Source organism: Streptomyces sp. S6 (genome assembly GCF_054880855.1).
This window is the reverse complement of the sequence record NZ_JBTYMC010000019.1, coordinates 1-47250: the sequence shown is the minus strand read 5'-3', so window position 1 is coordinate 47250 and position 47250 is coordinate 1. Positions and strand designations below refer to the sequence as shown.

41 protein-coding genes and 1 pseudogene are annotated in these 47250 nt (G+C 70.1%); 21 read left to right on the top strand and 21 right to left on the bottom strand.

Features of this window, described 5'->3' with window-relative positions; all coding sequences use genetic code 11:
* The 5 genes from ACVNF4_RS04870 to ACVNF4_RS04850 all read left to right on the top strand — a co-directional run.
* The coding region (locus ACVNF4_RS04870) for an amidohydrolase family protein (protein ID WP_461801397.1) at window positions 1-686 on the top strand (686 nt) is incomplete at its 5' end.
* A gap of 97 nt (window positions 687-783) precedes the next feature.
* Window positions 784-1869, top strand: coding sequence for an S-(hydroxymethyl)mycothiol dehydrogenase (locus ACVNF4_RS04865; protein WP_461801396.1), 1086 nt, complete (start codon window positions 784-786; stop codon window positions 1867-1869).
* Between the two features lie 190 nt (window positions 1870-2059).
* The gene (locus ACVNF4_RS04860) at window positions 2060-2422 is read left to right on the top strand and encodes a bifunctional 3-phenylpropionate/cinnamic acid dioxygenase ferredoxin subunit (RefSeq protein WP_461801395.1); all 363 of its coding nucleotides are present in this window, start codon (window positions 2060-2062) and stop codon (window positions 2420-2422) included.
* Entirely contained in the window at window positions 2419-3573 is a 1155-nt protein-coding gene (locus tag ACVNF4_RS04855) for an NAD(P)/FAD-dependent oxidoreductase (RefSeq protein WP_461801394.1), read from the top strand. The genes ACVNF4_RS04860 and ACVNF4_RS04855 overlap by 4 nt, the downstream gene beginning before the upstream one ends.
* Window positions 3574-3609: 36 nt before the next feature.
* A complete protein-coding gene (locus ACVNF4_RS04850) occupies window positions 3610-4734 on the top strand; it encodes an aromatic ring-hydroxylating oxygenase subunit alpha (protein ID WP_461801393.1) in 1125 nt (374 codons plus the stop codon).
* A 7-nt stretch (window positions 4735-4741) separates the two neighbouring features.
* Here the strand turns inward: ACVNF4_RS04850 and ACVNF4_RS04845 are convergent, their stop codons facing one another.
* Window positions 4742-5539: an IclR family transcriptional regulator gene (locus tag ACVNF4_RS04845; RefSeq protein ID WP_461801392.1), complete on the bottom strand. Its 798-nt coding sequence runs from the start codon at window positions 5537-5539 to the stop codon at window positions 4742-4744.
* Window positions 5540-5616: 77 nt separating this feature from the next.
* On the opposite strand from ACVNF4_RS04845, the gene ACVNF4_RS04840 reads away from it, so the two are divergent.
* A complete protein-coding gene (locus tag ACVNF4_RS04840; protein WP_461801391.1) occupies window positions 5617-6519 on the top strand; it encodes an alpha/beta fold hydrolase in 903 nt (300 codons plus the stop codon).
* A gap of 18 nt (window positions 6520-6537) precedes the next feature.
* Here the strand turns inward: ACVNF4_RS04840 and ACVNF4_RS04835 are convergent, their stop codons facing one another.
* Window positions 6538-8124, bottom strand: coding sequence for a DHA2 family efflux MFS transporter permease subunit (locus ACVNF4_RS04835; RefSeq protein WP_461801390.1), 1587 nt, complete (start codon window positions 8122-8124; stop codon window positions 6538-6540).
* A 183-nt stretch (window positions 8125-8307) separates the two neighbouring features.
* Between ACVNF4_RS04835 and betA the strand changes: the two genes are divergently transcribed.
* A complete protein-coding gene (gene betA, locus ACVNF4_RS04830; RefSeq protein ID WP_461801389.1) occupies window positions 8308-9978 on the top strand; it encodes a choline dehydrogenase in 1671 nt (556 codons plus the stop codon).
* A 52-nt stretch (window positions 9979-10030) separates the two neighbouring features.
* Here betA and ACVNF4_RS04825 read toward each other — a convergent pair whose 3' ends face one another.
* Window positions 10031-10189, bottom strand: coding sequence for a hypothetical protein (locus ACVNF4_RS04825; protein ID WP_461801388.1), 159 nt, complete (start codon window positions 10187-10189; stop codon window positions 10031-10033).
* A gap of 126 nt (window positions 10190-10315) precedes the next feature.
* Window positions 10316-11188 carry a formyltetrahydrofolate deformylase gene (purU, locus tag ACVNF4_RS04820; RefSeq protein ID WP_461801387.1) on the bottom strand — a complete coding sequence of 291 codons (873 nt, stop codon included), beginning with the start codon at window positions 11186-11188 and terminating at the stop codon, window positions 10316-10318.
* Window positions 11189-11424: 236 nt separating this feature from the next.
* Between purU and ACVNF4_RS04815 the strand changes: the two genes are divergently transcribed.
* From ACVNF4_RS04815 to ACVNF4_RS04795, 5 genes are all read left to right on the top strand, one after another.
* Window positions 11425-12894: an aldehyde dehydrogenase family protein gene (locus tag ACVNF4_RS04815; RefSeq protein ID WP_461801386.1), complete on the top strand. Its 1470-nt coding sequence runs from the start codon at window positions 11425-11427 to the stop codon at window positions 12892-12894.
* Window positions 12895-12925: 31 nt separating this feature from the next.
* The gene (locus ACVNF4_RS04810) at window positions 12926-13996 is read left to right on the top strand and encodes a quaternary amine ABC transporter ATP-binding protein (RefSeq protein ID WP_461801385.1); all 1071 of its coding nucleotides are present in this window, start codon (window positions 12926-12928) and stop codon (window positions 13994-13996) included.
* On the top strand, window positions 13993-15969 hold the full coding sequence (locus ACVNF4_RS04805) for an ABC transporter permease (RefSeq protein WP_461801384.1): 1977 nt from the start codon (window positions 13993-13995) through the stop codon (window positions 15967-15969). Before ACVNF4_RS04810 ends, ACVNF4_RS04805 begins: the two co-directional genes overlap by 4 nt.
* Window positions 15966-16922 carry an ABC transporter substrate-binding protein gene (locus tag ACVNF4_RS04800; protein ID WP_461801383.1) on the top strand — a complete coding sequence of 319 codons (957 nt, stop codon included), beginning with the start codon at window positions 15966-15968 and terminating at the stop codon, window positions 16920-16922. The genes ACVNF4_RS04805 and ACVNF4_RS04800 overlap by 4 nt, the downstream gene beginning before the upstream one ends.
* A gap of 183 nt (window positions 16923-17105) precedes the next feature.
* The gene (locus ACVNF4_RS04795) at window positions 17106-19544 is read left to right on the top strand and encodes a GcvT family protein (protein ID WP_461801382.1); all 2439 of its coding nucleotides are present in this window, start codon (window positions 17106-17108) and stop codon (window positions 19542-19544) included.
* Between the two features lie 153 nt (window positions 19545-19697).
* Here ACVNF4_RS04795 and ACVNF4_RS04790 read toward each other — a convergent pair whose 3' ends face one another.
* From ACVNF4_RS04790 to ACVNF4_RS04775, 4 genes are read right to left on the bottom strand one after another with little or no spacing between them, the layout of a single operon-like run.
* Window positions 19698-23105 carry a caspase, EACC1-associated type gene (locus ACVNF4_RS04790; protein ID WP_461801381.1) on the bottom strand — a complete coding sequence of 1136 codons (3408 nt, stop codon included), beginning with the start codon at window positions 23103-23105 and terminating at the stop codon, window positions 19698-19700.
* Complete coding sequence (locus ACVNF4_RS04785) at window positions 23098-24081, bottom strand: AAA family ATPase (RefSeq protein ID WP_461801380.1); 984 nt, start codon at window positions 24079-24081, stop codon at window positions 23098-23100. Before ACVNF4_RS04785 ends, ACVNF4_RS04790 begins: the two co-directional genes overlap by 8 nt.
* Window positions 24078-26162, bottom strand: a complete 2085-nt coding sequence (locus tag ACVNF4_RS04780) for a vWA-MoxR associated conflict system protein (RefSeq protein ID WP_461801379.1) — start codon at window positions 26160-26162, stop codon at window positions 24078-24080. Before ACVNF4_RS04780 ends, ACVNF4_RS04785 begins: the two co-directional genes overlap by 4 nt.
* A complete protein-coding gene (locus ACVNF4_RS04775) occupies window positions 26159-27124 on the bottom strand; it encodes a lipase family protein (RefSeq protein WP_461801378.1) in 966 nt (321 codons plus the stop codon). Before ACVNF4_RS04775 ends, ACVNF4_RS04780 begins: the two co-directional genes overlap by 4 nt.
* Before the next feature lie 374 nt (window positions 27125-27498).
* Between ACVNF4_RS04775 and asnB the strand changes: the two genes are divergently transcribed.
* Complete coding sequence (gene asnB / locus ACVNF4_RS04770) at window positions 27499-29340, top strand: asparagine synthase (glutamine-hydrolyzing) (protein ID WP_461801377.1); 1842 nt, start codon at window positions 27499-27501, stop codon at window positions 29338-29340.
* Here the strand turns inward: asnB and ACVNF4_RS04765 are convergent.
* On the bottom strand, window positions 29337-30107 hold the full coding sequence (locus tag ACVNF4_RS04765; RefSeq protein ID WP_461801398.1) for a GNAT family N-acetyltransferase: 771 nt from the start codon (window positions 30105-30107) through the stop codon (window positions 29337-29339). The genes asnB and ACVNF4_RS04765 overlap by 4 nt on opposite strands.
* Before the next feature lie 261 nt (window positions 30108-30368).
* Here ACVNF4_RS04765 and ACVNF4_RS04760 point away from each other — a divergent pair, with 261 nt between their 5' ends.
* Complete coding sequence (locus tag ACVNF4_RS04760) at window positions 30369-31037, top strand: type 1 glutamine amidotransferase domain-containing protein (protein WP_461801376.1); 669 nt, start codon at window positions 30369-30371, stop codon at window positions 31035-31037.
* A gap of 19 nt (window positions 31038-31056) precedes the next feature.
* On the opposite strand, the gene ACVNF4_RS04755 is transcribed toward ACVNF4_RS04760, so the two are convergent.
* Genes ACVNF4_RS04755 through ACVNF4_RS04745 form a run of 3 tightly spaced genes read right to left on the bottom strand, consistent with a single transcriptional unit; the run spans window position 31057 to window position 34153 of the window.
* On the bottom strand, window positions 31057-32250 hold the full coding sequence (locus tag ACVNF4_RS04755) for an ABC transporter permease (RefSeq protein WP_461801375.1): 1194 nt from the start codon (window positions 32248-32250) through the stop codon (window positions 31057-31059).
* Between the two features lie 2 nt (window positions 32251-32252).
* Window positions 32253-33023, bottom strand: coding sequence for an ABC transporter ATP-binding protein (locus ACVNF4_RS04750; protein WP_461801374.1), 771 nt, complete (start codon window positions 33021-33023; stop codon window positions 32253-32255).
* The gene (locus ACVNF4_RS04745; RefSeq protein ID WP_461801373.1) at window positions 33020-34153 is read right to left on the bottom strand and encodes an efflux RND transporter periplasmic adaptor subunit; all 1134 of its coding nucleotides are present in this window, start codon (window positions 34151-34153) and stop codon (window positions 33020-33022) included. Before ACVNF4_RS04745 ends, ACVNF4_RS04750 begins: the two co-directional genes overlap by 4 nt.
* Before the next feature lie 281 nt (window positions 34154-34434).
* Here ACVNF4_RS04745 and ACVNF4_RS04740 point away from each other — a divergent pair, with 281 nt between their 5' ends.
* Both ACVNF4_RS04740 and ACVNF4_RS04735 read left to right on the top strand, forming a co-directional pair.
* Complete coding sequence (locus ACVNF4_RS04740; protein ID WP_461801372.1) at window positions 34435-35088, top strand: response regulator transcription factor; 654 nt, start codon at window positions 34435-34437, stop codon at window positions 35086-35088.
* 27 nt (window positions 35089-35115) lie between these two features.
* On the top strand, window positions 35116-36339 hold the full coding sequence (locus ACVNF4_RS04735) for a sensor histidine kinase (RefSeq protein WP_461801371.1): 1224 nt from the start codon (window positions 35116-35118) through the stop codon (window positions 36337-36339).
* Between the two features lie 26 nt (window positions 36340-36365).
* Here ACVNF4_RS04735 and ACVNF4_RS04730 read toward each other — a convergent pair whose 3' ends face one another.
* From ACVNF4_RS04730 to ACVNF4_RS04720, 3 genes are all read right to left on the bottom strand, one after another.
* Window positions 36366-36977, bottom strand: coding sequence for a hypothetical protein (locus ACVNF4_RS04730; RefSeq protein WP_461801370.1), 612 nt, complete (start codon window positions 36975-36977; stop codon window positions 36366-36368).
* Window positions 36978-37061: 84 nt separating this feature from the next.
* Complete coding sequence (locus tag ACVNF4_RS04725; RefSeq protein ID WP_461801369.1) at window positions 37062-38207, bottom strand: serine hydrolase domain-containing protein; 1146 nt, start codon at window positions 38205-38207, stop codon at window positions 37062-37064.
* A 458-nt stretch (window positions 38208-38665) separates the two neighbouring features.
* The gene (locus ACVNF4_RS04720) at window positions 38666-39271 is read right to left on the bottom strand and encodes a TetR/AcrR family transcriptional regulator (protein ID WP_461801368.1); all 606 of its coding nucleotides are present in this window, start codon (window positions 39269-39271) and stop codon (window positions 38666-38668) included.
* A gap of 148 nt (window positions 39272-39419) precedes the next feature.
* On the opposite strand from ACVNF4_RS04720, the gene ACVNF4_RS04715 reads away from it, so the two are divergent.
* Window positions 39420-40028, top strand: coding sequence for a TetR/AcrR family transcriptional regulator (locus ACVNF4_RS04715; RefSeq protein WP_461801367.1), 609 nt, complete (start codon window positions 39420-39422; stop codon window positions 40026-40028).
* 68 nt (window positions 40029-40096) lie between these two features.
* On the opposite strand, the gene ACVNF4_RS04710 is transcribed toward ACVNF4_RS04715, so the two are convergent.
* Window positions 40097-40744, bottom strand: coding sequence for a tetratricopeptide repeat protein (locus ACVNF4_RS04710; RefSeq protein WP_461801366.1), 648 nt, complete (start codon window positions 40742-40744; stop codon window positions 40097-40099).
* A gap of 39 nt (window positions 40745-40783) precedes the next feature.
* Window positions 40784-41329 carry a hypothetical protein gene (locus tag ACVNF4_RS04705; RefSeq protein WP_461801365.1) on the bottom strand — a complete coding sequence of 182 codons (546 nt, stop codon included), beginning with the start codon at window positions 41327-41329 and terminating at the stop codon, window positions 40784-40786.
* 101 nt (window positions 41330-41430) lie between these two features.
* On the opposite strand from ACVNF4_RS04705, the gene ACVNF4_RS04700 reads away from it, so the two are divergent.
* Together ACVNF4_RS04700 and ACVNF4_RS04695 are read left to right on the top strand one after the other, a co-directional pair.
* Window positions 41431-42081: a TetR/AcrR family transcriptional regulator gene (locus ACVNF4_RS04700; RefSeq protein ID WP_461801364.1), complete on the top strand. Its 651-nt coding sequence runs from the start codon at window positions 41431-41433 to the stop codon at window positions 42079-42081.
* On the top strand, window positions 42078-43106 hold the full coding sequence (locus ACVNF4_RS04695; RefSeq protein ID WP_461801363.1) for a threonine aldolase family protein: 1029 nt from the start codon (window positions 42078-42080) through the stop codon (window positions 43104-43106). Before ACVNF4_RS04700 ends, ACVNF4_RS04695 begins: the two co-directional genes overlap by 4 nt.
* Here the strand turns inward: ACVNF4_RS04695 and ACVNF4_RS04690 are convergent.
* Window positions 43075-43995, bottom strand: a complete 921-nt coding sequence (locus ACVNF4_RS04690) for an NmrA family NAD(P)-binding protein (protein ID WP_461801362.1) — start codon at window positions 43993-43995, stop codon at window positions 43075-43077. The two genes, ACVNF4_RS04695 and ACVNF4_RS04690, sit on opposite strands and share 32 nt — an antisense overlap.
* A gap of 106 nt (window positions 43996-44101) precedes the next feature.
* On the opposite strand from ACVNF4_RS04690, the gene ACVNF4_RS04685 reads away from it, so the two are divergent.
* Complete coding sequence (locus tag ACVNF4_RS04685; protein WP_461801361.1) at window positions 44102-44656, top strand: TetR/AcrR family transcriptional regulator; 555 nt, start codon at window positions 44102-44104, stop codon at window positions 44654-44656.
* A 9-nt stretch (window positions 44657-44665) separates the two neighbouring features.
* Here the strand turns inward: ACVNF4_RS04685 and ACVNF4_RS04680 are convergent, their stop codons facing one another.
* Together ACVNF4_RS04680 and ACVNF4_RS04675 are read right to left on the bottom strand one after the other, a co-directional pair.
* Window positions 44666-45706, bottom strand: coding sequence for an SGNH/GDSL hydrolase family protein (locus tag ACVNF4_RS04680; protein ID WP_461801360.1), 1041 nt, complete (start codon window positions 45704-45706; stop codon window positions 44666-44668).
* A gap of 169 nt (window positions 45707-45875) precedes the next feature.
* Window positions 45876-46361: pseudogene (locus ACVNF4_RS04675) on the bottom strand (zinc-binding dehydrogenase); the annotation flags it as partial.
* Between ACVNF4_RS04675 and ACVNF4_RS04670 the strand changes: the two are divergent.
* Window positions 46285-46722: a hypothetical protein gene (locus tag ACVNF4_RS04670; protein ID WP_461801399.1), complete on the top strand. Its 438-nt coding sequence runs from the start codon at window positions 46285-46287 to the stop codon at window positions 46720-46722. The pseudogene ACVNF4_RS04675 and the gene ACVNF4_RS04670 overlap by 77 nt on opposite strands.
* A gap of 10 nt (window positions 46723-46732) precedes the next feature.
* Here the strand turns inward: ACVNF4_RS04670 and ACVNF4_RS04665 are convergent, their stop codons facing one another.
* A complete protein-coding gene (locus ACVNF4_RS04665; protein WP_461801359.1) occupies window positions 46733-47131 on the bottom strand; it encodes a tetratricopeptide repeat protein in 399 nt (132 codons plus the stop codon).
* Between the last annotated feature and the right edge of the window lie 119 nt (window positions 47132-47250).

The window sequence follows — 47250 nt, the reverse complement described above, 5'->3', positions numbered from 1 at the left end:
GCCTCGGCTGCGACGTCGTCAGCGTGCTGGCCGGCGGCGGGGACGCCGGTCCCGGCCCCCACCCCCTCGTGCGGCGGCACCACCCCGACGACCTGCGCCTGATGGTCGCCGAGGCGCACCGCCTCGGGCTGAAGACCGCCGCGCACGTGCAGGGCGCCGACACCCCCGCCGACACCCCCGCAGGGATCGCCGGCCTGGGATTCGACTCCCTGGAGGACGTCTCCTTTCTCGCCCGCCACGGCTCCGGGGTCCGCCGGAGGGCGCTCGACGAGATCGCGAGCCGAGGCACGTACGTCACCGTTCCGGCCGGCCTCCTCCCGGGACACAGGTCGTTCGCGCCCGAAGAAGCGGCACGCCGTGAGGCGCTGGGGGAGGTGGTCGCCGGCCTCGTCGCCTCCGGTGCCCGGATCGTCCCCGGCTCGGACTCCGGGGTGAGCGCCGCGAAGGCGCACGGCGTGTACCCGTACACGCTGATGGACCTCGTCCGCCTGGGCATGCCCAACCTGGACGTGCTGCACGCGGCGACCCGGGTGGCCGCCGAGGCGGTCGGCTGGGGCATGACCAAGGGGGCGCTGAGGGCGGGGGCGGACGCGGACATCGTTGTCCTCGGCAGCTCCCCGCTCTACGACATCGGGGCGGTCACCGACGTCCTCGCCGTCTACCGGTCGGGTGAACGGGTCCGCTGACGTCCGCTTCTTGACCCCCGCCCGGCGACTCCCCGATGCTGTGTTGCGTTACTTGAGATACGTGCCGCAATGGGCAACATCGATTTCGGGAGTGACCATGGCTCACCAGGTCCGTGCTGTCGTCGCGCGAGGAAAGGGCGCCCCCGTCTCCCTGGAGACGATCGTCGTGCCCGACCCCGGCCCCGGGGAGGCGCTGGTCAAGGTCGAGGCGTGCGGGGTCTGCCACACCGACCTGCACTACAAGCAGGGCGGCATCAACGACGAGTTCCCGTTCCTCCTCGGGCACGAGGCGGCCGGGGTCGTGGAGTCGGTGGGGGAGGGGGTGACCGAGGTCGCTCCCGGGGACTTCGTGATCCTCAACTGGCGTGCGGTGTGCGGGAACTGCCGGGCGTGTCTGCGCGGGCGCCCGTGGTACTGCTTCGACACTCACAACGCCGAGCAGCGCATGACCCTCCTCGACGGCACCGAACTCGCCCCCGCCCTCGGCATCGGCGCGTTCGCGGAGAAGACCCTCGTCGCCGCCGGCCAGTGCACCAAGGTCGACCGGTCCGCCTCTCCGGCCGTCGCCGGGCTCCTCGGCTGCGGGGTGATGGCCGGGATCGGCGCCGCCATCAACACCGGGAACGTCGGCCGGGGTGACACGGTCGCCGTCATCGGCTGCGGCGGCGTCGGCGCGGCGGCCGTCGTCGGGGCGAGCCTCGCGGGCGCCGCGAAGGTCATCGCCGTCGACATCGACGGGAACAAGCTGGAGACGGCGGCGAAACTGGGCGCCACCCACACCGTCAACTCCAAGGAGACGGACGCCGTCGAGGCGATCCGGGAGCTGACCGGCGGGTTCGGGGCGGACGTCGTGATCGAGGCGGTCGGCCGGCCGGAGACGTACAAGCAGGCTTTCTACGCACGGGACTTGGCGGGGACGGTCGTCCTCGTCGGGGTGCCCACGCCCGAGATGAAGCTCGAACTCCCGCTGCTGGACGTGTTCGGGCGGGGCGGCTCCCTCAAGTCGTCCTGGTACGGGGACTGCCTGCCCTCCCGGGACTTCCCGATGCTCATCGACCTGCACCTCCAAGGGCGCCTGCCGCTCGACGCGTTCGTCACCGAGACGATCCGACTCGACCAGGTGGAGCAGGCGTTCGAGCGGATGCACCAGGGCGACGTCCTGAGGTCCGTGGTCGTGCTCTGACTGACGGTCCGTCATATCGCTTTACCGGAGCGCCCGTTCTGCCTGGTCACGCAGGTGGGGCGGGCGCTTCGGGCTGCCTCGGAACATGCCCGGGACGGGGTGGCTTTGGACTCCTTGACAACGGTTCTGGGCGGCTCCAAACTGGCGTTGCGCTTACCGCAATCCGTTTCGCTATACGCACCGAGGTGTCATGATGATTCCCGCGTGCCGTCTCGCGGACCTGCCGCGAGGCGAGGCATACCGGCTCGACATCGACCCGCCCGTCTCGGTGTTCCACACCGACGACGGCGAGCTCTTCGCCATCGACGACACCTGCACCCACCAGGACGCGTCGCTCGCGGACGGCTGGCTGGAGGGCTGCGAGGTGGAATGCCCGCTGCACGCCTCGAAGTTCGACCTCAGGACCGGCGCGGTGGACTCCCCGCCCGCCCGGCTCCCGGTCCGCACCCACGAGGTGGTCGTCGAGGACGGCGTGATCCAGGTGAAGGTGTCCACCGACGCCCCCAACCTCCCGCCCTGCGTGGCGTCCCGGCTCGCCGGGGGGCCCGCGTGAGAACGGTCGCCGTGGTCGGCGCCTCCCTCGCCGGCCTCTCGGCCGCCCGCGCCCTGCGCGCCCAGGGCCACACCGGCCGCCTGATCGTCGTGGGCGACGAACCCCACCGCCCCTACGACCGGCCCCCGCTCTCCAAGGAGTTCCTCGCCGGCACCCTCCGCGAGACGGACCTCGCCCTGGAGACGGACGGCGAGGAACTCGGCGCCGAGTGGCTGCTCGGCGTCCGCGCCGCCGGCCTCGATCTCACCGGCAACACCCGCGAGGTCCTCCTCGCCGACGGCCGCCGGATCACCGCCGACGGCGTCGTCATCGCCACCGGCGCCGCCGCCCGCACCCTCCCCGGCGCCGAGGGCCTGGCCGGCGTCCACACCCTGCGCACCCTGGACGACGCCCGCGCCCTGCGCGCCGAACTCGCCCTGGGCGGACGGCTCGTGGTGATCGGCGGCGGCTTCGTCGGCGCCGAGGTCGCCGCCACCGCACACGCCCTCGGCCTCGACACGACCGTGATCGAAGCCGCCCCCACCCCGCTCGCCGGCCCTCTCGGCGCCGAGATGGGCACCGTCGTCTCCGGACTCCACACCGACCACGGCGTACGGCTCCTGTGCGGCATCGGCGTGCAGGGCCTCAGCGGCGAACGGCGCGTGGACGCCGTCCTGCTGGAGGACGGGCGGAGCATCCCCGCCGACCTCGTCGTCGTCGGCGTCGGAGCCCGGCCCTGCGTGGAGTGGCTCACCGGCTCCGGCGTCCCCCTCGACAACGGCGTCAAGTGCGGCGCCGACGGCCGGACCGGCGTGGCCGGTGTCGTCGCCGTCGGGGACTGCGCCAACTGGTACGACCCCCGCACCGGCGGCCACCGCCGCGTCGAGCACTGGACCGGCGCCCTGGAACGCCCGGCCGCCGCCGTCGGCGCTCTCCTCGGAGCCTCCCCGAGTGCCCCGAGGCCGCCGTATTTCTGGTCCGACCAGTACGGCGTGCGCATCCAGTTCACCGGGCACGCGGCGGGCGCCGACAGCGTCACCGTCGAGGCCGGCACCGAGGGCGACCGGGACATCCTGGCCGTCTACCGGCGCGGGGAGACACCCGTCGCCGTCCTCGGCATGAACCAGCCCCGGCTGTTCACCCGCTGGCGCAAGCAGCTCGCCGCCGCCTGAACGACCCTCCCCCCGACGCAACCCGAGGAGTGCCCCGTGACCTCGACCGGCCTGCCGGACAGCCTGATCGCCACCCTCCCCGGCTCCTCCTACACCGATCCCGGGATCTTCGCCCAGGAGCAGGAGCGCATTTTCGAGACCATGTGGTTCTGCGTCGCGCGCGCCGCCGACCTGCCGAAACCGGGTGCGTTCCGCACGGTCGACGTGGGCCGCGAGTCGATCCTCGTCACCCGCGCCCGCGACAGCTCGATCCGCGCGTACTTCAACGTCTGCCGGCACCGGGGCGCCAAGCTGTGCACCGAGGAGAGCGGCGAGGTCAAGCGCGCCTTCCAATGCCCGTACCACGCCTGGACGTACGGCCTCGACGGCAAGCTCGTCGCCGCCCCCAACCTCACCAAGATGCCCGACGTCGGCCGCACCGAGTACGGCCTGGTGGGCGTGCACGTGCGCGAGTGGCTCGGCTACGTCTGGGTCTGCCTCGCCGAGAACCCGCCCTCCTTCGAGGACGACGTGATGGGCGCCGTCGTCGAACGCCTCGGGGACGTCGAGTCCATCGAGCACTACGACATGCCGAACCTCTCGCTCGGCAGACGGATCGTGTACGACGTGAAGGCGAACTGGAAGCTCATCGTCGAGAACTTCATGGAGTGCTACCACTGCGCGACGATCCACCCCGAACTCACGGAAGTCCTCCCCGAGTTCGCCGACGGCTACGCCGCCCAGTACTACGTCGGCCACGGCGCCGAGTTCGGCGACGACGTCCAGGGGTTCACCGTGGACGGCTCCGAGGGGCTCGACCGGATACCGGGCGTCGCCGAGGCGCAGGACCGGCGCTACTACGCGATCACCGTCAAACCCCAGGTGTTCGTCAACCTGGTCCCCGACCACGTGATCTTCCACCGGATGTACCCGGTCGCCGCCGACCGCACGATCGTCGAGTGCGACTGGCTGTATCTGCCGCACGTCGTCGAGTCCGGCAAGGACGTCAGCCGGTCCGTGGAGCTCTTCCACCGCGTCAACCAGCAGGACTTCGACGCGTGTGAGCGCACCCAGCCCGGCATGCACTCCCGGATGTACGCCAAGGGGGGTGTACTGGTGCCGAGCGAGCACCACATCGGGGCCTTCCACGCGTGGGTGCTGGAGCGGCTGGGAGCGAGGTGAACCAGGCTCAGCCCAGGTGCCCCATGCGGTGGCTGATCTTCTCCGCGCCCTTCAGCAGCACCGGAGCGAGGCCGTGCAGGCGGTCCTCGGTGAAGCGGTAGGCGGGTCCTGAGGCGCTGATCGCGGCGATGACGTCGCCGTCCCGGCCGCGGATCGGGGCGGCCACCGCGTGCAGGCCCAGCTCCAACTCCTCCAGGGTGTAGGCGTATCCGCGCTCCAGGGACTCGGCGAGGTTTTTCTCCAGCTTCGTCTTCGCCGTGATCGTGCGCGGGGTGAGCTTGCGCAGCCCGGCCTCGGCGAGCAGGGCCGCGCGCTCCGTCGCCGGGAGGTGCGCGAGGAGGACCTTGCCGCTGGACGTCGCGTGCAACGGCGTGAGCTGGCCGACCCAGTTGTGCACGGCGACGGTGCCGGGGCCGCGCACCTGGTACAGGTTGATCGCGTAATGCTCCTGGAGCACCGCGATGTTGACGGTCTCGCCGATCTCCTCCGCGAGCCGCTCGCAGATCGGCCGGGCCTGCTGCGTGATGTCGATCCGGCCGGTGACCGCGCCCGCGAGCCGTACGATCCCGAACCCCAGCCGGTACTTCCCCCGCTCCCCGGCCTGCTCGACGAGCCCACGCGCCTCCAGCGCGCCGAGCAGCCGGAACGCGGTCGACTTGTGAACCTCGATCTCCGCCGCCACCTCGCTGACCCCCGCTTCGCCGCGCTGGGCGAGGATCTCCATGACGCTGATCGCACGATCGACCGACTGGACCCCGCCGGCCTGGGAAGTGGACGTCTCGGTATCAGGGGTGTAGTTGCTCACAGTGAAACTATACGCGTGGTACGGTACAGACTTTTTACCCCCGGTAACGTGACCAGGTTCTTTGCGATGATGCGGCCATGAGCTTCCCCACCCAGGCCAGTGTGACCACGCCCGTGCTGGAGATCGGCTACGAGACGGCCGGCGAACCGGACGCGGACGGCGTCCCGGTGATCCTCCTGCACGGCTTCCCCTACGACGTGCGCGCCTACGACGAGGTGGCGGACGAGCTCGCGGCGAGCGGCCGGTACGTCCTCGCCCCCTACCTGCGCGGCTACGGCCCGACGAGGTTCCGCGACGCCGGGACCCCGCGCTCCGGGCAGCAGGCGGCGCTCGGCCAGGACCTGCTGGACTTCATGGACGCGATGGGCATCCACCGGGCCGTCGTTGCCGGCTACGACTGGGGCGGCCGGGCCGCGTGCGTCGCCGCGGCCCGGTGGCCGGAACGCGTCACGGGCCTGGTCACCTGCGGCGGTTACGCGATCCAGGACATCGCGGGGTCCGCCGAACCCGCGCCCGTCGATACCGAAGTGAAGTACTGGTACCAGTACTACTTCCACTCCGAACGCGGCCGGCGCGGCCTGACCCGCAACCGCGACGACCTGTGCGCCCGGCTCTGGCGCGACTGGTCGCCCGCCTGGACCGCAGCCGCCACCGCCTACCCCGCCACCGCCCCCAGCCTGCACAACCCGGACTTCGTCGACGTGGTGATCCACTCCTACCGCCACCGTCACGGCCTGGCCGAGGGCGACCCGCGCCACCAGGAGCTGGAGACCGCTCTCGCCGGGCTGCCGGCGATCTCCGTCCCCACGGTCGTGCTCGTCAGCGAGGCCGACGGCGTGACCGGCCCGGCCGGCCTCGACCACGGCCCGCACTTCACCGGCCCCTGCGAGATCCGCTCGCTGCCGGGCATCGGCCACAACGTGCCGCAGGAGGCGCCGGCCGCCTTCGCCGACGCCGTGCTGAGCCTGCCCGCGAAGTGACCGCGGGCAGGCCCACGGTCAGTGCAGCGCCGCCGGCGGTGCCGTGCGGGGGGTCGGAGTGCCGTCGTCGGACGGGGTCGGCTCCTCGCGGCGGAAGGGGAGGAACAGGGAGGCGACGAGGGTGATCACCAGGGCGCCGGTGGCCACCCAGTACGTGGACCGGAAGGCGTGCGCCAGATCGGAGGTCGCGGTGGACTGGAGCGTGTCGCCGAGGCGCTGCGCGACCCGGGCCGCCCAGTCCGGGGGAGTGGTCCCCGCGCTCTTCGCCTCGCCCACGGCCCGCACGGCCTTGAGCGCCTCCGAGGCGTTCTGACGGTCTGTCAGGACGACCGACATGACGGCCACGCCGACCGAACCGGCCACCTGCTGGACGACGTTGAAGAGGGTCGACCCCCGCGCGACCTGGTGCACCTGGAGCGTCTTCAGCGCGGACGTGAACGTCGGCATCATCGAGCCGCCCATGCCGAGCCCCATGATGAACAGGAACAGGATGATCCGCCAGTACGGCGTGTCCGGGTCGGTGCTCAGCGAGAGCCCCCCGATGCCGACGAGGATCGCGACCATGCCGACGGGCACGATCCGCCCGACGGGAATCTTGTCGGCGAGCGTCCCGGCGATCGGCATCGTCAGCATCGCGCCGACCCCCTGCGGAGCCACCAGCAACCCGGCGTGCAGGACGTCCTCGCCGCGCACCTGCTGGAAGTAGGTCGGCACGAGCAGCATCGCGCCGAAGAACGACCCGGCGAACAGGAACATGACGATCGTCGACACGGTCAGGTTGCGGTCCTGGAACAACCGCAGGTCCAGCAGCGGGTGTTCGGGCCGGAACGCCCACCCCACGAACCCCGCGATCAGGGCCAGGCCCAGCAGGCCGGGCACCAGCACCTTCGTGGCGGCGGCGGTGCCCTCGCCCGGGATGGACGAGACGCCGTACAGGAACAGCGCGAGCCCCGGTGACATGAGGAGCATGCCGACGACATCGAACGTCTCGCTGGGCTCGGGCGCGTCCTTCGGGAGCACGAGCACGGCGTAGACGAGCGCGACGACTCCGAGGGGCAGGTTGATCAGGAAGATCCAGTGCCAGGAGACGGCGTCGATGAGCCAGCCGCCGAGGATGGGCCCGCAGATCGGGCCCAGCAGCATCGGCACGCCCAGGATCGCCATCAGCCGGCCCATCCGCTTGGGCCCGGCCGTCTTCGTCATGATGGTCATGCCGAGCGGGACGAGCATGCCGCCGCCCAGCCCTTGCAGGACCCGGAAACCGATCAGCGCCTCGATGTTCCAGGCGAACGCGCACAGCACCGAGCCCAGGGTGAACAGCACCAGCGCGGTGAGGTAGAGGCGCTTCGTGCCGAACCGGTCCGCCGCCCAGCCCGTGACGGGGATGACGGCGGCCAGCGCCAGCGTGTACGCGGTGATGGTCCAGGCGACCGTCGAATACGCGTCGACGTCGAACGCGGTGAGGAACGTCGGGAGGGCGACGTTCACGACCGTCGTGTCCAGGATGGCCATGATCATGGCGAGTACGACGGCCCCGGCCACCTTGAGGATGTCCCCGGTGATTTTGTCGTCGTCCTCGGGGGTGTCCCCGCTGCTTAAGCTCATGCACGTCACGCTAGGGCCAACGCCCGCCGAATCACCACACTTTCGGCCACGCGATTGCGGCATCCGCCCGCAACACGGCCGTAGCAAAGTCGTTCCAAGTTGCGCTTACCGCAACCTGGTGCGTATAGCGCGCCCAGCACTAGCATTCCCGGCGTACCAATGGCGCGAGGGAGACGAGGCACCATGGCAACACCCCACTACGACTTCGTCATCGTCGGCGGCGGCTCGGCAGGCAGCGCACTGGCGAACCGCCTCTCCGCGAACCCGGCGAACCGGGTCCTGGTCCTGGAGGCGGGGCGCCGCGACCACCCCTGGGACGTCTTCATCCACATGCCCGCCGCGCTGACCTACCCGATCGGCAGCCGGTTCTACGACTGGAAGTACGAGTCCGAGCCCGAGCCCCACATGGGCGGGCGGCGCGTCTACCACGCGCGCGGCAAGGTCCTCGGCGGCTCCTCCAGCATCAACGGCATGATCTTCCAGCGCGGCAACCCCCTCGACTACGAGCGCTGGGCCGCCGACCCCGGCATGGAGACCTGGGACTACGCGCACTGCCTGCCCTACTTCCGGCGTATGGAGAACTGCCTCGCCGCCGACCCCGACGACCCCTTCCGGGGCCACGACGGCCCCCTCGTCCTCGAACGCGGCCCGGCGGACAACCCGTTGTTCACCGCGTTCCAGAAGGCCACCGAGGAAGCCGGGTACGCGCCCACCGACGACGTCAACGGCTACCGGCAGGAAGGGTTCGCCAAGTTCGACCGCAACGTCCACCGCGGACGGCGCCTCTCTGCCTCCAAGGCGTACCTCAAGCCTGTCCGTAAACGCCCCAACCTCACCGTGAAGACACGGGCGTTCGTCACCCGGGTCCTCTTCGAGGGCAAACGCGCCGTCGGCGTCCAGTACCAGCACGGAGGCGGCGCCCTGCGGAGCGTCCGCGCCACCGAGGTCGTCCTGTGCGGCGGCGCCATCAACTCCCCCCAGCTCCTCCAGCTCTCGGGTGTCGGGAACGCGGAGGAACTGCGGGCCCTCGGCATCGACGTCGTACACGATCTGCCCGGCGTCGGCGAGAACCTCCAGGACCACCTTGAGGTGTATGTCCAGTACGCCTGCAAGCAACCCGTCTCCATGCAGCCGTACATGGCGAAGTGGCGTGCCCCCTTCATCGGCCTCCAGTGGCTCTTCCGCAAGGGGCCCGCCGCCACCAACCACTTCGAGGCCGGCGGGTTCGCCCGCAGCAACGACGACGTCGACTACCCCAACCTGATGTTCCACTTCCTCCCCATCGCCGTCCGCTACGACGGCTCCTCCCCGGCCGGCGGCCACGGCTACCAGGTCCACGTCGGCCCCATGTACTCCGACGCGATCGGCTCGGTGAAACTCAAAAGCCGGGACCCCCGCGAACACCCCGCCCTCCGCTTCAACTACCTCTCCACGGAGCAGGACCGCCGCGAATGGGTCGAGGCGATCCGCGTGGCCCGCAACCTCCTGAGCCAGCCCGCACTGGCCCCCTACAACGACGGCGAGATATCCCCGGGCCCCACCGTCGCCTCCGACGAGGAGATCCTCGCGTGGGTCGCCAAGGAGGGCGAGACGGCCCTCCATCCCTCCTGTACCTGCAAGATGGGCACGGACGAGATGTCGGTGGTCGATCCAACGACGATGCGGGTGCACGGAGTTGAGGGGCTGAGGGTGGTGGACGCCTCGGTGATGCCGTACGTCACCAACGGCAACATCTACGCGCCGGTGATGATGATCGCGGAGAAGGCGGCGGATTTGATCCTGGGCAAGACCCCGCTGCCGCCCTCGGAGGCGGCGTACTACCGGCACCGGGATGCCCAGAAGCAGACGGGCTGATCTGTATACGACGACAGTGGGCGGAGCCGTTTCCCCGGCTCCGCCCACTTGTTCAGCTGCCGTCCCGTCGACCTGGCGTCATCGCGGCCAGTGTGCTGCGCGCTTCGCGCCGCAGCGCGTGGCTGCGGGAGAACGTCGCGGTGAGTGCGAGCAGGGAGACCGTGCATCCGTAGAACACGGCAGCGACGCTGGAGAGCAGCCCGACCAACACCGGGCACGCACCTTTCTTCCCCCGTCCGGCCCGGTTGTCAGATCACGCGGGCGCTGATGCATCTACCTCAACGATACGCGCCCCTCAGGGGCGCGGGGCTGTATTTGATGTGCCGCACCCGGCACCTCACCGAAACACCACCGTACGGTTCCCATCCACCATCACCCGGCTCTCGCTGTGCCACTTCACCGCATGCGCCAGCACCTGCGCCTCCACATCCCGCCCCACCGTCACCAGATCCCCCGGCGCCAGCGAATGGTCCACCCGGATCACGTCCTGCTCGATGATCTGCCCCTCGTCCAGATCGGAGGTGACGTAATGCGCGGTCGCCCCCACCAGCTTGACCCCCCGGGTATGCGCTTGGTCATAGGGTCGAGCCCCCTTGAAGCTGGGGAGGAAGGAGTGATGGATGTTGATCGCGCGGCCTTCCAGCTGTTTGCAGAGATCGTCGGAGAGGACCTGCATGTAACGGGCGAGTACCACGAGATCGACGTCGAGATCACGGATCAGCTCCAGGAGCCGCGCCTCCGCGTCGGGCTTCGTGTCCTTCGTGACCGGGATGTGGTGGAAGGGGATGCCGTAACTCTCGGCGAGCCCCTCGAAGTCGCGGTGGTTGGAGACGATCGCGGGGACGTCGATGTTCAGCGCCCCCGAACGCCCCCGGAAGAGAAGGTCGTTGAGGCAGTGCCCGAACTTGGAGACCATGATCAGGGTGCGGGTCGGCGTCGAGGCGTCCCGCAGCGTCCAGGTGATGTCGTACGCCTGCGCGACGGGCCCGAACCGCAGCCGCAGTTGCTCGGGGTCGCTCGTGGGATCCGAGACGTCGAAGTGGACACGCATGAAGAACCGGCCCTTGAGCCGGTCGTCGAACTGCTGACTCTCCAGGATGTTCCCGGAGTTGCGGACGAGGAACCCGCTCACGGCGTGGACCAGTCCGGCGCTGTCGGGGCACGAGAGGGTGAGGACGAACTCACGGCCGGATTGCGGACGAGGTGACATACAGCGGCCTCCGTTGATGCGTATCACACAACGCGGTGAGCGATACGCAACATGGTCGGCGCGGGGTCGGAGGAGGTCAAGTGCGCTGGTCCAACTGCCCCGTTGGCGAAATCGTCACCGGCGAACCCCTTGACGACACCCCGGCAGTTCGTCACTGTGTTCCACCACAAGCAATCAGATGCACTATGCGCAACGAATCTCGATACGGGGCATTTCCTTCCGGAAGGGCACGGCGCGTGGCAGACCTGTACGTGGACGGTGAGTGGCGGGATTCGGCCGCCGGAGGCCGCCGTGAGATCCGATGTCCCGCCGACGGCGAGCTTGTGGCGACCGTCGCGGAGGCGACCCGCGCCGACACGGAAGCCGCGATCGCCGCCGCCCGCCGCGCCTTCGACACCGGCCCCTGGCCCCGCACCCCCGAACGCGACCGAGGCGCCTTCCTGTCGCGCACCGCCGACCTGATCGAGCGGGACGCCAAGGAATTCGCCCGCGCCGAGTCCCTCGACACCGGCAAGCGGCTCGTCGAGAGCGAGTACGACATCGCCGACGTCGTCTCCTGCCTGCGCTACTACGCCGGCCTGGCCGGCACGAGCGCGGGCCGCGTCATCGACACCGGACGCGACGACGCGATCAGCCGCGTCGAGTACGCCCCCGTCGGCGTCTGCGGACTGATCACCCCGTGGAACTACCCGCTGCTCCAAGCGAGTTGGAAGGTCGCCCCGGCGCTCGTCGCGGGCAACACGTTCGTCCTGAAGCCCAGCGAACTCACCCCCTCCACCGCGATCCTCCTCATGCGCGCCCTCGAAGAGGCCGGCCTCCCGGCGGGCGTCGCCAACCTCGTCCTCGGCGCCGGAGCCGAGGCGGGCGCCCCCCTCGCCGACCACCCCGACGTCGACCTCGTCTCCTTCACCGGCGGCCTGGAGACCGGCAAGCGCGTGATGGCGAGCGCCGCCGCGACCGTCAAGAAGACGGCCCTCGAACTCGGCGGCAAGAACCCCAACGTGGTGTTCGCCGACGCCGACTTCGAGACGGCCGTCGACTTCGCGCTCACCGCCGTCTTCCTCCACTCCGGCCAGGTCTGCTCGGCCGGCGCCCGCCTGATCGTCGAGGACTCCCTGCACGACCGGTTCGTCGACGAGGTCGTCCGCAGGGCTCAACTCATCAGGCTGGGCGGCCCGTTCGACGTCGAGGCCGAGACCGGCGCGCTGATCTCCGCTCAGCACCTCGCGAAGGTTGAGGCGTACGTCGCGGCGGGGATCGCCGAGGGCGCCGTCCTGCGCTGCGGGGGCGAACGCCCCACGGACCCCGCCCTGTTGGGTGGCTTCTACTATCCGCCGACCGTCCTGGACGCCTGCACGCAGGACATGCGCGTCGTGCACGAGGAGTCCTTCGGACCCGTCCTGACCGTCGAGCGCTTCACCGGCGAGGACGACGCCGTACGCATCGCGAACGACACGGAGTTCGGGCTCGCGGGAGCCGTGTGGACCGAGGACGCGGGGAAGGCCCAGCGGGTCGCCCGGCGGCTGCGCCACGGCACCGTGTGGATCAACGACTACCACCCCTATGTGCCGCAAGCGGAATGGGGTGGCTTCGGGCGCTCGGGAGTGGGCCGGGAGTTGGGACCGACCGGCCTCGACGAATACCGGGAGCCCAAACACATCTGGCAGAACATCCGACCCCGGCCCCAGCGCTGGTTCAGCGGCTGACCGGCCGGGACACCTGAAAAGAGGTCCGACTGTGCTCCCCACACAGACTGAGGTGCCGCAGCGGCGCGGCACACCCGAGGACTCGACCCCGGTGATCTCCGTACGTGACCTGTGGAAGGTGTTCGGACCGAAGGCCGACCAGGTCCCCGGCTCCGAGGAACTGCGCGGCCTCGGCCGCCGTGAACTCATGGACCGCACCGGCTGCACCGCCGCCGTCCGGGACATCGGCTTCGACGTCGCCCCCGGCGAGGTCTTCGTCGTCATGGGCCTGTCCGGCTCCGGCAAGTCCACCCTGGTGCGATGTCTCACCCGGCTGATCGAACCCACCTCAGGCGAGGTCGTCTTCGAGGGCGAGAACATCCGCGACGCCGACCCCGCCCGGCTGCGCGAGCTGCGCCGCCGCAAGTTCTCCATGGTCTTCCAGCACTTCGGACTGCTGCCCCACCGCAGGGTCGTCGACAACGTCGCCTTCGGCCTGGAGATACGCGGCATGAGCCGCGCCGAGCGCGCCAGAAGGGCCCTGGAAGTCGTCGAGTTGGTCGGCCTCGCCGGGTACGAGAACTCTTATCCGGACCAGTTGTCCGGCGGCATGCAGCAACGCGTGGGCCTCGCACGGGCGTTGGCGGGCGACCCCGAGGTGCTGTTCTTCGACGAACCGTTCTCCGCGCTCGACCCGCTGATCCGCCGCGACATGCAGAGCGAGGTGATCCGTCTGCACCACGAGGTCGGCAAGACCATGGTGTTCATCACCCACGACCTCTCCGAGGCCCTCAAACTCGGCGACCGCATCCTCATCATGCGCGACGGCAAGATGGTCCAGTGCGGCACCGGCGACGAACTCGTCGGCGCCCCGGCGGACGACTACGTCCGCGAGTTCGTACGGGACGTGCCGCGCGGTGACGTCCTCACCCTGCGCTGGATCATGCGCCCCGCGCAGGACGGCGACGCCCTCGACGGCCCCGAACTCGGGCCCGACGTCGTCGTCCGCGAGGCCACTCGGGCAGTGCTTGCCGCCGAGAAGCCGGTGAAGGTCGTCGAGGGCGGGAAGCTGCTCGGGATCGTCGGGGACGACGAGATCCTCGCGGTGGTGGCCGGGCGATGACGACGACTCTGGAGAAACCGGCAACACCACCGCAGGCCCCCACAGTTGACACTCCGTCACCCTGGAAGATCACCCGGCCCCGGGCGATCGCGGCCGTCCTCGTGGGGTGGCTGCTGCTGTTCGCCGTGTTCAAGGGGAAGCAGACACTGTCCCTCGCCGCGGCCGACCTCACCGACCTGCACCGCTGGTTCAACGACGTCAACGACTCCATCGGCGCGAACCGCGACTCCAACCCGCTGTTCCTGTACTTCTTCAACGACATCCGCTCGGCGATCGACCATCTCGTGGTCTTCGTCCAGGAGTTGATCTCCCAGCCGCCGGACGGCCGTCCCGTCCCGCAGGTCGGCTGGTTCGGGGTCGTCGGGATCGTCACCCTCGTCTCCTGGGCCGTCGGCAACTGGCGGGTCGCGCTGCTCGCGGCGGCCGGCTTCACCTTCCTCGGGCTCCAGGGCCTGTGGGAGGAGAGCATGGACACCTTCGCCCTCACCCTCTCCGCGGTGCTCCTCGCCCTGCTGATCGGGATCCCGCTCGGCGTGTGGGCCGGACTGTCCGACCGCGTCGACCGGATCATGACGCCGTTCCTCGACTTCATGCAGACGATGCCGACGTTCGTCTACCTCGCCCCGCTGACCCTGTTCTTCCTGATCGGCCCCGCCTCCGCGACCATCGCCACCGTCATCTACGCCGCCCCGCCCGCGATCCGCCTCACCTCGCACGCCATCCGCGGAGTTCCGCCGACGACCGTCGAGGCCGCCGAGTCCCTGGGCGCGACCCGGGGCCAGGCGCTGCGCAAGGTGCTGCTGCCGATGTCGCGCCGGACCGTCGTCGTGGGCGTCAACCAGACCATCATGGCCGCGCTCGCCATGGTCACCATCGCCGCCTTCATCGACGCGCCCGGCCTCGGCAAGACCGTCGTCAAGGCGCTCCAGTCCCTCGACGTGGGCACGGCGTTCAACGCCGGGCTCGCCATCGTCGTCCTCGCGATCGTCCTGGACCGGGTCACCACGGCTGCCGCCGAACGCAAGCGGAGCGACTTCCGGTGGCGCGGCCAGCTCATCGCGGCGGGTGCGGTGGGCGTCGCGTGGATGGTCTACGTGTCCCACACCTACGTGTGGGCCGCGCGGTTCCCCGGCAGCGGGCAGACCGGGGAGAAGATCGCGAACGCCGCCGACTCCGCGACGAGTTGGGCGCAGGACAACCTCTCCGGCCTGACCAACGGCTTCCGGGACGCCGTCACCACCGGCCTCCTCAACCCCTTCCAGTCGCTCCTCACCGACTCCCCGTGGTGGCTCGTCGGCGCGGCCCTCGTCGCCGTCGGCGCGGTCCTCGGCGGGCTGCGGGCCGGGATCACGACGGCGGTGTGCGCGGGGCTGCTGGTCGGCACGGGCCTGTGGTCCGACACGATGACGACGCTGGCGTCGACGGCCGTCGCGACCGTCATGGTGATGCTCCTCGGTGTCGTCCTCGGCGTCTGGATGGGCCGCAGCCGCACCGTCGACCGCGTGTTGCGCCCCTCTCTCGACGCGGCGCAGGTCATGCCGGCGTTCGTGTACCTGGTGCCGTTCCTCGCGCTGTTCGGCGCGACCCGGTTCACCGCGATCGTCGCCGCCGTGGTGTACGCCGCCCCCGTCGCCATCAAGATCATCGCGGACGGGGTCAGGAACGTCCCGCCGGCGACGGTGGAGGCGGCCACCTCGGCCGGCGCCGGGACCTGGCAGCTCGTCACCAAGGTCCAACTCCCCATGGCACGCGGTGCGTTGACCCTCGCCACCAACCAGGGACTGATCTACGTCCTGTGCATGGTCGTCATCGGCGGACTCGTCGGCGCGGGCGCCCTCGGCTACGACGTCGTCGCCGGGTTCTCGCAGGGGCAGTTGTACGGGAAGGGGCTCGCCGCCGGGCTCGCGATCGTGCTGCTCGGCATCATGTTCGACCGGATCACCCAGGCCGCCGCGCGGAGGACCACTCGATGACACGACAGAGGCGAGCTGTACTGGGGGGCGTCGTGCTGTCGTTGACCCTCACCGGGTGCGGGTGGGCGAAGGTCGGCGACATGGCGCCCGCCGCGGGTGCCCACGGAACGTGCGGGACCTTCAACCTCGCGGTCAACCCCTGGGTGGGCTACCAGGCGGACGCAGCGGTCGTCGCGCACGTGGCGCGCGAGGACTTGGGCTGCAAGGTCGTCCAGAAGGACCTCAAGGAGGAGATCGCCTGGCAGGGCTTCGGCACCGGCGAGGTGGACGCGGTCCTGGAGAACTGGGCGCATGACGACCTGAAGAAGAAGTTCATCACCGACCAGAAGACCGCCGTCCGCGCGGGCTCCACCGGCAACAAGGGCGTCATCGGCTGGTACGTGCCCCCGTGGCTCGCCAAGGCCCACCCCGACATCACCGACTGGGAGAACCTCAACAAGTACGCCGCGAACTTCAAGACGTCCGAGTCCGGCGGCAAGGGTCAACTCCTCGACGGCGACCCCTCGTACGTCACCAACGACGAGGCGCTCGTCAAGAACCTCAAGCTGAACTTCAAAGTGGTGTACGCGGGCAGCGAGACCGCGCTCATCCAGGCGTACCGCAAGGCCGAGAAGAACAAGGAATGGGTGATCGGCTACTTCTACGAGCCGCAGTGGTTCCTGACGGAGATCCCGCTGGTGAAGGTCAACCTCCCCGCCTACAAGGCCGGTTGCGACGCGAACGCCGAGAGGATCGCCTGCGACTATCCCCTCTACGACCTCGACAAGATCGTCAGCACGCGCTTCGCGAAATCCGGTTCCCCCGCCTACGACCTCGTCAAGAACTTCCGCTGGACCAACGAGGACCAGAACCTCGTCGCCAAGTACATCGCCGTCGACCGGATGACACCGGAGGCGGCGGCGGAGAAGTGGGTGAAGGCGAACCGGGAGAAGGTGGCCGCCTGGCTGAAGTAGACGCTGCTGGCAATGCCCGGTGGGCGGTGCGCTCAAGTGCGCGCCGCCCACCGGGCATTGCCGTTTTCCGGTGGCTCTTCGTGGCGTTCCCGGGCCTCTTGACACCTTTCCGCACGCCGGGCACATTGAGTTGCGCAACCTGAAGCACGTTGCGTACGAAGCAACTCAATCGGAGGTGCGGCGATGACGGGACCCCGGGTGGTCATCATCGGAGCAGGTGTCGTCGGCGCGGCGCTCGCGGACGAGATCGCGCAGCGGGGCTGGACCGAGGTGACGGTGGTCGACCAGGGGCCGCTCCCGGCGACCGGAGGCTCCAGCTCGCACGCGCCGGGGCTGGTCTTCCAGACCAACTCCTCCAAGACGATGACCGAGTTGGCGCGCTACACCGTGGAGAAGTTCTGCTCCCTGGAGGTCGACGGCAAGCCCTGCTTCCTCCAGGTCGGCGGCCTCGAAGTCGCGACGACCCCCGAGCGCCTCACCGAACTGAAGCGCCGGCACGGCTGGATCACCGCCTGGGGCGTCGAGGCCGAGCTGATCGACGCGGACGCCTGCGTCGCCAAGCACCCCCTCCTGGACCGCGCCAAGGTCCTCGGCGGCCTCTTCGTCCCCACCGACGGCCTCGCCAAGGCCGTCCTCGCCGTCGAGGCCCAGATCCGCCGGGCCACCGAGAACGGCGTCCGCTTCCTGGCCCGGCACGAAGTCCTCGACGTCCTGCGGGCCGACGGCCGCGTCACAGGCGTCCGCACCGACCACGGCGACCTCGACGCCGACATCGTCGTCTGCTGCGCCGGCATCTGGGGTCCGAAGATCGCCCGCATGGCCGGGATGAACCTCCCCCTCACCCCGCTCGCCCACCAGCTCGCCTGGACCGGCCCGATCCCCGCGCTCGCCGGCCAGACCGAGGAAGCCGTCCGCCCGATCCTGCGCCACCAGGACGCCGACCTCTACTACCGCGACCGCTACGACGGACTCGGCATCGGCTCCTACGGCCACCGCCCCATGCCGGTCGACGCGGACGACATCCTCACCTTCGCCGAGGACCGACCCATGCCGTCCGTCCTGGAGTTCACCGAGGACGACTTCGAGGGCGCCTGGACCGAGACGCGGTCGCTGCTGCCCGCGACGAAGGACGCCAAGGTCGACGAGGGCATCAACGGCCTCTTCTCCTTCACCACCGACAACTTCCCCCTGCTCGGCGAATCACCGGACGTGCGGGGCTTCTGGGTCGCGGAGGCCGTCTGGGTGACGCACTCGGCGGGGGTCGGTCGCGCGATGGCCGAGTGGCTCGTCGACGGTCACTGCTCGTCCTTCGACCTCCACGAATGCGACGTCAACCGCTTCGAGCCGCACCAGCTCACCCCGGAGTACGTCCTCGCCCGCGACTGCCGGAACTTCGTCGAGGTGTACGACATCCTCCACCCCCTCCAGCCGTCCGGCGACCCCCGCCCTATCCGGACAAGCCCGTTCCACGCGAGGCAGGTCGGGCACGGCGCGTTCTTCCTGGAGGCGAACGGCTGGGAACGCCCGCACTGGTACGAGGCCAACTCGGCGCTGCTGGACGGCCGTTCGATCCCGACCCCGAACGACTGGGCGGCGAAGTACTGGTCCCCGATCGTCGGCGCCGAGGCCCAGGCCACCCGCGAGACGGTCGCGATGTACGACATGACGGCGTTGAAGCGCCTGGAGGTCACCGGGCCCGGCGCGGGGGAGTTCCTGGAGGGGCTGACGACGAGCAAGGTCGCCAAGTCCGTCGGCTCGGTGACCTACACGCTGCTCCTCGACCGCGACGGCGGCATCCGCAGCGACGTGACGGTGGCCCGCCTCGCCCGTGACCGGTTCCAGGTCGGCGCCAACGGCAACCTCGACCTCGACTGGTTCACCCGGCACCTCCCCGCCGACGGCACCGTCCAGGTCCGCGACATCACCGCCGGCACCTGCTGCATCGGCCTGTGGGGACCCCTCGCCCGCAAGGTCCTCCAGCCCCTCACCGACGACGACTTCAGCAACGACGGCCTCAAGTACTTCCGCGCCAAACAGGCCCACATCGGCAGCGTCCCGGTGACGGCCATGCGCCTGTCCTACGTCGGCGAACTCGGCTGGGAGATCTACACCACCGCCGACCTCGGCCTCAAACTCTGGGACACCCTCTGGCACGCCGCCCAGCCCCTCGGCGGCGTCATCGCCGGCCGCGGCGCCTTCAACAGCCTCCGCCTGGAAAAGGGTTACCGCTCCTTCGGCACCGACATGACCTACGAGCACGACCCCTACGAGACCGGCGTCGCCTTCGCCGTGAAGCCCGACAAGGGCGACTTCATCGGCAAGGAGGCGCTGGAGCGCCGCAGTTCGCGAGTCCGCCGCAAGCTGACCTGCCTCACGATCGACGACCCGTACGACGTCGTCCTCGGCAAGGAGCCCGTGTACGACGGCGACCGCGCCGTCGGGTACGTCACCAGCGCCGCCTACGGCCACACCATCGGCAAGGGCATCGCCTACGCCTGGCTCCCCGCCGAACTCGCCGTCCCGGGGCGGACGTTGCACATCGGCTACTTCGACCGCCGCGTCGAGGCCGTCGTCGCCGAGGAGCCCCTGTTCGACCCGGCCATGTCCCGCCTGCGCGGGTGATCGAGGGGGCGGGGTGAGGGTGCGGCTGCTCGACGGCGAGGCGAACTCGCGGACCGGCTAGCCAGGTTGAGGTCCGGCGGCACCTGTCCGCCGGACCTCGGCACGATCCTCGTCGGCGGCTACCCCGACACTCTGAACGGAGTCAGTCGATTGTCAGCCGGGTCCGGCCTGTTGGGTTGGCGGCCTGGTGGACTCTCTCCCGGCTGGGTTTCTCGCAAGAGCGACGGAAGTCTCTGTGTTTGAAGAGTGGAGGATAGGCTGCGGGAAAAGAGACGGTAGGGATCTTTTTGTCAGTGATTGGTGAATTTCCTCCATCGTCCAGAGTGCGGGTCCTTCTGGCTCTCCTGCCGTCAGCAAGTCGAGAAACGCAGTGGTGAACCGGGGGTACTGTTCATCTGGGGGGGCCAGTGCCTGCATATCTGCTGAGGTCGCGGCAAGGACGTACGTGCTGGCCTGCCCTGTCGTTCCTGAGAACAATTTCGTGACTCCGCGCATCGCGCGGCCGGAGTAGCAGCAGTCGAGGATGACGACTGACCGTTTCGCAGAGCTGGTCGCAAGGATTTCACGCACACTGTCATAGAAGATGGCTGTGAACTCGGAGCCTTGTTCGGTGGTCGTGGTCGTCAGCAGTAGAGTTCCGCGACTGAGGGAGACGAGGCTGTGTCCTGCGTAGTAGACCAGCAGGGTGTCCTGAGCATCCTGTGCCGCATCCTGCACGGCGCGGAGAACGTCCCGTGGGTCCGCAGGGTCGATGAGTAGTCGGGTGCTCTCCTCTGTGAAGCAGGCATCCGGCTGCTGGCTGGTGAGCATGCGTCGGACAGCGGCGGCACCTCGTGGCGCGCTTGGAAGCGGCGGAAGATGCGGACTTTCATATGACCCGACCCCCACGAATACGGCTCTTGAGGTGGCGAGGTCGGGCATTTCGCGGGGGCGTTTGAGAGAGGGACTTCGGGCTTCGAATTTAGGTACATCACTTGGGAGTTTCGGAGTGGGCAGCCCGGGCAGATGAAGCCAGGCGGTGACCTCGCCTTGTTTGAGCTGTAGTCGGGTCGGGAAGTATTGCGCGGCTTCGATGAACCTGCCCCCACTGCTGACTACATCTTCGTACAGGGACTGAGAAACCAAGACCACTAGGTCGGCTTTGGTCTTGAGTAAGCCCTGAACGACGATTGAGTCCGAGAGTCGACAGGCGAGGGTGACCGCATGTCCGCTGATGCCTCTGGCGTCCTGCTGAACCGTTCCGACGTGCATGCCGATCCGTAGCCGCAGTGGTGTGCGCACACTGCGGTTCTCTTCCCGCAGTTTCTCGTTCACCTCGACCAGCCACGGACCGAGCAGCCTGCTGGCGGGGACCTGAACTGCCACCAGCATCAGCACGCCGTCACCGCGGTCCTCTATCTGGACTGCGTCTCGTGGAACGTTGGCATATACGAGAGCTGTCTCCAGCACCCGATACAGCTGGGTGCGTATCCGCCGTTGTTCGGCGTCGTTGTGCGTGGCGAACCTTTGGACATCGACGCTTATGACCAACGCGTAGCGTGCTTCGAAGGAATCCAGAGTGACATGCTCGGTGTTCGACAGGTGATAAGGCGACTCGATTCCGGATCTCTGGTTGATATGCCAGACATCTACGGTTTGGTCGATCAGTCGTCGCACAGTGGCGCTGGCAGGGGAATCGCCCAGCTCATCCAGGGCGTCGGCCAAGGCCAGCAAGATTTGTGGACTCGACTGAGACAGCGCGTAGTTTATGAGGCTGATGATTCGGCCTTTAGTTGTTCCGCTGTCTTGGATCTGGGTGAGACGGTTTGGTGTGATAACAAGGCGTATGGATTCGAGCCACAGGTCGAAGGTGCCCCGAGAGTAGTTCATCGGAGACGCCAACAGAGCTTCGACCAGAGCCTTTTTGTCTTCCCCGCGAATCGGCATTCCTGAGGCGGGGGCGGGTTGCGGATCTACTGTTGTGGAACGGGCCGTGTCGTGCTTTTCCGTGGCCTGTACGCCCAGCAGCCGCGCGGTGGCAGCTGTCGCATGGGCGATGGGGCGCAGGCCGGTCGGCACGGTTTCGGCGGCGTCAGGGGAGTGGAGGGTTACGCGGATTCCGTGAGGGGCCTGAATGCGGGTGGCGAGGTGATCGCTGAGTGCGAAATGGGTGTTCCAGAGTTGGTCACGAGTGAGCAGGCTGTTCAGGTGGGCGGCTGCGGCAGGATGGAAGTGATAGATCGTGTCGGCCGACTCGGTGCGAGTGGCGGTGAGGAGGCCGGCGGTGAGGAATTCGGATGTGTCGGCGAGCGTGGCGTCCGGGACGAGACGGTCCCGGAGCACGTCGAGGACAGGCAGCGTGAAGGAATCGAGCGGTGTGGCCGCCAGGGCGAGACGGACGGCGGGGGACTGGCGGTCGTCCGTGAACGCTTCGGCAAAGGCTAACGCCTGATGCTGGGAGAGCACCGCGTCGGGTGGGGGTACCGGGTCGGGACGGTGGCGACGCAGAGGTGGTCGTCCGGTGGCGGGGGTGAGGACGGCTTCGCACCCCGATGGATCGGTGCGCATCAACGTACGGGCCCATGCGTGGATCTGAGCCGGGTCGAACTGGAGGACGGGCAGCGCCTGCCAGGGTTTCGTCTCCGGGGTTTCCCGGAGAAGCCGTGGCCGGCGGTAGGAGAGGAGACGGCCGGGAGAAGCGGGAGTGGTCGCTGTCGCTGTCGTGTAAGGGAAATCAAGGCCGGAGCGCTGCCAGAGCCGCTTGGGCAGCGGGTTGATGAGCGCCACCGGGGCGGTACGGCCCCAGGCGTGCAGGGTCTGCCACAAGGCGTCTTGTCGCCAGACCGGTGCCGCGCAGTCTGTGATGACGAGGAGGAGACGGCGTGCCGGCTGCCGGTAGTGGCCATCGTCCGGATCCATAGGGAGGGCACGGCCGTGGTGGTCGCACAGGACAGGGGTGCCGCCGGGAGGGTGGTCGAGGTGCCAGACACGGACGTTACGGAAGGCGGCCAGAGCTCGCAGTGTCCGGGTGAGTGCGCGGACCGTCTCGTCCCAGACAGCCATCGCTGTGCCTCGGTCCAGAACGAGGATCACCTCCAGCCAAGGTTCCGGGGCGGGAGCGAACCGGGGTGCGAGTATCCGAGTTCGTGCGTAGTGCTCGACAGTCGCGTCGATGTCGAGGCGCTGGTGGACGCCGGAGAGCCAGGGACGGCGCAACGGACGTAGGGCACGGCCTATGGCGAGGACGTCGGGGAGCGCGGTGGCACGGCCCAGGCTCACTTGCTTGCCGGGGATGTGGTGCGTGCTGGTCTCGTCAGCGAGCCAGACCGAGGCGGCAGGCTCGTGGGTGACGTCCGTCGCCTGCTCGTCGCCTGGTGTCTGGGCGTCGTCCGCGGGAGTGGCGGCTTCGGCCTCGTCCTGTCCGTTGACGGGCGCGGGATCGAGGGAAGTGTTGCCAAGACCTGATGTCGGGTGGGACCAGGCCGAGGCGAGGAGGACCGCGTCGAGGAGGTCTCGGACGTCGATGTCGTCTCCACTTGCCGGCATGAGCCGCGACAGTAGAGCGGCTGTGTCCTCAGCCACGTCCCAACCCTTGCAGCAGCATGTCCTCAAGGCTCTTGCGCTGGTCGGCGTCCGGCACTCGGTCGCCGCGCATAAGGTAGACGGCGTTCAGGAGTTGGTCGATCGCAACGTATTCACCGCCGTTGAGTTTCTTGAAGAAACTCTGTACAAGCGCAGCGGTGGCGCTGTCCTCGATGTCGCCGAGATGCGCGACGACGATGTCGGTGAGCGTCTCCCGAGAGAGCGCAGGCATCTCGAAACGGATGCAGCGGCGCAGAAAAGGGGCGGGGAATTCTCGTTCGCCGTTACTCGTCAGGACGATGACAGGGAACTCTGTGCACTGAACCCAACCATCTTTGATGACGCGTTGGCTGCCTTTGTCGGCGGTGCTGACCTGAATGCCTCGCCTGGGGTGTCTGGCCAGTTCGGGGATCTCGAAGCCGCCGCGTTCCAGGACGTCGAGGAGATCGCTGGGCAGATCGAGATCGCTTTTGTCGATCTCGTCGATCAGGAGTGCTCGGGGACGGCCGCCAGGCAGGAGCGCTGTGCCCAGGGGGCCGAGTTGGACGAATTCCCCGATGTCGTCCTCGTGATCCTTGCCAGGGAGTCGTGGATTACCGAGGGTACGCAGGTTGTGTGCGTGAATGCGGCCGAGAGCGTCGTAGCGGTAGAGAGCGTCGGTGAGAGTGCTGCGGGATGTGACGTGCCAATGGAGCACCTCGCCCAGGCAGAGCTCGGCGGAGATCTGACGGATGACGGTGGATTTCCCGGAACCCGCGCGGCCGGTCAGAAGCAGGGGGCGGCGCAGGTGCAGGGCGGCGTTCACCGCGTCGACCAGACCGGGGACCGGACGGTAGGTGGCGGCGGGGTCTTTGCGGGAGGAGGTCTCCTGCCGCTGCGTGGGAGCGCGCCACGGAGGCAGGGGTGGCAGCGTCGGGAGCGCCGTCTGGTTGTTCGGTGGTGCTCCGGTTCCTTTGTAGTACGGGGTCCAGCTCATCCTTGCTCCTTGGACGGGATCTCGTCGGGTGCTCTTACGACTGTCCTGGCTCGTCTCCGGCAGAATGCCTGCCAGTCCTTGTCGTGCCAGGCGACTCGTACGGTCGCGAGAGGGCTGAGATCGCTCGCGTGGCTCTGGCCGATACCACTCAGATAGTGCCGATACGCGTGCGCGATCTGCTGCGGAAGCACCGGCCAGTGCTTCTCGACAGACGCTTCGAGTACCTGCCTGTCGGTTGTTTCGCTTTGCCGCGGCCAGACGAGGGCGGGTGTGTGTTCGAGGAGTTCCTGTGCCACGCAACCCCAGTCCGTCTCCGGAAGGGAGGCGAGCGCCCACACTTGCTGGCCGAAGCCGTGGTTGCTCAGATGCTTCTGTACGTGGTCCAGCGTTGCCAGTTGTTCGATGTGGAGCCACTTGGGGCCGGAGCAGTTGTCGTCGGCCAGTGAGATCAGGAGTTGTTCGCCCACTTGGAGCATGTCGTCGACTGTGGTGTCGGGAGGCGGTGCGAGCAGGCCCGACCAACGGGTGGTGACCGTGTAGTTGACACCCAGCTTCTGCTTGCGGACGACCTGGTCCTCCGGAGGACAGTCAAGCAGCACCAAAGTGGGTGCCGCCACATCGATGTGCTGCAGCCGCTTGCCCACGATGTTCGCCCATGGGGCCGCCCATGCGACGGCTTCAGTCAGAGCCGCCTTGAGGCTTTCGTCTCCGGGACCACAGGGAAAGCGCTGTTTGCCGAGCACGGCCAAGCCGAAAAGCAGCCAGGCATCCACGCGGACGACCGTCTCGCCCCCGTCGTCGGCGAGTACCAGAACCAGCCGTGGGGCTCCTTCGCCGTGAGGTTGGTGATTGAGCTCGTGCAAGCGGCTGTTGACGGTGGTCGTGAGCTCAAGATCCTGTGCCCAGCTGATGACATCCTCCGGCAGCCGGTCCCCATGTCCCGTCACATGGGCTATGGCCGCAGTGAGGTGAGCCAGCGCGCGGTGCTCTCTGTCCGCGGTGCGTCCGTGGTGAGCGGCGTATTCGACGGCGTCCCGCAGGGTCCGAGGCGGTTCTTTCTGTATGAAGGGCAGAGGGAAGCCCGCCAACATACAGGCCAGTCGCAGGCTTTCGTCGGTGAGGTGCCGACCGAACACTTTTTTGACGACGTTCAACGTCGTGCGGCCGGTCTCCAACTCGGTCAGCACTTCGCGCAGATGGTGAAGGGCGGTCCCATGAGAGCCGCTTGCCGACCGCTGGTTCTCCTTGAGCCATGAATTCAGCTCGGTCTCTGTGGACAGCTGTAGATCGACGTCGACGCGGCGGACGGCGTCCTGTACCGCCTTGCCGGCGATCGATCCGAGAGTACGGTCGAGGCATGCGGCACGATTGCGGGCCAGCCAGAGGGCCTCACCGAAATACGGTCCTCCGTCGAAGACGTTCCGCCCTGGTTGTTGACCCAGGATCCGGTCACGGAGCGGTTCCATCAAATCGTCGTCTACCTTGAGGACGCTCCCGGCGCCGGGCAGGCCTTCGTTGATGAGACGAGTGAGTTCCGTGCTGAGCCGCATGTCGAAGGCCTGCTCTTGGGCGGTGGCCGCGAAGAGGAGGGAGAGTCGTACATTGCCCCCTTGCCGTCCGGCGGTGATCACCGGGGTGCCGGGGACCGCGGCGCCGGAGAGGCAGGTGTCGACAATGGCGATCAGACCGGTCAGGCCGGGGTGGTTGAGGGTGGCGCCGAGCAGGGAGGGCACGTCCACGTTGGAGAGCGGTGAGTCGTTCTTCGTCCCGGACGTCACGTAGAGCAGGGGAGCTCCCTCAGCGCCCTCTCCGTGACCGAGCAGGGCGAGCACGAGGGGGCCGCCGTCACGCTGCGCGAGCTGCGCGGCCTTGTGCACGGCGTCCTGGACTCGATTCCGTCCCAAGGCGGTGCCGATCAACAGGGAGTCCTCGCCACGGTCGCGGCAGCCGCCGAGTTTCGGGTTCACCAGAACGGCGTGCAAATCACGGGCGGCGGTCTCCAACCCTTCCAGCCGTGCGCCGTCTTTGCATTGGGCGCCCACGACGAGTACGTTGCGTGGCGGGTTCGCAGCGGTGGTCACGGCTGAAGAGCCTCGATCACCGGGCGGGCCACAGCTCCGTGCTCCAGGTACTTCGTGGCGGTGTGAGTCCACAGGCCGCGAGACGCGACCCTTCGCGTCTCGGCCTTGACGCCACTCCGACTCGGACCTATCCAGTTGGCCAGGTGAGGCCTGCCCGCCACGATGTCGTCGCGGTCCCAGAAGTTGAGCCAGGAGGCCACCGTCGGCGGACAGGACGGCGGGTCGGGGACCAGACGATCCAGAACCACCGCACCCAGAGCCAGCGGGGACCCCAGGGTCACCCAGAGTGGTACCGCTCCTTCGTACTCGTGCAACGCCTCGTAAGCGACGACCGTACCCAGGCTGTGTGAGACGACGACGAGAGGCCGCGTCGGGTCCAGGCCGTCGAGCACGCGCGCACGGACGGCCGCACCTAGTTGTGCCTTCCCGGCCCGGCGGTCCAAGTAGCGGCCGACCTGGGCGAGTTGGGACAGCATCGCCGAGCCGCTCATCCACTGCGCAGTCTGACGCACTCCTGGGAGGCGCAGCATGGTTGTCGTGACACCGACCAGTCGACGACCCAGGTCTCCTGCGCCTTGGGATGGCCGTCCCTCGATCGCGGCATCGAGTTGGAATCGTGCGTCACGGATGACCCGGGCGTCCTGGGGAGCGTTCTCCGGCGGGAACTGCTCGGCAAGCTCGTTCAGCATCGAGTCGAGCAACTCTGCGAGGAAGGGAACCTCATCCTCGTCGAAATCCTCGGCCGCTTCGCCTTGAGCCCCCCGGCGGTTGAAGAGATCGCTGTAGTCGGCGAATCGGGCATCCGCCAGCCAGCCCTGTGTCAACGCGGAGATCGCATCAGCCATCTCGGCGTCCCGGGCTCCGGTGGCGAGTGCTTCGAGCCACCTGCGGCGGTCGCCGGCTGTGTGCCGAAGGCCGCCGATGCCGTGTACGAACAGCAGTTGAGGCTTCCCCATGGCCATGATGCCCCCCATCTACCTGGCGGAAGAGCATTCTGCTGGATCTGGGATCGCGAAGCAGCCGAATCGCTGAATCCGTGTCAGATCGACCTTGTTCGGGTTCACCGGGTGTGGGGAAGTTTTTGCCTGTGGCTGATTGTGGGTGGGGGCAGGGGCGGCGGTGTGGGGGTTCGGGGTCTGGGGTCGGCAAAGTCGGGCCGGAAAGCGGTGGTCGGTGAAGTCGGGGCTGTTGCGGGCGTGTTGACCGGCTGTGCGGTACGGCGCACGCTCGGAAGTGAATGGTTGTTACAACATACTTTTCGCTCGGGTGGGATCTCGCGTGGATGCGCGCAGGCAGGACGGGGCGCCCGAGGGGGAGTGCGGAGTGGAGGACGGGTATGTGCGGCATCGCCGGTTGGGTCTCCTTCGACCGTGAACTGTCGGCCGAGGGTGCGGTATTGGATGCGATGACGGAGACGATGGAGTGCCGGGGACCGGACGACCGGGGGGTGTGGACCGAGGGGCACGTGGGGCTCGGACACCGCCGGCTGGCGATCATCGACCTGCCGGGCGGCCGACAGCCGATGAGCTTCGAGACGCCCCACGGCAAGGTCGCCATGGTGTACTCGGGCGAGGCCTACAACTACACCGAACTCCGCCGCGAACTCACCGCCAGGGGACACCGGTTCACGACCGACTCGGACACCGAGGTCGTCCTGCACGGCTACCTGGAGTGGGGCGACGAGGTCGCCGAACGCCTCAACGGCATGTACGCGTTCGCGGTGTGGGACGGCCGTCGGGACGAACTCGTGATGATCCGCGACCGGATGGGCATCAAGCCGTTCTACCACTACCCCACACCGGACGGCGTCCTCTTCGGCTCCGAGCCGAAGGCGATCCTCGCGAACCCCCTGGCCCGCCGCCGCGTCACCCTCGACGGCCTGCGGGAACTCTTCACCATGATCAAGACACCGGGCCACGCGGTCTGGGACGGCATGGCCGAGGTCGAACCCGGCACGGTCGTCACCGTCGGCCGCGAGGGCCTGCGCCGGCGCGTCTACTGGGAGCTGGAGACGAAGCCTCACACCGACGACCGCGCCACCACGATCACGACGGTCAGGGAACTCCTCGACGACATCGTCCGCCGCCAGCTCGTCGCTGACGTCCCCCGCTGCACCCTCCTCTCCGGCGGCCTCGACTCCTCCGCGATGACGGCGATAGCGGCCCGCCAACTCGGCGAGCACGGCGAGAAGGTGCGCAGCTTCGCCGTCGACTTCGTCGGCCAGGCGGACCACTTCGTCGCCGACGAACTGCGCGGCACCCCCGACACCCCGTTCGTGCACGACGTCGCCCGCACCGCCCACACCGAGCACCAGGACATCGTCCTGGACCCGCAGGACCTCGCCGACCCCGAGATCCGCCGCAAAGTCGTCCGCGCCCGCGACCTGCCCGCCGGCTTCGGAGACATGGACGCCTCGCTGTACCTGTTGTTCCGGGCGATCCGGGGCGAGTCGACGGTCGCCCTGTCCGGTGAGTCGGCGGACGAAGTGTTCGGCGGGTACCTCCAGTTCTTCGACGAGGAGGCCCGCACGGGCGCCACGTTCCCCTGGCTGGTCAGGATGGGCCGCGACTTCGGCGAGGACTCCCAGGTCCTGGACCCCGGCCTCCTCACCGCCCTCGACCTGCGCGGCTACATCGCCGACGGCCACCGGGGCGCCGTCAAGGGAATCCAACGCCTCGACGGGGAGAGCGACTTCGAGTACGGCATGCGCCGCATGTCCCACCTCCACCTCACCCGGTTCGTCCGCGTCCTCCTCGACCGCAAGGACCGCGCCAGCATGGCCGTCGGCCTCGAAGTCCGGGTGCCCTTCTGCGACCACCGGCTCGTCGAGTACGTCTACAACACCCCCTGGGCCCTGAAGTCCTTCGACGGCCGGGAGAAGAGCCTGCTGCGCGAGGCGACCGCCGACGTCCTCCCCAGGTCCGTCTACGACAGGGTCAAGAGCCCCTACCCCTCCACGCAGGACCCCGCGTACGCGACGGCCCTGCGCGCCCAGGCCAAGGACCTCCTCGCCGACCCCGCCCACCCCGTCTTCGGCCTCGTCGACAAGTCCCGCCTCCACGACGCCGCCCACCGCACCGACCCCGTCAGCGGCCAGGCCGCGCGCAAGGGCCTGGAACGCGCCCTCGACCTGGCCGCCTGGCTGGAGATGTACCGCCCCGAGGTCGAGCTGAGCTAACCCGCCAACGCCCAGAACGACATGGGTGAGTTGGGCCGGAACCCGATCCTCGGATACACCGGCGCCCCGGCCGCCGTCGCGTGCAGGGTGGCCCGGGTCAGCCCCGTGGCCCGGCCGCCCTCGTACAGCGCCTTGCGGGTCACCGCCTCCCCGTAGCCGCGCCGCTCCCACGCGGGATCCGTCGCGACGAGGACGACGAAGAGGCGGCCGGCCGTCTCGACGGTCGCCGCGCACGACACGGGGACGCCGTCGCGCAGCCCCAGATAGGCGTGCACGCCGGTCCTCCACAGCGCGGACCCGACGAGCCCCTCCCGCCCGTCGGCCGGATCGAAGCCGTACGCACGGGAGTTGAGGTCCGCGTACGCCGTGAGCTGCTCGTCGTCCCGGACGCGGACGAACGTCAGGTCCGGGTGGGCGGGTTCGGGCAGCGGCAGCAGGTCGCCGGCCATGCCGGTGCCGGGGAAGGCGTGGACGAGGCCCGCCCCGGCGGCGGCCGAGGCGAGGGCGGTGCGGGCGGCGCCGGCCAGGAGGTCCTCGAAGACCCACAGGAAACCGGGCCGCTTCTTCGACCGCATGACGTCCGCCGCCTCGGCCAGCCGCCGGGACAGGAGCGCCGGGTCCGCCCCCGGCTCGGTCAGCGTCACGCAGTTCCAGAACAGGAACCGGCTGTCGGCCCACCGCACGGCGACCCCCGGCAGGTCACGGACATCGGCGTCCGGATTGCGGTCGAGCACCAACGTCCGCCATCCGACGGCGAGTTGCTCCATCGACTCGATCGACTCCGCGGGAACGGTCACGGTTCTCCTCACGCACACAGCTGGATCCGGCACCGCCAAGTCAAGCAAACGCGGGGTCGACTCGTCCCGAGGTCGGGCCCCATCGGGTTCCCCCGCCTCACCTGCGACCTGGACGAGCCGCTCGACACCGGGCACACCGACGGCCCCGCGCCGGCCGGCCTCCAGCGCCTCGAACGTGATGGTGATGGCAACTAATGTCGTCGGTACATCCCCCACGCCGAGGAGTACGACATGGCGAAGATCCTGTTCCTGATGACCGCCGCCGACCGGTGGACCCTGGCCGACGGCACGACCCACCCCACCGGCTTCTGGGCCGAGGAAGCGGTCGTCCCCTACGAGACGTTCAAGGCCGCCGGCCACGAGATCACCGTCGCCACCCCGGGCGGCGCCGTCTCCCCCGTCGACCGGGTCAGCCTCGACGGCGACGAGATCAAGGCGGCCCTGGAGAAGGCCACCGAGCTGCGCGAGCCCATCGCCCTCACCGACGTCCGCCTCGACGACTACGACGCGGTCTACGTCCCCGGCGGGCACGGCCCCATGGAGGACCTCGCCGTCGACGCCGACTCCGGCGCGATCCTCACCCGCGCGGTGGAGTCCGGCATGCCCGTCGGCGTCGTCTGCCACGGCCCCGCCGCCCTCCTCGCCGCCGTCAAGGAGGACGGCACCAACGCCTTCGCCGGCTTCCGCGTCGCCGCCTTCACCAACGAGGAGGAGCGCATCGGCGGCTTCGCCGACAAGGCCAAGTGGCTCCTCCAGGACCGCCTCACCGAGGCCGGCCTCGACGTCGACGCGCGCACCCCGTGGGCCCCGCACACGGTGACCGACCGCAACGTCGTGACCGGGCAGAACCCGGCGTCGTCGGGGCCGTTGGCGGTGGAGCTGCTGACGCTGATCGGCTGACGGGCCGGGCGGCGCGGGGTCAGACCGTGCGCAGTGCCTCGGTGGGCTGCATCCGGGCCGCGCGGATCGCCGGGAGCAGTCCGGCGACCGCGCCGATCGCCAGCGCCGATCCGACGCCGCCCAGCCACGCCTCGGGGGGAACCACGACCGTCCAGCCCTTGACGGAGGCGTAGACGACCGTGGCCACGACTCCGCAGCAGACCCCCACCGTTCCCCCGATCCCGGCGAGCAGCACCGCCTCGGAGAAGAACTGGGTGCGGATGTGCCCGCGGGTCGCGCCCAGCGCGCGCCGCAGTCCGATCTCCGGCCGGCGTTCCAGGACCGAGATGACCATGGTGTTGGCGACCCCCACCCCGCCGACCAGCAGCGCCACCGCGCCCAGGCCGAGGAACAGGCCGTTGAGCGCCGACTCCGCGGCGGCCCGGGCGACCAGCGCGTCCGACGGGTTGCTGACCGTGGCGTTCGCCGGGTCCTGCGGGTTGGCGGTCCGTGCCAGCACCTCGTGCACGTCGTTCACGTGGTCGGTCCTCGATCTGACGTAGATGGTGGTGGGGTGCCCGCTGTAGGCGAGATAGCGCTCCGCGGCCGGGTACCCGACGAGTACGGAGGCGTCGATCTCCGGCGCGAGAGCCGCCTTGTCGAGGATGCCGACCACGTAGAACCACTGGCCGCCGAGCCAGATCCGCTGCCCGGTGCGGACCCGGTCGATGCCGAGGCGCCTGGCCGCGTCGTAGCCCAGCACCGCGGTCGGCCGGGTGGCGGTGGCCTTGTTCAGGAACGCGCCGTGGGCGACCCTGGTGCGCACCGCCGAGAGCAGCCCCAGGCTCGTCGCCCGGACCTTGAGGCCGTTGGTGTTGAGCGTCGGCACCAGCGGACTGCGGTACACCCGGGCCTTGGTGGCGCCGGTGCTCTCCACCTGCTCCACCGGGCCGATCCGGGAGATCATCCCCGAGGCCGCCTTGGGCAGCCGCACCTCGTTGCCCTGGATGTCCTTGCCGGGGGTCACGGTCAGCATGTTGGTGCCGAGCCGGTCGATCTCGGCCAGCAGCCCGGCCTGCGACGAGGCGGACAGCCCGAGTACGGCCACGATCGAGGCCACCCCGATCGCGATGCCCAGCGCCGACAGGGCCGCCCGCAGCCGCCGGGTGCGCAGTCCGACGCTGCCGGTGCGGGTCAGGTCGACGAAACCCAGATGTCCGGGTCGGTAGGTCACGGTCACCGGCTCCGAGCCCCCTTCCGTGGCGCGTCGTCGGCGACCACCCGGCCGTCCAGCATCTCGATGCGGCGCGGCAGCCGGGCGGCCATGTCCCGGTCGTGCGTGATCACGACGATGGTGGCGCCCTGCTGGTTCAGCTCTGTCAGCAGCGACAGGATCGCCGAGCCGTTGACGCTGTCGAGGTTGCCTGTGGGCTCGTCGGCGAGCACGATCGCGGGACTGCCGGCCAGCGCGCGGGCGATCGCGACCCGCTGCCGTTCACCGCCGGACAGCTTGGACGGCCGGAACCCGGCGCGGTTCGCCAGCCCGACCCGCTCCAGGGCCTCGGCCGCCGCCCGGCGCCGGGCCGCCCGGCCCACGCCCGCGTACAGGAGGCCGTCGGCGACGTTCTCCAGCGCGCTGGTGTGGTCGGCCAGGAAGAACTGCTGGAACACGAAGCCGATCTCGGTGGCCCGCACCGCCGCCAGCTCACGGTCGCTCATCCGCGCGACGTCGGTGCCGGCGATGCGCATGACGCCGGTGGTCGGCCGGTCCAGCGTGCCCATGACGTTGAGCAGCGTGGACTTGCCGGAACCCGACGGGCCGACGATCGCGACCAGTTCGCCGCGGTGCACGGTGAAACTCACCCCGCCGAGGGCCACCACGGGCGACGCACCTCCCGGGAAGAGGCGGGTCACCCCGTCCAGTTCCAGAACCGGGGACCCGGCGCCCCCGTCCGGCACGCCGGTCACCACCGCGGTATCGCCCGCGCGGGCGCTGAGCGCGCTCATGACGCCGGCACCACGATCCGCTGACCGGCCTTCAGGCCGGCCCCGGTGACCTCGACGAGCCCGCTGTCCTGGTCGAACATCCCCAGCTCGACCGGCATCAGCCGGCGCTCGCCGTTCGAGCCGACCACCTCGACGCCGTAACCGCCGTCGAGCAGCGCCAGCAGGGAGTCGACCGGCACGTTCAGCACGTCGGCGGCGCTGCCGGTGATGATCGACACCTGTACCGGCGCCTGGTCGAGGCTGCCGGTGACCTTGGGGTCGTCGGGCTCGATGCCCACGGTGACCTTGGCGCCCTGGTTGTCGCCGCCCGACTCGGCGACCCGGCCCACGGACGTCACCCTGCCCTGGGTCGTCCTCAGGTCCGGCAGCGTGATCGTCACCTTGTCACCGCGTTTCACCTGCGACTGGTAGGCGGTGTCGAGCTGTACGGAGACGTACCGGCGCAGCGAGCTGGCGGTCAGCACCGGCATCCCCGGCTGGGCCTGGCCGCCCAGCTTGATGTTCACCTTGGTCACCTTGATCTGGTCCAGAGGCAGGTACACCACCTCACCCATCGACAGCTTCCCGTCCTCCTCCAGGCCGAAGTGCTCCTCCAGCCGCTCGACCGCTGCCGTGGTCCGGTAGCCGTAGTAGCTGGAGGCGGGACTCAGGTAGTCGCTGTAGCCGAGCTTGACCAGCGCGGCGTTGAGCTGTTTGACGTCGGCTCCCTCGTCGCCCTCCTTGAGGTCCCGGAACACCGGGACGGACCCCTTCAGGAAGATGACGGGCTTGCCGTCGACCTCGTACAAGGCCTGGCCCGAGCGGCGCCGGTCGCCCGCCCCGGGCACCTTGGTGACCACACCGCTCGCCCGGCCGACGGCCTCGTAGCCACCGGCGTAGGCCAGCGTGCCGTTGACCGAGGTGCGGGCGGACACCGTGCCCCGCTTCACGGTCGCCGTGCTGACGGGCGTCCGGTCGCCGGTGCCGTCGGCCTCGGCCTCCTTGTCGAAGGGGCCGACCAGGTGAGCGGCGACGGCCGCGCCCGCGGTGCCCGTCACCAGGATCGCCACGATCGTCCACCGGCGGCCCCTGCGCCGCCCGGTCCCCGCGCTCGCGGGCGCCATGTCCTCGCGCCGCGTGGGGGAGGGCACCACGCTCACCTTCCGCCACCGCCCGGCCGCCCTGCCCGGTCGTGTTCCTGTACGCGCATACCCGTCTCCTTCGACCGGCCTTCATCGGCTGCCTATTCGCCTGCTGGTCCTGTTCTACGGAAGCGGCGGTTTCGGGACGGTATCGCCCGCCGCGGAATTCCCGGGGCCGAGGATGTGCCGGAACGGCGGAATGAAACCCCGCCGCAACCGTCGGGTGGCTAGCATGGGAATACGGCACGGGCTCGACGGCCGGAATTCTTTTTCCCGGGGGGAGAGAAAAGGTGCGCGTTCTTATCGTCGAGGACGACGAGGAAGTCGCCGGCGCGGTGGCGGTGGGACTGCGCCGGCAGCGGATGGCGGTCGACGTAGCGCTGGACGGGCTGTCCGGTCTGGAACGCGCCCTTGTCAACGGCTATGACGTGATCGTCCTGGACCGCGACCTGCCCGGGATGCACGGCGACACGGTGTGCGCCGAGCTCGTCGCCGCGCGGTGCCGCAGCCGGGTGCTGATGCTGACCGCCGCCGCGACCAACGAGGACCTCGTGGCCGGGCTGAACCTCGGTGCCGACGACTACCTGGGCAAACCGTTCGACTTCCGGGTGCTGACGGCCCGGATCGTCGCGCTGGCCCGGCGGGCGCATCCCGCCGTGCCGCCGGTGCTGAAACACGGCGACATCGAGCTGGACGCGGCACAGCGCCGGGTGACCCGGGACGGCGAGCCGCTCGACCTGGCCCCCAAGGAGTTCGGTGTGCTGGAGCTGCTGCTCGCCGCCCAGGGCCGGGTGGTCTCGGCGGAGGAGCTGCTGGAACGGGTGTGGGACGAATCGGCCGACCCGTTCACCAAGTCCGTCAAGGTCACCGTCAGCCGGCTGCGCGCCAAGCTCGGCGACCCACCGGTGATCCACACCGTGGCCAAGTCCGGCTACCGGGTCTGAGGGCGGCCCGTGCGCATCGTCCTCCGCATGCCCCGCAACACCGTCCGGTTCCGGCTGACGCTGCTCTACGGCGGGGTCTTCCTCGTGTCCGGCGTGGCGCTGCTCGCGATGACCTTCTTCCTCGTCGACCGGGCCGACTCGGGCCTCTACGTGTACAACGGCCAGGGCGGTGCGGCCACCGTCGAAGAGGTGGCGAAACCGCCGGCCGGACGCGGCCCGCGGGAACTCAGCACCGAGGGGGACGACCTGCCCGCGCCGGATCCCGGTGAGAGGCAGGCGCTCATCGACCTGGCACAGCGGCAGAAGGACGAGCGGCGGCACACGCTGCTGGTCCAGAGCGGCACCGCGCTGGGCGTCATGGCGGTCGTCTCGGCGGGTCTCGGCTGGGTGCTGGCCGGACGCGTGCTGCGCCGCCTGAGCACGATCACCCGCACCGCCCGGGAGATCTCCGCGACCAACCTGCACGCACGGCTGGCCCTGCCGGGGCCCGTCGACGAACTCAAGGACCTCGGCGACACCTTCGACGAGCTGCTGGCCCGGCTGGAGGCCGCATTCGAGGCGCAGCGCCGGTTCGTGGCCAACGCCTCGCACGAGCTGCGGACCCCGATGACACGCCAGCGCACCCTCGGGCAGGTCGCCCTGGCGGACCCGGACGCGAGCGTGGAGTCGCTGCGGGAGGCCCACCTGCGGATCCTCGCCGCAGGCCGCGAGCAGGAGCGGCTGATCACGTCACTGCTGACCCTGGCCAGGGGCCAGGCCGGTCTGGAGCGCCGGGTGCCGTTCGACCTCCGGCAGTTGGCCGGGAAGGTCGTGGCGGCCCGCGACGAGGAGGCCGAGCGGCGCGGCGTGTCATGGCGTACGACGCTGGAGCCGGCCGTCGCGGTCGGTGGCGCAGGCCTGGCGGAGCGCCTGGTGGTCAATCTGGTGGACAACGCGCTGAGCTACAACACCCCCGACGGGTGGGTCGAGGTCGCCACCCGCGCCGAGGGCGACCGGGCCGTGCTGACCGTGAGCAACTCGGGCCCGGTCGTCGCCGACGACGAACTGGACCGGCTGTTCCAGCCGTTCCAGCGGGTCGGCACCACGCGCACCCGCCGTGACGGGCTCGGTCTCGGACTGTCGATCGTCAGCGCCATCGCCACTGCCCATCACGCCGAACTCGACGCCGTGCCCCGGCCGGACGGCGGTCTGACCATGACGGTGCGCTTCCCCCGCACCACGGCGGACACGGCCGCCGTCGAACGCGTCTGACGCCGCTGTCCCGCAGGGCGTCGCGGTCAGCCGCCCTGCGTGTTCTTGGCGCCGTCCGCCGCGCCCTTCCCGCCGTTCCTCAGGACCTCTTTGCACTTGTCGTCGGCCTTCTTGAAGACGGGGCCGGTGATGTCGACACCGAGCGCACCCCGGTCGATGTCGGTCCCGCCCTCCGCATTGGGGTCCGGGAACCTGGGCACACCGTTCTTCCGCATGCACGCGGCGTACTTCAGCGCGGCCTCCCGGTCCGGAGCCGTCTCGGGCGCCGGCGCGGCGTTGTACCGCTTGCACTTCTCCGCGGCCCGCTGATACGTCGGCGTGCCCATACCCACCTTGTCGCCATCGATCTTGAGACCGCCGCCTGCGTCCGGGTCCGGAAAACCGGGTACGCCGTTCGACCGCATGCATTTCGAGTAGGCGAGGGGACCCTTCTTCCCGGAACCACCGCCCTCCTTCGCGCTCTTGCCGTTACTGGGACCGGCCAAGGCGACACCGCCACCGCCACCGCCGTCGTCTCCGCACGCGGTCATCAGCAGTCCGGCGGCGGCGACCGCCACGACCAGCGTGACGCGCGGACGGATATGCCGCAGCGACCCTGCGGTCTTCCAATTCTCGCGCTCAACCGTATTTACCGGCATGATTTCTCCCCTTTTCCGAATAGCTCCTGACGGAGTTCTATCGGACGTCCGGTTGCGGGAAGGTATCAGCGAAATACGCGAATTCTACGCAGCCGCGCTGCTCCAGAAGTCCCGCATCAGGGGCGTAGGCGTCGGGCTCGTCATCGCGAGTTGGGTCAGCAGGACGGTGACGGTTCCCGATGCCGGGGTGATGTGGGCTGTCGTGCCGGTGCCGCCGGACCAGCCGTAGCGGCCGGGGGTGTTCCAGGGGGCGATGGGGGAGAGGTCGACCTGGCCGCCGTAGCCCCAGCCCTGGCCCTCCAGGAAGAGGGCGGCGGCGGTGCGTTGGGCGGCGGTGAGGTGGTTGGTGGTCATGCGGCGGACCGAGGCGAGGGAGAGGAGGGGGCGGCCGTGTGCCTCGCCGCCGGCCAGCAGCATACGGCCGAACGCCAGGAGGTCGTCGGCGGTGGAGACGAGGCCCGAACCGCCGGAGGGGAAGGCGGGGACGGTGGCCCACTGGGGGTCGTCGGGGGACGACGACAGGGCCGGGCCGCCGTCCGCACCCGGCACGTACGCCGACGTGAAGCGGTGCCGTTTCGCCGCCGGGACCTCGAACCCCGTGTCCCGCATGCCCAGCGGCTCGAAGACGCGCTCCGCGAGGAACTCGGGGAAGGAGCGCCCCGACACGCGGGAGACCAGGACGGCCTGGAGGTCGGAGGAGGTCGTGTAGAGCCAGGCGTCGCCCGGCTGGCGCAGCATCGGCACCCGGGAGAGGAGGGTCAGCCAGGTGTCGGGGTCGGGCCAGTCCTGGCGGGGGCGGACGTCTCCCTGGACCGTGAGGAGGGCCTGGGCCGCGGGGAGGGAGAAGTCGGACGGCAGCCCCCAGCCCGTCCGGAAGCTCAGCAGGTCCTCGACCGTGACGGGACGGGCCGCCGGGACGACGTCGTCGACGGCGGACGAGGGGCTGCGCACCACGCTCGGTGACGCCAGCTCGGGCAGCCACCGGGAGACGGGCGAGTCGAGGGCGAGCCGTCCCTCGTCGACCAGCATCATGACGGCCGCCGCCGTGACCGGCTTGGTGACGGAGGCGAGCCGGAAGACGGAGTCCCGTGCCATCGGCGCCGACCCCTCGACGTCCACCGAGCCCGCGGTCACCACCTGGACGTCGTCCCCCCGGGCCACGAGCCCCACAGCACCGGGCACCCGCCCCTCGCCGACGTACCGGTGCAAGGTGTCGTACAGAGTCTTCATCGACGGCCTTCCGCTCGGGTGCTCCCCGTCGGTACGACTCCGAGGGCGACCGGAACTCATCGCCCCGCAGCCTCAGCGCCGCATCGAAGCAGGCTCGCTCACAGCTTTGGCGCCGGGCGCAGCACGTCACAACAACGGACCCGCTCGCAGCCGGGGCCCCGGGAAGGCGTCGCGTCGAAACGGGCCCGTTTACAGCTCCGGCGCTGGATCAGTGCCGCGTCGAGCCGTTCCCCTCATCGCTCCGGCGCCGGGATCAGCGCCGCGTCGAAGTAGCCCCGCTCAGAGCGTCGGCGTCGGGCGCAGCGTGTCGAAGTGGACCCGCTCGCAGCCGGGGCCCTGGGAAGGCGCCACGTCGAAACGGGCCCGTTTACAGTTCCGGCGCTGGATCAGTGCCGCGTCGAAGCCGTTCCCCTCACCGCCCCGCCGCCGGGATCGGCGCCGCGTCGAAGCCGGCCCCCTCACAGCCCCAGCGCCGGGAACAGTGCCGCGTCGAGGTAGGCCCGTAGGAAGGCTGGGTCGGCGGGGGTGCCTTCGAGGAGGGGGTGGGTGACCAGGGCGCCCAGCATGATGTGGGTGACGTAGGCGAGGGCCGGGGTGTCGGGGTGGACCTCGCCGCGCTCGACCGCTCGGGCGAGGAGCGCGTCGAGGCCGGTCAGCTCGGGGTCGACCAGCAGACGGCGCAGGGCGTCGAGGAGGTCGGGGTGGGTGTGCACGGCGTGTGCCAGGCCCCGGATCAGGGCGGTGTCGTCGGCCATCCGGTGGTCGTCGAGCTGGTCGATCAGGGCGTGGAAGTCGCCGCGCAGGGAGCCGGTGTCGATGCGGTGCAGGGAGACCGGCTTCTGGTGGCGCAGAGCCCTGGCGACCAGCTCCGGCTTGCCAGCCCACTGCCGGTAGAGGGTCGCCTTGCTGCACCGGGTGCGGGCGGCGACCGCCTCCATCGTCAGCGCGTCGTATCCCACCTCGCGCAACAGGTCCAGGACGGCGTCGTACAGCTCGGCCTCACGCTCTGGGCCGAGCCGGCTGCGGCGTGCGCGCGGCGGTGCGGTCGTCGGGTGTCCGGTCATGGCCACCGTCCCCTCACTTCGTGTCCCGGCCTCCACGCTATCGCGGAAGAAGATGAATACGAAACCGTTTCGGTGGTGAAACATCGACCCTGTAAGACTGGAACGGCACAGCCGAGACCGACACCGCACCGAGCCGGGGATGAAGACCATGGCCGCCACGTCACCGCCCGCCGCCCGACCGGGCCGGCCCCGTGACCCCGGCGCCGACGCGCGCATCCTCCAGGCCGCCGTCGACGAACTCGCCGTCACCGGCGTCGCGGGCTTCCGCACCAACTCGGTGGCCGCCCGCGCGAAGGTCGCCAAACGCACCCTCTACTCCCGCTGGCCGGAGCGCGACGAGCTGATCCTCGCCGCCCTCAGCACCTTCTCCGGCCGCCTCGAACCACCCCGCACCGGCAGCCTGGAGCAGGACCTGCGGATCCTCTACACCACGATGGCGAAGACCCTGGACAGCCCCCAGTGGCTCATCGTCTTCCGCTGCTCCTTCGAGTTCCCCGACTTCCCCGAGCTGTACGCGCCCTTCCTGCGCGACTGCGTCGACCAGCCGCTCGCGGTCATCGAGGACGTCCTGCACGACGCGCTGCGCCGCGGCGAGGTCCGCCCCGAACTCGACCCCTCCGTCGCCGCCGAGTCCTTCGCCTCCGCGATGACCAACTTCAGCTCCCACATCTCCCGGCGGCGCGGAGTGAGCGCGACGGGCGTGCGCGAACAGTTCCTCGACCTGTTCCTGCACGGCGTACGGACGTCGGGGGGCTGACCGGGAACCTAGGGCCGGTCGTCAACTTCCCGCCTGCCGGGCGGACGACGCGAAGGTGACGACCGGCCCTAGGAACCGATGAGCCCCCGAGCCTCCTCCACCCACCCCGACACAGCCTTCGCGCCGCAGCTCTCGGCGATCGCCTCCGCCTCGTCCAGATGCCGGGACGCCGTCGACGGGTCGCCGGTCTCGGCCGCGAGGCGGGCGAGCGCCACCAGTCCGGCCGCCACCCCCGGCTGGAAGCCGATCTCCCGGCGCAGCGCCACCGACTCGGTGAACCGCGCACGGGCCTCCTCGAAGCGGCCCGCGTCCCGGTCGGCGAAGGCGAGGTGGCGCACCGCGCAGGACATCGTCCTGCGGTCGCCGGCGGACTTCGCCAGCGCGTAGGACCGCTCGAAGAACCGCTCCCCGGCGGCGTCGTCCCGCCTGACCACCTGATGCCAGCAGCCGATCCAGAACAACGCGTCCGCGTGACCCGGCACGTTCCCCAGCCGCTCGTACAGCTCCGCCGCCCGCTCGAACAGCTCCAGCTCCCGGCCGTCCTCCTCCCGGCCGCCCAGGAAACGGACGTGCAGCAGCTTGCCCCGCGTCAGGCACAGCGGCGCCTCGACGGCGTCGAGGACCGTGTCGGCGCGGTCCGGCGCGGACACGTCACCGCCGAACACGGCCTCCTCGAACAGCGCTTCCGTGACCCCGATCCAGTCCTGTCTCCACATGCTCCTGTTCCTCCCCGTCGCGCACGGTCCTGAAGCGCCTCACCGCGAGAGTCCGGCCCGCCAGTCGCGCGGCCACTGCCCGGACGGCGGCGGTGCGCCGACGACACCGAGGTCACGGCGCGCGCTCTCGTAGAAGGCGTCCCGTGCAGCGCTCGCCACCTGATGCGCCTCGGTCCACCTCGCAGGGTCGACCGCGCCCTCCCGCACCAGCAGCTCGACGCTCCAGACCGACTCGTGCCAGCGGCGTGCCGCGGCGACGGTCCCGGAGTCCCCGACCAGCAGCACGGACTCCCACTGCGCCGAACGCTGCGACTCCGCCTCGGCCAGCAGCGGCAGTCCCTCTGCGGGGTCCAGCGGATCGGCCACGTCCGCGAAGCCGAGGCCCGCGCCGATGCGCTGGGCGATGCGCAGTTGCGCCTTGAGGAGGTTGGCGTAGCGGCCGTACGTCTCGAAGCGCTTCTCGTCCCAGCGCTCGTCGCGCTCCCTGCGCCACCTTCGGCGCTCGGTCAGACTCTGCGCCGCGTACGAGCCCACCGAGCCGACCACGACCCCTATCAGCGCGGGCAGTTGATCCAGCAGTGCCATGCGTCCCCTCCGACGACAGTGCGATCCGGGTCCCTACCCACGAAACAGGTCCGGCCCAACACGCTGGACCATGCGATACGCCGTACCGTACGCTGACCCGCATGCCCCGCACCTCCCCCTCCCTCGACCGCGCGACCCCGGCCCGCATCGCCGAGACCGCCCTCCTTCTGGTCGACGAGGGCGGTCCCGAGGCGCTCACCTTCCGGGCCCTGGCGGCCAGGCTCGACATCTCGCTCGCCTCCCTCCAGCGCCGCTGCGCCGACCTCGCCGGCCTCCTCGACCTGTGCCTGGACCACCTGGCCGCCCGCCTCCCCGAGGTCGAGACCGGACCGGACGGCGACTGGGCGACCGTGACCGAGACCCGGTTCACCGCGCTGTACGACCTCCTCGTCGCCCACCCCGGACTCCTCGCCCTGCGCGGCACGCGCCCCTGGCTCGGCCCGCACCTCCTGGCCCGCCTCGCGGAACCCCAGCTCGCCGACAACCTCGCCGCCGGCATGACCCCGGCCGAGGCGATGGCCGCCTACCGGGGCATGTACCTCCTCACCCTCGGCAGCGCCGGCTTCGTCGACCACCGCGACCCGGCCGCCACCCGCGCCACCACCCGCCGCGCCCTCGCCGCCCTCGACCCCGACGACTTCCCGGTCCTCACCACCCACCTCGCCGACTTCCTCCCCACCCTCACCGACCACGCCGTCCACCGCACCGCCCTGCGCCACCTCATCGACGCCGCCAAGGAGCCCCGACCGTGATCTTCAGCAGCGACAACATCGCCGCCACCCCGCCCGAGATCGTCGAGGCGATGACCCGCGCCGCCACCGGCCCGGCCCTGCCCTACGGCGCCGACGAACACTCCGACTCCGTACGACGCCGGCTCGCCGACCTCTTCGAACGCGACGTGGACGTCCTGTTCGTCTCCACCGGCACCGCCGCCAACGCGCTGAGCCTCGCCACCCTCACCCCGCCCTGGGGCAGCGTCCTGTGCCACCGCGACAGCCACGTCAACAACGACGAGTGCGGAGCCCCCGAGTTCTACACCGCCGGCGCCAAACTCGTCCCGCTCGGCGGCACCGACGCCAAGATCGACCCGGCCGAACTCCGGACGGCCGTCCGCCACAAGGCCGGTGACGTCCACAGCGTCGAACCCTCCGTCGTCAGCGTCACGCAGGCCACCGAGACGGGCGCCGTCTACACGGCCGACGAGATACGGGAGCTGGGGGAGATCACCAAGGACGCCGGGCTGCGCCTGCACATGGACGGCGCACGCTTCGCCGGAGCCGTCGCCTCCCTCGGCGCCACGCCCGCCGACCTCACCTGGAAGGCGGGCGTCGACCTGCTCTCCTTCGGCGCGACGAAGAACGGCACGATGACCGCCGACGCGATCGTCGTCTTCGACCGCTCCCTGACCCCCCAACTCGCCTTCCGGGGCAAGCGCGCAGGCCAGCTCACCGCCAAGATGCGCTTCCAGGCGGCCCAGTTGGACGCCTACCTCACCGACGGCCTCTGGCTGCGCAACGCCACCCACGCCAACGCGATGGCCGACCGCCTCCAGGACGGCCTCAAGGCGGTCCCCGGCGTCGAACTCCTCGGCGCGGCCGACGCCAACGTCCTCTTCGCCCGCCTGCCGGGGCAGGTGACCGACGGGCTCCTCGGGGACGGGTTCGTCTTCTACCACGACCGCTGGGAGAAGGGCGTCGTCCGCCTCATCACGTCCTTCGCGACGACCGAGGCGGAGGTCGACGCGCTCATCGGGGCAGCCGCTCGCCACGCGGCCTGAGATCCCGCGCCCACTCCTCGAAGCCGGTCAGGCCGATGCCCAGCGCGCGGGCGAACTCCGGCCTGGCCGGCTGGCCGACGGCCTCCAGGAACGCGTGCGTCGCGCCCATGTCACCCATACCGGCGGCGCGAGCCTGTTCCTCCGTCATGTCCGGGGCCGTCAGCGGGACACCCAGAGTGCGGGAGAGGATCCCGGCGATCTCGGTCATGGTGAGACGGTCGCCGCAGAGCTCCAGTTCCACCTGATGGAACTCGGCGGGCGCGCGGAACGCGGCTGCCGCGGCCCGGCCCACGTCCCGGGCCGCCACCAGCGACAGGTGCGTGCCCGGCTTGACGACGGTGACCAGGCCCCCTTCGGCGCCGCGCGGGAAGTAGAACCGCATGGCCGGGTCGAAGTTCTCCATGAAGAACGCCGGCTTGAGCAACGTCCAGTGGCGGAAGCCGAGTTCACGCAGCCGGTCCTGGATCGCCGCCTTCGTGCCGAGCGGGACCTCCAGCGCCGCCCACCGGCCTTCGGCCCACCCCGGTGCCTCGACGTGCTGTCCCACCCCGCTGGTCGAGGACTGGACGAACTGCTCCACGCCGGCGGCCCGCGCGGCCGTCATGAGGTTGACCGCCTGGCGGACCTCGCCGGCGAAGTCGAAGCCCTCCCCGGTGAGAGCGGGCATCTGCACCGAGAACACGGCGCGTACGCCGTCCACGGCCGCGTCGAGGGACGCCGGTTCGGTGAGGTCGCCCACGAACAGGTCGGCGCCGAGTTCCTCGACGGCGCGTGCGCGCGGCGAGCCGGGGTCGCGCACCAGGGCGCGCACGGGTGTTCCCCGCGCGAGCAGGGCGCGGGCGGTGGCGCCGCCCTGACGGCCGGTGACGCCGGTGACGAGAACGGTCATGTGTGCATCTCCTCGCGGTCACGCACAGCACAAACGGCGGACCCCGCCGTTTCGCGTTCGCTATGATACGGCGGGGCCCGCCACTTCACAATGTTTCGGGGAGACCATGACCGGCCAGCGCTCGGACGCCCGCCGCAACCACGCCCACATCCTCGCCGTCGCCGAGGCCGAGGTGGCGGCCCGGGGAGCCCAGGCGTCCCTGGAGCACATCGCCCGCGTCGCAGGCGTCGGATCAGCCACCGTGCGGCGCCACTTCCCCACCCGCGAAGCCCTGCTCGAAGCCGTCTTCGCCCAGCGCGTCCACGCCCTGTGCGACCGCGCCCACGCACTCCGCGCCGAGCCCGACAGCCGCTCCGCGCTGGTGACTTGGCTGCGTGAACTGCTCGCCTACGCACTCGCCGCGCGCGGCCTGGCGGACCTCCTCACCTACCAGCCCCTCCAGGACGACGCCCCCCAGGACTCCTGTGCGACGGCCATCGGCGCGGCCGGCGCCCCGCTGCTGCGCAGGGCGATCGAGGAGGGCGCCGTCCGGGCGGACGTCACCGTCGACGATCTGCTCACCGTGATCGTCGGAATCGCCCTGGCCACCGAGAAGCGCGCCGACCCGGCGATGCGGGCGGAGCGCGCTTTCCGGCTCACCGTCGAGGGGCTCGGTGCCTGAGCAGGGCCCTCAGCGTTCGAGGAGCGCGATCCGGATCGCCCGCTCCACGTGGGCCGCCGCGTTGGCGTGCTCGTCGGTGTTGGGGTGTACCAGGGTGACGTGCTTGCCGATGACGCCGCAGTTCAGGAGGGTGCCGGGGAGTTTGGTGGGCCAGTAGTCGGCGGCGTCGCCGCAGAGCCCCTCGACCCACTTGGTGCCGGCGGGCTGACAGGCGTCGTGGCCGACGCTGGAGGAGTAGACGTCGACGTACCGGTCACCGAAGAAGTTCGAGACCCGCTGGATCGTGCTGTTCAGCGGCTTGAGGACGTCGTCGCGGAGCCAGTCGATGTCGGAGTGCGTGATCGAGCCGAGCTCGGTGAGGGAGAGCCGGTTGCACTCGCTGCCCTGCTCCGGCAGGACCGCCGGGAAACCGACCGTGATCACCTTGGCGTTGGGCGCGGCCTGGTGCACGTGGGCCAGCATCTCGATGTACTCGTCCTGGACCCGGGCGAGCTTCTCCTGGATGTTCTCCTCACCCTTCGGGGGGTTGGTGTAGTACTCGCGGCAGGACTTGCCGACCATCCCCGTTTCGAGGCACTTGAGCAGCATGCCGCCGAAGGGCAGGCTGTTGCCGCCGATGCCGATGGTGACGACGTCGGTCGCGTCGTTCAGGTTCGCCCGCTCGATCTGCGGGTCCACCTCGGGCCAGCCGCCCTCGGGGGCCTGGACCGGGCTGATCGGTTTCTGCTTCGTCTTGGCGATGTCGGCGATGGTCGCGGCGCCGCAGCTGACGTTCGTCAGGTGGACGAGCTTGCCCGGCGGGAACTCGGCCAACTCCTGTTCCACGAGGCCGGGGTAGGCGCCGGACGTCCGGTCGCAGCCGTCCCGTGACGGGTCACCGAGCGCGGGCCGCGGGTCGCCGACGAAGACGCCGGCGGTGTACGAGTCGCCCAGCGCGGCCCACTCGTACGAGTCGGCCGCCGCGTGGGCGGAGCCGGTGGGGGAGAGTACGGCCGCTGCCAGCGCCAGGCCCACGGCGAGCGCGCGGGCGCGGGGGACAGGGTGTCGCATGGATCCTCCAGGATCTGTGGAGGGCACCTCGCCGATATGGCGGGGGCCTCGCGCAAGATCGTCCACGCGGCCCGGACGCCCCGTTCGGGAAAACGGTTTCGTCACCCCTCGATCGAGCTAATAGGTCAGATCATCGTCCGCCGGCGTCCCGGGGGTGTCGGCGAGTCGCTCACCCGCCCACCCGCAGCAACAGCTTCCCCGTGGACGTCCGCCCGCCCATCAGCCGGTGCGCCTCCGCCGCCTCCGTCAGCGCGAACTCCGCGGTCACGGGCAGGGCCACCACCCCCTCGACGACCTTCGCGTACGCCCGCCCGGTGAGCGAACGCAGCTCCTCGGGCGCGGACTTGGCGAGCCCGAGCAGGCTGAAGGCCGACACGGAACGCCCCCACGCGCCCAGCTCCGGCACCCCCGCCTGCCAGGCCGGCTCGCCGGACGCGTTGCCGTAGGACACGAGCCGCCCGTACAGGGCCAGCGCGTCGAGCCCCCGGCGCAGGGTCTCGCCGCCGACGGGGTCGAGGATCAGGTCGATGCCCTTCCCGCCGGTCGCGCGGCGGACGTCGTCGGCGAAGGTGTCCGCCGTGAACACCTCGTCGTACCCGTACCCCTTCGCGTACGCGGCCTTCGCCGGGGACGAGGCCACGCCGTACACCGCCCCGTCCGACGAGGGCACGGTCGTCGCGTCCCCTCTTCCCCGGGGTCTGGACACCCGCGCGGTGCTGCTCCGCAGGCTCCTCGCGGACGACGTCCCCGAGTCCCTGGACTCCGTCGAGGGCGCCCTCCCCGAGGACCTCGCCCTGGTCACGGGTGACCTCGGCGCCGCCCGCGCCCGCTTCACGGAGCGTGTCCTGCGCGGCCCCGACCCCGATGCGTGGGTGGGGCTCGGGCTGGCGCTGCGGGGGCAGGGGCATCCGGCGGCGGGGGTTCTGCTGAGCCGTCCGGAGCTGGTGTCGGCCGTGCACGCGCTGCTCGGGGGCGAGGGGGATCCGGTGCGGCTGGCGGCGGCGTTCGGGGACTGACCCGGCTCCCTCACAGCGGCAGTGGGTCGATGAAGCAGTTGGCGCGTTCCCCCTCCCCCAGTGCGGTCGTCGCCGGGTGGTCGGGGCCGAGGCGTTCGCGCATCTCGCCGAGGATCCGGTCGTGGAGCCGTTCGCCTTCTTCCGCGCGGCCGAGTGCCGTCAGGTCGAGTGCCTGGTTGGCGGCGAGGCTGAGGGTGGAGGGGTGGGCCTCGCCGAGGACTGCCGTGGAGAGGGCGAGGGTGCGGGCGCCGAGGTCGAGGGCGTCGGTGTGGCGGCCGAGGGCGGCGAGGTCGCTGGCCAGGTTCGTCGCGACGACCATCGTCAGCGGGTGGCGTTCGCCCAGGGTGTCGACGAGGGTCGCGTGGGCGGTGCGGTCGAGTTCGTGGGCCATGTCGCACAGGTCGTCCATGCGGGAGGTGAAGTTCCCCCCGCGAACTGGACAGCGGGTGTTTACGCTGCCGGGACGAGGTTCTGACTGAGCAAGGATCTCGTTTCGAGGGGGGTGACGTACCCGTAGTCGGGGTGCCG

Excerpts from the sequence above, each read along its gene's own strand:
- ACVNF4_RS04865 (WP_461801396.1), top strand. The coding sequence starts at position 784 with ATGGCTCACCAGGTCCGTGCTGTCGTCGCGCGAGGAAAGGGCGCCCCC.
- ACVNF4_RS04860 (WP_461801395.1), top strand. The coding sequence starts at position 2,060 with ATGATGATTCCCGCGTGCCGTCTCGCGGACCTGCCGCGAGGCGAGGCA.
- ACVNF4_RS04840 (WP_461801391.1), top strand. The coding sequence starts at position 5,617 with ATGAGCTTCCCCACCCAGGCCAGTGTGACCACGCCCGTGCTGGAGATC.
- ACVNF4_RS04835 (WP_461801390.1), bottom strand. The coding sequence starts at position 8,124 with ATGAGCTTAAGCAGCGGGGACACCCCCGAGGACGACGACAAAATCACC.
- betA (WP_461801389.1), top strand. The coding sequence starts at position 8,308 with ATGGCAACACCCCACTACGACTTCGTCATCGTCGGCGGCGGCTCGGCA.
- purU (WP_461801387.1), bottom strand. The coding sequence starts at position 11,188 with ATGTCACCTCGTCCGCAATCCGGCCGTGAGTTCGTCCTCACCCTCTCG.
- ACVNF4_RS04805 (WP_461801384.1), top strand. The coding sequence starts at position 13,993 with ATGACGACGACTCTGGAGAAACCGGCAACACCACCGCAGGCCCCCACA.
- ACVNF4_RS04800 (WP_461801383.1), top strand. The coding sequence starts at position 15,966 with ATGACACGACAGAGGCGAGCTGTACTGGGGGGCGTCGTGCTGTCGTTG.
- ACVNF4_RS04795 (WP_461801382.1), top strand. The coding sequence starts at position 17,106 with ATGACGGGACCCCGGGTGGTCATCATCGGAGCAGGTGTCGTCGGCGCG.
- ACVNF4_RS04785 (WP_461801380.1), bottom strand. The coding sequence starts at position 24,081 with ATGAGCTGGACCCCGTACTACAAAGGAACCGGAGCACCACCGAACAAC.
- ACVNF4_RS04775 (WP_461801378.1), bottom strand. The coding sequence starts at position 27,124 with ATGGCCATGGGGAAGCCTCAACTGCTGTTCGTACACGGCATCGGCGGC.
- asnB (WP_461801377.1), top strand. The coding sequence starts at position 27,499 with ATGTGCGGCATCGCCGGTTGGGTCTCCTTCGACCGTGAACTGTCGGCC.
- ACVNF4_RS04765 (WP_461801398.1), bottom strand. The coding sequence starts at position 30,107 with ATGGAGCAACTCGCCGTCGGATGGCGGACGTTGGTGCTCGACCGCAAT.
- ACVNF4_RS04760 (WP_461801376.1), top strand. The coding sequence starts at position 30,369 with ATGGCGAAGATCCTGTTCCTGATGACCGCCGCCGACCGGTGGACCCTG.
- ACVNF4_RS04750 (WP_461801374.1), bottom strand. The coding sequence starts at position 33,023 with ATGAGCGCGCTCAGCGCCCGCGCGGGCGATACCGCGGTGGTGACCGGC.
- ACVNF4_RS04735 (WP_461801371.1), top strand. The coding sequence starts at position 35,116 with ATGCCCCGCAACACCGTCCGGTTCCGGCTGACGCTGCTCTACGGCGGG.
- ACVNF4_RS04730 (WP_461801370.1), bottom strand. The coding sequence starts at position 36,977 with ATGCCGGTAAATACGGTTGAGCGCGAGAATTGGAAGACCGCAGGGTCG.
- ACVNF4_RS04725 (WP_461801369.1), bottom strand. The coding sequence starts at position 38,207 with ATGAAGACTCTGTACGACACCTTGCACCGGTACGTCGGCGAGGGGCGG.
- ACVNF4_RS04720 (WP_461801368.1), bottom strand. The coding sequence starts at position 39,271 with ATGACCGGACACCCGACGACCGCACCGCCGCGCGCACGCCGCAGCCGG.
- ACVNF4_RS04715 (WP_461801367.1), top strand. The coding sequence starts at position 39,420 with ATGGCCGCCACGTCACCGCCCGCCGCCCGACCGGGCCGGCCCCGTGAC.
- ACVNF4_RS04710 (WP_461801366.1), bottom strand. The coding sequence starts at position 40,744 with ATGTGGAGACAGGACTGGATCGGGGTCACGGAAGCGCTGTTCGAGGAG.
- ACVNF4_RS04705 (WP_461801365.1), bottom strand. The coding sequence starts at position 41,329 with ATGGCACTGCTGGATCAACTGCCCGCGCTGATAGGGGTCGTGGTCGGC.
- ACVNF4_RS04700 (WP_461801364.1), top strand. The coding sequence starts at position 41,431 with ATGCCCCGCACCTCCCCCTCCCTCGACCGCGCGACCCCGGCCCGCATC.
- ACVNF4_RS04690 (WP_461801362.1), bottom strand. The coding sequence starts at position 43,995 with ATGACCGTTCTCGTCACCGGCGTCACCGGCCGTCAGGGCGGCGCCACC.
- ACVNF4_RS04685 (WP_461801361.1), top strand. The coding sequence starts at position 44,102 with ATGACCGGCCAGCGCTCGGACGCCCGCCGCAACCACGCCCACATCCTC.
- ACVNF4_RS04680 (WP_461801360.1), bottom strand. The coding sequence starts at position 45,706 with ATGCGACACCCTGTCCCCCGCGCCCGCGCGCTCGCCGTGGGCCTGGCG.
- ACVNF4_RS04665 (WP_461801359.1), bottom strand. The coding sequence starts at position 47,131 with ATGGACGACCTGTGCGACATGGCCCACGAACTCGACCGCACCGCCCAC.